General features: G+C 47.7%; 52 protein-coding genes and 2 pseudogenes (1 of these 54 running past the window's edge). 7 read left to right on the top strand and 47 right to left on the bottom strand.

From position 1 onward, the window contains the following. Positions 1–112: 112 nt before the first annotated feature. Positions 113–1561: a cardiolipin synthase gene (gene cls, locus ACVC9U_RS21890; protein ID WP_441391661.1), complete on the top strand. Its 1449-nt coding sequence runs from the start codon at positions 113–115 to the stop codon at positions 1559–1561. Positions 1562–1615: 54 nt separating this feature from the next. On the opposite strand, the gene ACVC9U_RS21885 is transcribed toward cls, so the two are convergent. From ACVC9U_RS21885 to btr, 12 genes and pseudogenes are all read right to left on the bottom strand, one after another. Beyond that, on the bottom strand, positions 1616–3049 hold the full coding sequence (locus tag ACVC9U_RS21885) for an MDR family MFS transporter (RefSeq protein WP_075751555.1): 1434 nt from the start codon (positions 3047–3049) through the stop codon (positions 1616–1618). After that, the gene (locus ACVC9U_RS21880) at positions 3046–3270 is read right to left on the bottom strand and encodes an MbtH family protein (RefSeq protein ID WP_441391530.1); all 225 of its coding nucleotides are present in this window, start codon (positions 3268–3270) and stop codon (positions 3046–3048) included. The genes ACVC9U_RS21885 and ACVC9U_RS21880 overlap by 4 nt, the downstream gene beginning before the upstream one ends. Before the next feature lie 12 nt (positions 3271–3282). Next, positions 3283–10439: pseudogene (locus ACVC9U_RS21875) on the bottom strand (amino acid adenylation domain-containing protein). A gap of 14 nt (positions 10440–10453) precedes the next feature. Beyond that, positions 10454–11380, bottom strand: a complete 927-nt coding sequence (locus tag ACVC9U_RS21870; protein WP_441391529.1) for an isochorismatase family protein — start codon at positions 11378–11380, stop codon at positions 10454–10456. Between the two features lie 25 nt (positions 11381–11405). After that, positions 11406–13028 (bottom strand): (2,3-dihydroxybenzoyl)adenylate synthase, encoded by a 1623-nt coding sequence (locus ACVC9U_RS21865; RefSeq protein ID WP_441391528.1) that lies wholly within the window; start codon positions 13026–13028, stop codon positions 11406–11408. A gap of 14 nt (positions 13029–13042) precedes the next feature. After that, positions 13043–14233 (bottom strand): isochorismate synthase DhbC, encoded by a 1191-nt coding sequence (dhbC, locus tag ACVC9U_RS21860; RefSeq protein WP_441391527.1) that lies wholly within the window; start codon positions 14231–14233, stop codon positions 13043–13045. A 24-nt stretch (positions 14234–14257) separates the two neighbouring features. After that, a complete protein-coding gene (locus ACVC9U_RS21855; protein ID WP_441391526.1) occupies positions 14258–15025 on the bottom strand; it encodes a 2,3-dihydro-2,3-dihydroxybenzoate dehydrogenase in 768 nt (255 codons plus the stop codon). A gap of 221 nt (positions 15026–15246) precedes the next feature. Next, positions 15247–16095, bottom strand: coding sequence for an alpha/beta hydrolase (locus ACVC9U_RS21850; protein ID WP_441391525.1), 849 nt, complete (start codon positions 16093–16095; stop codon positions 15247–15249). Positions 16096–16135: 40 nt separating this feature from the next. Next, a complete protein-coding gene (locus ACVC9U_RS21845; RefSeq protein WP_441391524.1) occupies positions 16136–17155 on the bottom strand; it encodes a FecCD family ABC transporter permease in 1020 nt (339 codons plus the stop codon). After that, the gene (locus tag ACVC9U_RS21840; RefSeq protein WP_441391523.1) at positions 17148–18152 is read right to left on the bottom strand and encodes a FecCD family ABC transporter permease; all 1005 of its coding nucleotides are present in this window, start codon (positions 18150–18152) and stop codon (positions 17148–17150) included. The genes ACVC9U_RS21845 and ACVC9U_RS21840 overlap by 8 nt, the downstream gene beginning before the upstream one ends. A gap of 17 nt (positions 18153–18169) precedes the next feature. Continuing rightward, positions 18170–19126: an iron-hydroxamate ABC transporter substrate-binding protein gene (locus ACVC9U_RS21835; protein ID WP_441391522.1), complete on the bottom strand. Its 957-nt coding sequence runs from the start codon at positions 19124–19126 to the stop codon at positions 18170–18172. 91 nt (positions 19127–19217) lie between these two features. Further along, positions 19218–20813, bottom strand: coding sequence for a bacillibactin transport transcriptional regulator Btr (btr, locus tag ACVC9U_RS21830; protein WP_441391521.1), 1596 nt, complete (start codon positions 20811–20813; stop codon positions 19218–19220). 333 nt (positions 20814–21146) lie between these two features. Between btr and ACVC9U_RS21825 the strand changes: the two genes are divergently transcribed. Next, the gene (locus tag ACVC9U_RS21825; protein WP_228119653.1) at positions 21147–21533 is read left to right on the top strand and encodes a DUF5362 family protein; all 387 of its coding nucleotides are present in this window, start codon (positions 21147–21149) and stop codon (positions 21531–21533) included. A 3-nt stretch (positions 21534–21536) separates the two neighbouring features. Here the strand turns inward: ACVC9U_RS21825 and ACVC9U_RS21820 are convergent, their stop codons facing one another. Then, positions 21537–21689 (bottom strand): hypothetical protein, encoded by a 153-nt coding sequence (locus ACVC9U_RS21820; RefSeq protein WP_441391520.1) that lies wholly within the window; start codon positions 21687–21689, stop codon positions 21537–21539. Positions 21690–21961: 272 nt separating this feature from the next. Between ACVC9U_RS21820 and ACVC9U_RS21815 the strand changes: the two genes are divergently transcribed. Continuing rightward, a complete protein-coding gene (locus ACVC9U_RS21815; protein ID WP_441391519.1) occupies positions 21962–22474 on the top strand; it encodes a GNAT family N-acetyltransferase in 513 nt (170 codons plus the stop codon). A gap of 88 nt (positions 22475–22562) precedes the next feature. On the opposite strand, the pseudogene ACVC9U_RS21810 reads toward ACVC9U_RS21815, so the two are convergent. After that, positions 22563–22708 (bottom strand): annotated as a pseudogene (locus tag ACVC9U_RS21810) (SOS response-associated peptidase family protein); the annotation flags it as partial. Positions 22709–22777: 69 nt separating this feature from the next. Next, positions 22778–23179 carry an Rrf2 family transcriptional regulator gene (locus tag ACVC9U_RS21805; RefSeq protein ID WP_020453242.1) on the bottom strand — a complete coding sequence of 134 codons (402 nt, stop codon included), beginning with the start codon at positions 23177–23179 and terminating at the stop codon, positions 22778–22780. A 175-nt stretch (positions 23180–23354) separates the two neighbouring features. On the opposite strand from ACVC9U_RS21805, the gene ACVC9U_RS21800 reads away from it, so the two are divergent. Continuing rightward, entirely contained in the window at positions 23355–23738 is a 384-nt protein-coding gene (locus tag ACVC9U_RS21800; protein WP_234025515.1) for a GRAM domain-containing protein, read from the top strand. A 38-nt stretch (positions 23739–23776) separates the two neighbouring features. Here ACVC9U_RS21800 and ACVC9U_RS21795 read toward each other — a convergent pair whose 3' ends face one another. From ACVC9U_RS21795 to fdhD, 3 genes are all read right to left on the bottom strand, one after another. After that, complete coding sequence (locus ACVC9U_RS21795; RefSeq protein WP_441391518.1) at positions 23777–24256, bottom strand: hypothetical protein; 480 nt, start codon at positions 24254–24256, stop codon at positions 23777–23779. 150 nt (positions 24257–24406) lie between these two features. Further along, positions 24407–25432, bottom strand: a complete 1026-nt coding sequence (gene moaA / locus ACVC9U_RS21790) for a GTP 3',8-cyclase MoaA (protein WP_441391517.1) — start codon at positions 25430–25432, stop codon at positions 24407–24409. Positions 25433–25446: 14 nt separating this feature from the next. Then, positions 25447–26238: a formate dehydrogenase accessory sulfurtransferase FdhD gene (gene fdhD, locus ACVC9U_RS21785; protein WP_020453246.1), complete on the bottom strand. Its 792-nt coding sequence runs from the start codon at positions 26236–26238 to the stop codon at positions 25447–25449. A gap of 266 nt (positions 26239–26504) precedes the next feature. On the opposite strand from fdhD, the gene ACVC9U_RS21780 reads away from it, so the two are divergent. Continuing rightward, positions 26505–27767: an L-lactate MFS transporter gene (locus tag ACVC9U_RS21780; RefSeq protein ID WP_441391516.1), complete on the top strand. Its 1263-nt coding sequence runs from the start codon at positions 26505–26507 to the stop codon at positions 27765–27767. 33 nt (positions 27768–27800) lie between these two features. After that, positions 27801–30152 carry an FdhF/YdeP family oxidoreductase gene (locus ACVC9U_RS21775; protein ID WP_441391515.1) on the top strand — a complete coding sequence of 784 codons (2352 nt, stop codon included), beginning with the start codon at positions 27801–27803 and terminating at the stop codon, positions 30150–30152. 50 nt (positions 30153–30202) lie between these two features. Here the strand turns inward: ACVC9U_RS21775 and ACVC9U_RS21770 are convergent, their stop codons facing one another. The 28 genes from ACVC9U_RS21770 to ACVC9U_RS21635 all read right to left on the bottom strand — a co-directional run bounded on the left by ACVC9U_RS21770 (position 30203) and on the right by ACVC9U_RS21635 (position 55513). Further along, positions 30203–30895, bottom strand: a complete 693-nt coding sequence (locus tag ACVC9U_RS21770) for a VWA domain-containing protein (protein WP_023857089.1) — start codon at positions 30893–30895, stop codon at positions 30203–30205. Positions 30896–31264: 369 nt separating this feature from the next. Further along, positions 31265–31951, bottom strand: coding sequence for a VWA domain-containing protein (locus tag ACVC9U_RS21765; protein ID WP_020453250.1), 687 nt, complete (start codon positions 31949–31951; stop codon positions 31265–31267). Between the two features lie 317 nt (positions 31952–32268). Further along, positions 32269–33285, bottom strand: a complete 1017-nt coding sequence (gene spoIID, locus ACVC9U_RS21760; RefSeq protein ID WP_145651674.1) for a stage II sporulation protein D — start codon at positions 33283–33285, stop codon at positions 32269–32271. Between the two features lie 196 nt (positions 33286–33481). Then, entirely contained in the window at positions 33482–34792 is a 1311-nt protein-coding gene (gene murA, locus ACVC9U_RS21755; protein WP_145651672.1) for a UDP-N-acetylglucosamine 1-carboxyvinyltransferase, read from the bottom strand. A gap of 32 nt (positions 34793–34824) precedes the next feature. Next, positions 34825–35568: a YwmB family TATA-box binding protein gene (locus tag ACVC9U_RS21750; protein ID WP_441391514.1), complete on the bottom strand. Its 744-nt coding sequence runs from the start codon at positions 35566–35568 to the stop codon at positions 34825–34827. A 136-nt stretch (positions 35569–35704) separates the two neighbouring features. Continuing rightward, positions 35705–35938, bottom strand: a complete 234-nt coding sequence (locus ACVC9U_RS21745) for a DUF1146 family protein (protein ID WP_003186001.1) — start codon at positions 35936–35938, stop codon at positions 35705–35707. A 382-nt stretch (positions 35939–36320) separates the two neighbouring features. Further along, the gene (locus tag ACVC9U_RS21740; protein ID WP_020453254.1) at positions 36321–36716 is read right to left on the bottom strand and encodes a F0F1 ATP synthase subunit epsilon; all 396 of its coding nucleotides are present in this window, start codon (positions 36714–36716) and stop codon (positions 36321–36323) included. 23 nt (positions 36717–36739) lie between these two features. Further along, positions 36740–38161, bottom strand: a complete 1422-nt coding sequence (atpD, locus tag ACVC9U_RS21735) for a F0F1 ATP synthase subunit beta (protein ID WP_145651668.1) — start codon at positions 38159–38161, stop codon at positions 36740–36742. A 25-nt stretch (positions 38162–38186) separates the two neighbouring features. Beyond that, positions 38187–39041 carry an ATP synthase F1 subunit gamma gene (gene atpG, locus ACVC9U_RS21730; RefSeq protein ID WP_020453256.1) on the bottom strand — a complete coding sequence of 285 codons (855 nt, stop codon included), beginning with the start codon at positions 39039–39041 and terminating at the stop codon, positions 38187–38189. A gap of 88 nt (positions 39042–39129) precedes the next feature. After that, positions 39130–40638 carry a F0F1 ATP synthase subunit alpha gene (gene atpA / locus ACVC9U_RS21725; protein WP_020453257.1) on the bottom strand — a complete coding sequence of 503 codons (1509 nt, stop codon included), beginning with the start codon at positions 40636–40638 and terminating at the stop codon, positions 39130–39132. Between the two features lie 7 nt (positions 40639–40645). Next, positions 40646–41200, bottom strand: coding sequence for a F0F1 ATP synthase subunit delta (locus tag ACVC9U_RS21720; RefSeq protein ID WP_043925149.1), 555 nt, complete (start codon positions 41198–41200; stop codon positions 40646–40648). Then, entirely contained in the window at positions 41197–41715 is a 519-nt protein-coding gene (gene atpF / locus ACVC9U_RS21715) for a F0F1 ATP synthase subunit B (RefSeq protein ID WP_043925150.1), read from the bottom strand. Before atpF ends, ACVC9U_RS21720 begins: the two co-directional genes overlap by 4 nt. Before the next feature lie 174 nt (positions 41716–41889). Continuing rightward, the gene (atpE, locus tag ACVC9U_RS21710) at positions 41890–42102 is read right to left on the bottom strand and encodes a F0F1 ATP synthase subunit C (protein ID WP_020453260.1); all 213 of its coding nucleotides are present in this window, start codon (positions 42100–42102) and stop codon (positions 41890–41892) included. A gap of 49 nt (positions 42103–42151) precedes the next feature. Then, positions 42152–42883, bottom strand: coding sequence for a F0F1 ATP synthase subunit A (atpB, locus tag ACVC9U_RS21705; RefSeq protein WP_065644471.1), 732 nt, complete (start codon positions 42881–42883; stop codon positions 42152–42154). A gap of 7 nt (positions 42884–42890) precedes the next feature. Continuing rightward, positions 42891–43274 carry an ATP synthase subunit I gene (locus ACVC9U_RS21700; RefSeq protein WP_020453262.1) on the bottom strand — a complete coding sequence of 128 codons (384 nt, stop codon included), beginning with the start codon at positions 43272–43274 and terminating at the stop codon, positions 42891–42893. Positions 43275–43674: 400 nt separating this feature from the next. Continuing rightward, positions 43675–44304: a uracil phosphoribosyltransferase gene (upp, locus tag ACVC9U_RS21695; RefSeq protein WP_003186017.1), complete on the bottom strand. Its 630-nt coding sequence runs from the start codon at positions 44302–44304 to the stop codon at positions 43675–43677. A gap of 125 nt (positions 44305–44429) precedes the next feature. Further along, positions 44430–45677 (bottom strand): serine hydroxymethyltransferase, encoded by a 1248-nt coding sequence (glyA, locus tag ACVC9U_RS21690; protein WP_025810647.1) that lies wholly within the window; start codon positions 45675–45677, stop codon positions 44430–44432. A gap of 215 nt (positions 45678–45892) precedes the next feature. After that, on the bottom strand, positions 45893–46435 hold the full coding sequence (locus ACVC9U_RS21685) for a TIGR01440 family protein (protein WP_441391513.1): 543 nt from the start codon (positions 46433–46435) through the stop codon (positions 45893–45895). 15 nt (positions 46436–46450) lie between these two features. After that, a complete protein-coding gene (rpiB, locus tag ACVC9U_RS21680; protein ID WP_020453266.1) occupies positions 46451–46900 on the bottom strand; it encodes a ribose 5-phosphate isomerase B in 450 nt (149 codons plus the stop codon). A gap of 137 nt (positions 46901–47037) precedes the next feature. After that, entirely contained in the window at positions 47038–47493 is a 456-nt protein-coding gene (locus ACVC9U_RS21675) for a low molecular weight protein arginine phosphatase (protein ID WP_441391512.1), read from the bottom strand. A gap of 150 nt (positions 47494–47643) precedes the next feature. Continuing rightward, the gene (locus tag ACVC9U_RS21670; protein WP_023857078.1) at positions 47644–48204 is read right to left on the bottom strand and encodes a manganese efflux pump MntP; all 561 of its coding nucleotides are present in this window, start codon (positions 48202–48204) and stop codon (positions 47644–47646) included. Positions 48205–48278: 74 nt separating this feature from the next. Beyond that, positions 48279–49322, bottom strand: a complete 1044-nt coding sequence (locus ACVC9U_RS21665) for an L-threonylcarbamoyladenylate synthase (RefSeq protein ID WP_441391511.1) — start codon at positions 49320–49322, stop codon at positions 48279–48281. A gap of 157 nt (positions 49323–49479) precedes the next feature. Beyond that, positions 49480–49923: a GNAT family N-acetyltransferase gene (locus ACVC9U_RS21660; RefSeq protein WP_441391510.1), complete on the bottom strand. Its 444-nt coding sequence runs from the start codon at positions 49921–49923 to the stop codon at positions 49480–49482. Between the two features lie 342 nt (positions 49924–50265). Then, on the bottom strand, positions 50266–50925 hold the full coding sequence (gene spoIIR / locus ACVC9U_RS21655) for a stage II sporulation protein R (protein ID WP_441391509.1): 660 nt from the start codon (positions 50923–50925) through the stop codon (positions 50266–50268). Positions 50926–51045: 120 nt separating this feature from the next. Further along, positions 51046–52230, bottom strand: coding sequence for an MFS transporter (locus ACVC9U_RS21650; protein WP_441391508.1), 1185 nt, complete (start codon positions 52228–52230; stop codon positions 51046–51048). A 74-nt stretch (positions 52231–52304) separates the two neighbouring features. Beyond that, a complete protein-coding gene (locus ACVC9U_RS21645; protein WP_441391507.1) occupies positions 52305–53351 on the bottom strand; it encodes a Gfo/Idh/MocA family protein in 1047 nt (348 codons plus the stop codon). A 13-nt stretch (positions 53352–53364) separates the two neighbouring features. Then, positions 53365–54213 carry an HAD-IIB family hydrolase gene (locus ACVC9U_RS21640; protein ID WP_441391506.1) on the bottom strand — a complete coding sequence of 283 codons (849 nt, stop codon included), beginning with the start codon at positions 54211–54213 and terminating at the stop codon, positions 53365–53367. Beyond that, positions 54200–55513, bottom strand: a complete 1314-nt coding sequence (locus tag ACVC9U_RS21635) for a DegT/DnrJ/EryC1/StrS family aminotransferase (RefSeq protein ID WP_145651643.1) — start codon at positions 55511–55513, stop codon at positions 54200–54202. The genes ACVC9U_RS21640 and ACVC9U_RS21635 overlap by 14 nt, the downstream gene beginning before the upstream one ends. Before the next feature lie 106 nt (positions 55514–55619). On the opposite strand from ACVC9U_RS21635, the gene ACVC9U_RS21630 reads away from it, so the two are divergent. Continuing rightward, entirely contained in the window at positions 55620–56609 is a 990-nt protein-coding gene (locus ACVC9U_RS21630; protein WP_441391505.1) for a LacI family DNA-binding transcriptional regulator, read from the top strand. Between the two features lie 810 nt (positions 56610–57419). Here the strand turns inward: ACVC9U_RS21630 and prmC are convergent. After that, positions 57420–57671 carry the end of a peptide chain release factor N(5)-glutamine methyltransferase gene (prmC, locus tag ACVC9U_RS21625; RefSeq protein ID WP_441391504.1) on the bottom strand. It continues 615 nt past the right edge of the window, so the window shows 252 of its 867 coding nt (coding positions 616–867); its start codon lies off the right edge, out of view; the stop codon is at positions 57420–57422.

Raw genomic sequence — 57671 nt, 5'->3', positions numbered from 1 at the left:
CCCCCGCCCCGTATAACATGAGATAGTTGCTTGAAAGGGGAGTAACTGTTATAAATGGAATGTATAAAAACAAATCCGTCTTGTGAGGTTCAATATGGATATTATTAAAAATATCAGCATCACATCGATATTTCTCGGCTTTATATTAGTTTTAAACACGCTGTTGGCAATCGTTGTGATCTTTAGGGAACGCCGGGATGCAAGCTCCTCCTGGGCATGGCTCTTGGTACTCTTCTTTATTCCCATTCTCGGCTTTATTCTTTATTTGCTCTTCGGCCACAATTTGAGCAGGAATCACCTTTTTCAATGGGAAGACCGAAAGAGAATCGGGATGGAAAAAATATTGGAACAGCAGCTGACCAAGCTGAAAAACCGCGAGTTCGAATTTCGCAATAAAGCGACGGCGGACAGCAAAGATTTGATTTATATGCATATTCTGAATAACCACGCCGTTTTTACGGAAGACAATGCGGTCGAGCTGTTAACGGACGGACGCCAGAAATTCGACAGACTGCTTCGCGACATAGAAAACGCCAAAGACCATATTCATCTTCAATATTATATTTATAAAGGCGATGAGATCGGCAAGAAGCTGCGGGATGCGCTGATCAAAAAAGCAAAAGAAGGCGTTGAAGTCCGCGTTTTGTATGATGAGCTGGGATCAAGAAGCCTCAGGAAAAGCTTTTTCAAAGAGCTGAAAAAGGCGGGAGGATTTGTCGAAGTTTTTTTCCCGTCGCGTTTTAAATTTATCAATTTGCGCATGAATTACCGCAACCACCGCAAGCTCGTCATTATCGACGGCGTCATCGGCTATGTCGGTGGATTTAATGTCGGGGACGAATACCTCGGTCTGAATCCGGTTTTTGGCTATTGGCGGGACACGCATCTCAGAATCAAAGGAACGGCGGTCCATTCGATTCAAACGCGTTTTATCCTGGATTGGAATCAGGCCTCGCACCATCACGATATTACATATATGCCAAACCACTTTCCTGACATCGATTCCCACGGAAACATCGGCATGCAAATCGTCACCAGCGGCCCCGATTCAGAATGGGAGCAGATTAAAAACGGCTATATTAAAATGATATCAACGGCAAAGCGGTCGATTCTTATACAGACGCCTTATTTTATTCCGGACGCAAGCCTGCTCGATGCCCTCAGGATCGCTTGTCTGTCCGGTGTTGACGTGAGAATCATGATTCCTAACAAACCCGACCATCCGTTTGTGTACTGGGCTACCTATTCTTACATCGGCGAACTTTTAAAAGCCGGCGCTTCCGTATTTATTTACGACAACGGATTTATCCATGCGAAAACAATCGTTGTAGATGAAGAAATTTCATCGGTCGGCACGGCAAATATTGATATGCGCAGCTTCAAGCTCAATTTTGAAGTGAATGCTTTTTTATACGATGAGGAAATTTCGAGAAGCCTTGTCTTAGCATTTGAAAAAGATCTGCAAGTCTCAAGGGAGCTGACCTTTGAGGAATATTTAAACAGAAGCAAATCGATCCGCTTCAAAGAAGCCATTTCGATCCTGCTGTCGCCGATTTTATAGCGCGCCATTCATGCTGTTAAAAAAAGTCCTCCCGGAAACGGGAGGATTTTTGTTTTACTTACCGGAAGCCGCCGCACCTTTGGAAACTGAAGCATGCTTGTCCATTTGACGTCCAGTGTCAGCGTTCTTGAGCTTGAGTGCGATGAAAAATGCTGCCATGAGGAAGCCGGCTGCACCGAGCAAAGCGGTCCGGTAAGCTGATAAATCAGGCTCTATCCCTGCGCCGGGCTGACTGAGCACGGCAAGGACGCACGACATGACGGCAACTCCAAAAACAGATCCGAGCCGGTTTTGCACATTAAACAGCGTCGTTGCTCGGCCCATTGATGTGGATGAAATGTTGGCAAAACAAACAACCTGCGCCGCGCCAACCGCATGCCCCAGGAAAAAGCCCGCCAAAAACAGCAGCAGCCTGAGAAGCCACAGATTTGACCCGTATCCGGTCAGGCTCAGCAGCCCAAACAATACGGCGGCGCCTAAAAGCGCAGCGGAAATTACCCGCCTCGGCCCGAGCTTTCCTAACGACCTCGGCATCAGCTGGGAGGCCAGCATCAAGCCTAATGCTTCGGGAAACGTGATCAGAGCGGTATCGGTCGCAGAATAGCCGAGTGCTTCCTGGCACAACAGCGGAAATATATAGAGCATGCCAAGGAGTCCGCCTGCTGTCAAAAGCGAAATGACGCTCATCATTCCAAAAACCCGGTCCTTCAATAAGCGCAGTTCAATCAGCGGATGCTTAGCCTTCAGTTCGACAAAAACGAGAATGTCGAGGAGAATCACTCCCCCGGTTCCTGAAACAAGCACATTCGGAGAGCCGAAGCCCTGCACAGGCCCCTGGCTGAGTGCAAAAACCGCCAACGCCATTCCCGGTCCAGCCAAAAGAAATCCTAGCCAATCAAATCTGCCCGCTTTCGGCTCCATATGTTCATGAAGATATAACAGGCCAAACAGCAGAATGATCATTCCGATCGGAATATTAATGTAAAAAATCCAGCGCCATGACAGCTGATCTGTCAGAAACCCGCTGATGATCGGCCCAACCGCAGGCGCGACCGCAATCGGAAGAACGAGAACTCTCGAAATTTTAGCCCGTTCATGCGGAGGAAACGTTCTGAACAAGATCGCCATTCCCACCGGTGTAATCAATCCGCCGCCGGCTCCCTGGATCACACGAAATACGTTTAATGCCGCCAGATTGTCAGCGATTCCGCATAATGCGGATGCAGCCGTAAATATGGAAAGTGCGGCAATGAAAACACGCTTTGTCCCAAAGCGGTCTCCAAACCAGCCGGCTGCGGGAAGAACGACAGCCAAGCTGACTAAGTATCCGATGTTAACTGTGCCTGCAGCAGATGGTAATGTTTGAAATTCGTTCATGATGGCGGGCAATGCCATGTTAATGACACTCGCATCCATTGCAGCCATAAACATGGCCGTTACATATACAATGCTGACAACCGTCCTTTGATTGAACGGCCTTCTATTCATTGATGACCGCCGTGAACTTCTGCAGCCGGCTTCAAGCTGTTCGGCGAGAGATCGGTCCAATTCGAGCTGATATAGTCGATGCAGTCGCTGCGGCTCGTTTCCCCGCAGACAACCTTCCACCCTACCGGAATATGAATGAAGGCGGGCCAGAGTGAATACTGGCCTTCCTCATTCATTAAAACAACATATGTGCCCTGTTCATTTTCAAAAGGATTTGTCATCGTTATCTCTCCCTACTTGTCCGTATCTTTTTTCAAGCCGTCCAGTTTTTCCGCAACATGACGTCCGATTTCGGCCAGCGGCTCCGGCTGGCACAAATCTTTATGCCGGCAATCCATATCATGAATATCAATGTTTCCGTTAAGATAAGGAAGCCATGACTCCGGATCGATCGGATCAAACCATTCCGGTATCACGGTTGATTTGAAAAACAGGATATCACCGTAAAAGACGCGGGGCTTATATTCGCTTAAAATCCGGACGGAATTCACATAGGTCTCCTTTAAGTTCAAGATCACAGCCTCATCCAGGCTGGCAAGCGCACTGCCATCGCGGCGCAGTATATCGATCGCACTGGAAAGTTTCAGCAGTTCCCCGTCAAGGCTGTCCGGATCGTATCCTCCCAATGCCAAGAGTGCAATTAATGCTTCCTGCTCATCAGGTGCATCTTTAATTGGAAGGAAGTGATTCGGGTAAGCATCAAGCATGACAAGAAGCGAAATGTCCTCCCCTTGTTCCTGCAGCTGAGTTGCGATCGCATGCACAACATTGCCTCCGAGAGACCAGCCGAGAAGACGATAAGGCCCTGTTGGCTGAATCGTACGAATGTGCCGGATATAATCCGCGGCCATGTCGTCGAGCGTATCAGGAAGCTCTTCCTGCCTTGCGATCCCGCGGGCTTGAGGCCGTATATCGGGTATTCCTTGCCGAGTGCCGTCATTAAACCGGCATAACACCAGCTGAGGCCTCCGGCCGGGTGCACACAAAACAGGGGATCCTGACTGCCTCCGGTTCTCAGCGGAAGCAGTACATCCAGCGCACTTTGCCCGCCGCCGGATTCAAGCCGTTCAGCGAGTCCGCTGACAGTAGGCGCTTCAAGCAGGTCGCCGATGCCGAGTTCGACGCCGAGCGCTTCACGAATGCGGCTCATCAGCTGTACGGCGAGCAGAGAATGACCGCCGAGTTCGAAGAATCCGTCATCAATACCAATCCGCGGCACATTGAGGATTTCTGAAAAAAGATCGCATAAGATTTCTTCCTGCGGTGTTCTTGGCCCCCGCCCTTTAACAGCCGCGGCAAAATCAGGCTCAGGCAGCGCTTTTCGATCAAGTTTGCCATTTGGAGTCAATGGCAGGTCTGCAATTTTTACAAATGCAGAAGGCACCATGTACTCCGGCAGAGTGCCTGCGGCAAACCGGCGCAGCTCAGCCGGATCGGTTTCTTCTGCAGACGCCGGGACAACATAGGCGATCAGGCGCTTGTCCCCGGGCTGGTCTTCCCTTACAACTACAGCGGCTTGATTCACCCTGTGATGGCGGACAAGCACCGCTTCTATCTCGCCGAGTTCGATTCTAAAGCCGCGGATCTTGATCTGCTGATCGGCCCGGCCCATATAATCAAGAGAGCCGTCTTGACGCCTGCGGGCAAGATCACCGGTTCGGTACATCCGGGTTCCCGGCGGTCCAAACGGATCAGCGACAAAGCGGTCTGCCGTCAAATCGGGTCTGCCCAAGTAACCCCGTGCGAGGCCGCCCCCCGACACATACATCTCTCCGGTGACGCCCGCGGGTACCGGTTCAAGGTATTCATCAAGCACATATACACCTAAATCGGGAATCCCTTGACCGATCAGGCTGTTCGCTTGAAGTGCTGCAGTATGCTGATCGAGGGAAATATAGCTGACATGTACCGTCGTTTCTGTAATTCCGTACATATTAATCAGCCGCGGGAAATGCTCCGGATGGCGTTCATACCAATCTTCAAGCCTCTTCAGCTCGAGCGCTTCCCCTCCAAAAATGATAAAGCGCAAGGAAAGGCGCTTTCCTGTCTCAGCATTGTCCCGGTCAGCCTGCATCAGTTGATAAAATGCGGAAGGTGTCTGATTGAGCACCGTCACTCCCTCGCGAACGAGAAGATTGAGAAAGTCGGCCGGCGAGCGGCTGATTGTATGAGGCACCACGACAAGCCGGCCTCCATTGAGCAGCGCTCCCCAAATTTCCCATACCGAAAAGTCAAATGCGTAAGAATGAAACATCGTCCAAACGTCGTCAGAGTCGAAATGGAACCATTGGTCAGTCGCTCCAAACAGCCGCACGACATTTTGATGCGGAACGACCACCCCTTTCGGCTTGCCGGTCGAACCGGATGTGTAAATGACATACGCCGGGTGAAGAGGCAGCAAAGGCGTCGTACGGTCGGCATCAACCGGATTCGCAGAAGCGCATCCGTTCAGTTCCTCTAGTATGCAAGGGTCATCAAGTACAATCCGTTCAACAGATGCGGGAACAGAAAGGCTTGATTCGACCGCTGAACTCGTAACGACGCAGGCAGGATGTGCATCATTCAACATAAACGCTATCCTTTCTGCCGGGTAGTCCGGATCCAGAGGCACATATGCCGCGCCAGCTTTCAGCACTGCAAGCAGTCCGACAACCATATCCAAAGATCTTGGCAGCGCCAGGGCAGCAAATTGTTCGGGACCGACCCCTTTGGCGATCAGGAGATGGGCAAGCCGGTTAGCGCGTCTATTGAGCTCGCTGTATGTGAGCGAGTCATTTTCATATATAACCGCAACGGCTTCCGGGTCCTTCGCAGCCTGCTTTTCAAATAAAACAGGCAAAGATGAACAAGGTATGTTGTTGGACGATTTGCTCCAGTCAGCCAGCATGTTTTCACGTTCGGCCGGAAGGAGAATATCAAGTCTTCCGATCGGCTGATCAGGGTCGGATACTGCTGAATCCAGCAGTCTGACAAGCCGTTCGGCCAATGTTTGAACCGTATTTCGCTCAAATAAATCTGTGCTGTATTCCACAAATCCGCCGATACCTGCGGGTGTTCCGTCCGCTTTTCGATGTTCCCGAAGCTCAATCGTCAAATCAAACTTGGCTGCGCCGACACTGCGAATTTCAATGTCTGATTTAAGGCCGGAAAGTTCAAGCTCAGGTTCAGGCGTATTTTGAAAGGCGAGCATGATTTGGAACAGCGGATGTCTCGCTCTTGATCTGGCAGGATTGAGCACTTCAACAAGGCGCTCGAACGGAAGGTCCTGATGCTCATATGCTGCAAGATTTACTTTTCTAACTCTGTTCAGAAGCTCCCGAAAACTTGGATTACCCGATGTATCCGTTCGAAGCACAAGCGTATTAACGAACAATCCGACAATTCCGCCTAAAGCATCATCGTTTCTTCCCGCTATCGGACTGCCGAGTGGAATGTCGTGGCCTGCTCCGATCCGTGTCAGCAGTGAGGCAAGGGCCGACTGCAAAATCATGAACATGCTGACTCCGGTGCTGCGGGACAAAGCGAGCAAACGGCCGTGCAGCTGTTCGTCAATGCTGAGATCAATCGTACCGCCTCTGTAGCTTGATTCCGACGGACGCGGGTGATCAGTCGGAAGCTCCAGCTGATCAGGCAGATGTTCCAATGCCTTTGACCAATACCCGAGCTGCTTGGCAATCAGACTGTCCGGATTGCTCTCACGCCCAAGCAGATGTTCCTGCCATACGGCATAGTCGGCATATTGTATAGAAAGCGGCTCCCAAGCAGGTGCCTCACCATTCAGACGCGCATTGTAGGCAGTTTCCAAATCGCGGGTCAGCGGCGTTAAAGACCAGCCGTCGCCAATCATATGGTGCAAAAGCAGAAGAAGAACAAATTTGTCCGGTCCAAGTACGAACAACTCGGCGCGAAACGGAGGTTCCTTTTCTAAATGAAAACGGTGCCGAACAGCCTCCGCCAGGACTTTTTCTAAATCATGTTCGCTGACATGGGATACAGCGAGTTCGGGACGCGCTTGATCCGCTTCCAATATCAGCTGGTGTGTTGTCCCCTGCTGATCCGGGAAAATTGTTCGAAGCGGCTCATGTCTTGCTGCCACATCGCCCAGAGCGGCTGTCAGCGCCTCTTGGTCCAAACTTCCGGTTAAATGAACGACAACCGGAATATTATAGGTCGGGCTCGGTCCTTCCAAACAGTGCAAAAACCATAGGCGCCGCTGCGCGAAGGACAGCGGAATCTCCTGGCGGCGCTCTCTTTTACGCAATGCCGGACGGGCGCTCTGCGCCTGATCAAGCTGTTTGGCAAGCCCGGCGGCTGTGGGCTCATCGAATAAACGGCCGATTCCGAGTTCGACGCCGAGCGTTTCCCGAATCCGGCCGACGAGCCTGCCCGCCAGAAGCGAATGTCCGCCAAGATCAAAAAAGCTGTCATCAATACTGACTCGCGGCACCCCCAGCACTTCAGCGAATAAATCACACAATATTTCCTCTTGCGGAGTCCTTGGCTCACGTCCGCCTGTATAAATACTCAACGCCGGGGCCGGCAGGGATTTGCGGTCAAGCTTTCCGTTCGGCGTAAGCGGCAGTTCATCAAGGATGACAAATGCAGACGGAATCATATAGTCGGGCAGTGTTTCACCAACGTAGCCGCGAAGCTCGTCAGGATGAAGGCTTTCTCCCGAAGCGGGAACGATATACGCAAATATACGCGGATCACCGGGCTGGTTTTCACGAACAATAGCAGCAGCTTGTTTAACAACCGGATGATTTGCAAGCACCGCTTCTATTTCTCCCATTTCAATGCGGAATCCGCGAATTTTGACTTGGTGGTCCGCACGGCCGATATAATCAAGCGACCCGTCTTCGCGCCAGCGCACAAGGTCGCCCGTACGGTACATCCGCGATCCAGGCGGCCCGTACGGATTCGCAATAAAGCGTTCAGCCGTGAGAGCATGACGGTTCAAGTAGCCGCGCGCCACTCCGGTTCCTGCCACATAAAGTTCTCCAGCCGCTCCCGGAGGCACGGGCTGCAATCCGGCGTCTAGAACATACAGCTGCGTATTCCAAATCGCACGGCCGATTCCCGGAGGTTCCGTGCAGCCTGCTTCCAGCGCGGCGGCTGTAGACCAAATCGTTGTTTCCGTCGGTCCATAAAGGTTCGTTAATGTGCATCCGAGCTGCTGCAATTGCCGGGCCAAGCTGGCTTGCAGAGCTTCACCTCCGACAAGCGCACGAAGACCTTTAAGCTTGTCCGGAGCGCTTGAGGCCAATGCGTGCCAGAGGGTCGGTGTAGCCTGCATCATGGTGATTCCGTATGTTTCAATCATTTTGGCTAGTGCGGACGGATCTTGTACCGTCTCCTTCTCGGCAGGAACGACTGCCGCCCCGCTGATCAGCGGCAAATAAATTTCGAGTGCTGAGATGTCGAATGCAATCGTTGTGACGGCCAGCAGCCGGTCGTCTTGATTAAGCGGGAACATATCCTGCATTGAAAGCAAAAAATTGAATAAGCTTTCAGCTTGTACAACCACGCCTTTAGGTCTGCCGGTTGATCCGGACGTATAAATCATATATGCCGGCTGAGAGCCGGAATGCTGTCCGCCGGGATTTTCTTCAGAACAGCCGGAGATTTTTTCCACAACAGTTTGTTCATCAAGGATTAACTTCGGCGTTTGCGAACTGATCACATCTTGTGCTTTTTTGCTGGTGATGACAAACAGCGGCTGTGCATCATTGAGCATATACTCGATCCTGTCAGCCGGATAATCGGGATCTATAGGTAAATAAGCCGCTCCAGCCTTGAGAACGGCGAGCATGCTGACAATCATTTCCGCTGATCGCGGCAGGGCCAAAGCAACGAATGTCTCGGGTTTCGCCCCCTTATTGATCAGCAGATGAGCCAGTTGATTTGCCCTTTTATTTAATTCGGAATAGGTGAGAACCTGATCACTGGAAACGACTGCCGGAGATTCAGGGCACTCCTTCGCCATCCTTTCAAATCGTTGCGGAAGACTCTCATTGGGAAGACCGCGGTCTGTTTGATTCCATTCGATCAAAATTTGAGCGCGTTCTTCCGGGAGAAGAATATCCAACGTCCCCACCGGCTGAGTTTGCTCGCAATCGACAATCGTTTTCAGAAGAGTAAGAAAACGATGAATATGATGTTCAAGTTCATCCGCATGATAAACAGCGGGGTTTGCATCCATGTTTACTTTCAACCCGCCTCCGTCCGGGCGGCCGTAAATGTTGATTGACAGATCGTCCACAGGTCCCGTGGCAAGATTATGCACGATGCCTTGACAGCCGGCAAAATTCAAGCGGTTCTCAAAAGGCATCAAATTAAGCTGCGGACCGAACAGCCGCTGATTTTCGCCAAGCAGCTTGAGATCCCGGCGCAGTTCCTCGTGGCGGTAATGCTGATGACGCCTCAGCTTCACCATCTCCGCTGAGATTTGCTTGACCAGCTCTCCTACGCTCATTTCCGGCTGCATGCCAATCCGAAGCGGAAGAAGATTCATGACCATACCCGGAATATGGAGAGCGGCCGATCCGAGGCGGCACATCATCGGCATCCCGAGAACGACGTCATTTGCCCCCGTCAGCCGATGAACATATATTGCAGCTGCTGCCATCACGGTTTCGTGCCAAGTTGCCCCTATTCTGCTTGCGGCAGACAGAAGATGATCAGCATGCTCACTCGGCAGATAGTCAGACCTGCGAAGAAAGCTTGAAGAGGTACGCGGCGCCCTTTCGGCAAGACTGACTACCTCCGGTTCATCGCTGAATCGCTCAAGCCAAAATCGCCGATCTTCCTGATACTGTTCTGATGCACGGTAAGCCGTTTCCTCCGCGAGAATCAAATCGAGGGAGCCAAAGGCTCCGCTCTGGTCGATCGATTTGTTCTGCATCAATGCGGTATATATTTTTGACAGCCGCTCGGCGATCAGTGTAAAGCTGAACCCGTCCGTTGCGATATGGTGAGTTCGCTGATACCAGAAGTAATGATCCGGCGCCGTTTTGAAAAGCGCTTCTGTAAAAAGCGGACCGCGGGTCAGATCAACCGGACGGGCAAGATCATCCTTCATCCAGCTTTTAGCCGCCTGTTCCGGATCGGTTTCTGAGCTGACATCAATGTAATGAATCGGAAAATCTGCCGACGGAACGATCTCTTGCCACGGTCCGTCTTGATCTTCTCCAAATCTGGCATGGAATGATTCAGCTTCTTTCATAACATGGCGCAGCGCTTTCTCGAAAAGCTCTTGATCAAGCGGGCCTTTAATTTCAACGTATTCAGCTGTATTGTAGATCGGATTTTCCGGATCAAGCTGCTGAGCAAACCAAATGCCGGCTTGCGCTCCTGATAATGGCTTTCGGTTATGTTGACTTTCAGGCATTAAGGCGACCTCCTTCATTGATAGTCTGCATTTGGCAAGGGTGCTTCTTTAGAGGAGGACAACAGTCTCCACCAGTTTTCAATCGAAGGGTCCTCCGCAAGCTCCACAAATGACACCTCCCGCCCCGCTCGGCGCCAGCGCTCCGCGAGACTCATGATTCTTACGGAATCAAGTCCCCTGTAAATCAAATTTTCGCTGTCGCTTATCTTTTCCGGTGATTCAAGGAGAAGCGATGCGACCTGTTCGCGAATGATCTGTTTTGTCAGTGCATGAGAGCTTTCTTTTGCGTGTTCATGGCTTGCGTCATCTTTCAGCCGGCTCAAAAGCTGTTCCGCAGTGATTGTGACGCTGCAGCGGTCAGCTGCGTATGTGATGGCCATTTCATGATGCTTTAATGAGAAATCCGCCACCGCATCGGCGACAAAAAACGTTTCAATATCTTGCATAAACGCATCACATGCCGTCATCAGGCAGCCGATATGGGCATAGATGCCGGTGATGATGAGCTGATCCCGACCTTGCTCCTCCAGCACACCTAAAAGATTGGTTTTTCTGAACGCATTGTACCTCCACTTGGTCAGAACGATGTCGCCTTCATTCGGCTTCAGCTCATCTACGATCTTCTGCTCATCGGGATCAGGACCGATTCCGGGTCCCCAAAAGTCTTGGAGAAGCCCCCGTTCTTCCGGTGTCTGAGCGCCTGGCTGAGCCGTGAAAATAACCGGGATGCCAAGCTCGGCACATCGCTTCCGAAGCTTCTTAATATTAGCCATCAGATCTGTTACCGGAGACTCGCCGGAACGGTAAGCGTTGAGAAAATATTGCTGCATGTCATGGATGAGAAGTGCAGCGCGCTTCGGATGAGGAGTCCATGACACCTTGTTTTTCGGCATATTTGATGCTTCTGGCATTTGGTACGGTAAGATGGCAGGAATGGCCATCAAATCACATCCTCTCATTTTTTTATCACGTGATATTCTTAGCTGCAGACATTTTTTCAGCAATCGCTGTACGCAGTTCTTTTTTGCTGACTTTTCCTACGCCTGTCTGCGGGAATGCTTCAACCATTTCCACCCGGTCGGGTATTTTGTAGGCTGCAAGGCCCCTTTCTCTTAAAAACGATTGCAATTCAGCCTGAGCAGGTGCAGCGCCGCGGGGGATAACATACGCACACGTTCTTTCGCCGAGAAATTGATCCGGCATCGAGACAACCGCCGCATCGAGCACTGCGGGATGTGCGAGCAGGTGGTTTTCCACTTCTTCCGCGGCAACCTTCTCCCCGCCTCTGTTGATCTGGTCTTTGGCTCGACCTTCAACAATCAAATAGCCTGATGAATTGACTTTGACCAAGTCGCCCGTACGGTAAAACCCGTCTTCAGTGAACGCTTTGGCATTGTGCTCCTCAGCTTTGTAATAGCCGCGGATCGTATAAGGACCTCTTGTCAGAAGCTCCCCGGTCTGTCCGGGTCCAAGTTCGCGTCCTTCTTTATCCACAATTTTAATCTCGTCAAACGGAGACATCGGTCTGCCTTGTGTATGAACGATCGTGTCTTCAGGATCATCAAGTCTGGTATAGTTGACCAGACCTTCCGCCATGCCATAAACCTGCTGCAGTTTGCAGCCAAACACTGATGTGACGCGTCTGGCGGCTTCGGCACTGAATTTCGCCCCGCCGACTTGAAGGACCTGGAGGCTTGACAAGTCGTCACGGCGCGCCGGAGCAGCGTCAAGCCAGATTAGCGCAAGCGGCGGTACGAGACCCGTGATCGTTACCTTCTCCTTTTCGATCAGAGGAAAGGTTTCATCCGGGCTGCCTCCTGACGCAAGAACGACTCGGCCTCCCGCATAGAGTGTACCGAGCACTCCCGGCGAACTGAGCGGATAATTGTGAGCGATTGGGAGAGCGGCAAGATACACGCTGTTGTGATCAAGCCTGCAAACCTCTGCGCTGACCCTCAAGCTGTATATATAATCATCATGCGTCCTCGGGATCAGCTTGGACAGACCTGTGCTTCCCCCTGACAACTGAAGAAAAGCGACATCTTCTGAATGGACGTTCTGCGGAGGGGCAGGCTGATCATAAAGGCCCGACAGCGCTTCAAACTCCTCCGATTCGCCGGCGACAATGACATGACGAAGCCCCCGCAGCTTTCCCTTTACCTGTCTCGCCAGCTTGCGGTAGTCAAACTTTGCGTGATGATCGGGAATCACATAAGCAGCAGCTTCAGAAAACTCGCAAAAATAAGTGATCTCGCTATGTCTGTGCGATGGAAGCGCAAAGACAGGCAGAGCTCCGATTCGGAAGAGCGCAAAGCAAACTTCAAAAAACTCGATGACATTCGGCAGCTGGACAACGACGCGGTCATTTTTTTTGATCCCAAGCTTTAAAAGACCGCCAGCCAAAGAGTCGGCTCTCTTGTCTAACTCTCGATAACTTAAATGGGTATCTCCGTATGTAAGGGCAATGCGGCTGCCGTGTTTTTCGGCCCGTTCCCTCAGCATTCCTCCAAATGTTTCGCCTCGCCAGCATCCCTCCTTCCGATATTTATCCGCAAACTCCTTCGGCCATGTTGGGCACCCTTTCAACATCCTTTATCCCTCCGTTATTCACTGTTCATTCCCATCGCAAGAAGCATTGTCCGAAACTTTGCAGACGTTTCGGCAAGTTCTTCTTCAGGCTTCGATCCGGCGACAATTCCGGCGCCTGCGTACAGCCGCAGCGCGTGTTCCTCCGCCTCAGCACAGCGAATCGTTACGACCCATTCACCGTCACCGTCCGCGTCACACCAGCCGACCATACCTGTGAAAAATCCGCGGTCAAACGGCTCAATCTGTTTAATCGCTTCTTTCGCCGCATTCGTCGGCGTGCCGCAAACAGCAGGCGTCGGATGAAGGGCGGCGGCGAGCTCTAATGATGATACAGAAAGATCTGTAAGCTCTCCCTTCAATTCAGTTGAAAGATGCCACATCGTCGGCGTGCTGATGAGTGATGGTTCCGGCACCTCCAGCTTTTGGCAAAACGGCCTGAGCGCGGAAGCAACCGCTTCGACTACGACCCCATGTTCGTGACGGTCTTTAGGAGAAGCAAGCAGTTCAGCCGCCCTTCTTCGATCTTCTTCAGGATCATCGCTTCGAGGTCTTGAACCTGCTAAAGGATTTGCCGTAACGCGGAACCCGGACCGTGATACAAGCAGCTCAGGACTTGCGCCTATCAAAGTGGTACGAGGCGCTTCCGGTGACTGTCCGGTTAAGTCAACGGCAAAGTTGTACCCGCTTGTATTGCGGCGGGCAAGATTTCGCAGCAATTGACCGATATCGACTTTAATCGGTGAGGTCAGCTGCAATGACCGGGAAAGGACGATCTTGCTGTATTCTCCTGCTGCTATACCTGCCAATCCTCGTCTGACCCCGGTCATATACGCTTCCGGGCTTGGAATCTGCTCGATATCATAGGGGTACAGGGCAGGTTCAGGCTCCTCTTTACCGTCTTCTTCACATGTCAGCGGCCCCGCATGCCACGCTTCGACCGGCACGGTTAACTGCGCCGGCTTTGCATCGTCAAACGGCACAGCTCCGACCACCATCGGATTTTTCTGCCCGTTCTCCCTCGCTTTTTTCAGAACTTCCGCAGCCCGCTGAGCAAGGCTTTGCTCTTCTGTTTGAGAAACAGAAGCCAAAACACCTTCCGCCAGAATGGTCCGCTCAGGGGAAGAGAAAAAGAATGAAGCACCGGCCTGATATTCCTTTAACAACTGATCCGCAAGCGCTTCTGACACGACATGACGTTCTATCATCATTAAAACCTCCTTTAGATTGAATCAGGCTCCAAGCGTTGCCCCGCCATCGACGCGCAAATCGTGCATCGTAATATGGCGAGCCCCGTCAGACAGCAAAAATGCTACAGCATCTGCAATATCAGCCGGCGAAGCCAATTTCCCGAGCGGGATTCCCGTTTTGAATGTTTCAAGTGATCCTTCAATTACGCCTTGCGCAGCTTCCTCACCCTGCCATAGCGACCGCTGTATCGGCGTATCGGTTGATCCGGGCGATACGATATTGCAGCGGATGTTGTGCTCGGCAAGTTCAAGACCGAGACATTTCGTAAACATTAAAGCGGCCGCCTTAGAGGCCGCGTAGGCAGCCATATGCATCCGCGGCACTGCCGCCGCATTTGATCCGACAGTGACGATCGCTCCAGTTCTGCGCGGAATCATACGGCGGGCGACGGCACGTGATACGTTAAAAACTCCGGTGGAGTTGACGCTGAACGTCTTTTCCCAATCTTCATCACTCAATGAATGGATCAAACCCGTTCTGAGCACGCCGGCTACATTGACAAGCATGTCTATCGGACCGATCTCGCGTTCAACATGGTCCACAAGCTGCTCGACGGCGGCACTGTCGCCCACATCCGCGGCAAAACCGGAACACTGCAGATCTTTTCGTTCAAGTTCAAGCAGCCCTTTTCGATTTTGATCAGCTGCGGCAACAAACACCCCGCGTTCAGCAAGCGACAGAGCCACTTCTTTACCGATTCCTTGCGAAGCCCCAGTCACCAAAGCAACCTTGCCTTTCACTCTTATCATTTCCTTTCTTAAAAATGGCAGCTCCCAAGTCTTAAAGAGTCACTGCCAGCTAAATTCTTAATTGATAATGATAATCATTATCGTTTAAAAATATAATATACCAATAAATGCAAACGGTCAAATCGTTTTCGATTGTTTATCCGTATCAATGCTCATGGTATATTATCTGTTATCCATTCTTATCTTTTCTTAAAGCTCGGGGCGCCGGAAGCGCCCCGCTGTCAATCAGGCTTGAAGGCAAACTGGAGCGCTCTGCTGATTAACACAGGCAGAACCGATATATGACCTTCCCCTTTAAATTCATGGTACTCCGCGCGAATCCCCTGCTTTTCCAAGGCGGCCAAGCGGGCGGCCAGCCTTTTTGCATTGTCGTTCATCCCGCTTTTATGCGTCTTTTCAAGCTCTCCGGCCCCGAGCAATACCTTTACATCGTCATCCGTTTCCTGCAGCTTCGAAATAAAGTCATGCTCTTCATCAAAAAAGGACGGATGCCAATGGATGGACGGACTTCCGGCGATATATGTCTGAAACAGGGCCGGTTTTGTAAACAGGGTCTGCAGAACAAAAAGTCCGCCAAGGGAATGACCGAAAATTGCCTGCCTTTTCACATCAATCGTGAATTCCTGTTCGATCTCCGGCTTTAACTGCTGTTCGATGAAGGACAGAAAAGCTTTCGCCCCGCCCGGCTCCGGCCAGTCCGCTCCATCGGGTCTCCTGGGCAGCTCAGCGCCCGAATCCGGCAGAGTAAAATCGTAATACCGCCCCCGGTCAAAGGGAGCGTCGGTTTCATAGCCGATGCCGACGATAACGGCCGGCACGACGCCGGTTTTATCGGGACGACGCGACTGCATCCGCAATGCCTCCACCATTGTTCCAAACACGGAATTGGCGTCAAGCAGATAAATCACGGGATATCCTGCGGGCGGCGGTTCCCCAAATGGTTTCGCAATAAAAATCCGGTATGTGCGGCTCCCATCCGGTGAACGCATGCACCGCTGTTCTGTCCCCGGTATCGCCACCGGAATACATTCAGCAGCATTGACAGACTGCTGAAGTTTTTCTTGAGCCATGTGATTCTCCCTTCCCCTCTTTGATTGAGCTAAAAACAGTCTAATGAACCGTCTTTTTTTGTTTAAACAGTAAAAATAAGAAATAGGGCACACCGAAAATGGCGAGGATGATACCCGCCGGCACTTCGGACGGCTGGAACAGCAGCTTTCCGGCAAAATCGGCGCACAATACGAGAAACATCCCGATCAATCCGCTTAACAGCAATGAGTGGCGGTGCAGAACGCCGACGAGCCTCCGCGAGATGTGCGGAGCAATCAGGCCGACAAATGCCATGCTCCCCGAGATAGCCACACAGGCGCTGATGATGCCGACACAAGCCGTCAGCAGCACCACTTTTTCAACATTGGCGGATACGCCGAGACTCTTCACCGTATCTTCATGAAAGCGAATGGTATCGAGCAGGCCGGACTTTGTCAGCAGGAATGGAATGAGAAGCAGCAGCCACGGCAGTGCCGCTTGAATATACGTCCAATTCGCCGACCAGATGCTTCCGTTTTTCCAAACCATGGCCATTTCGTGGTCATTTGGATTCATCTTCAATGACAGGTACAGCGAAATAGCGCTGAAACCCGAATTAATCGCGATTCCAACGAGAATAATCCTGCCCGAATCCAAGTTGCCGCCATGCCAGGCAAACATAAAAATGAATATCGCCGCCAAAATGCCCCCGATCAAGCCGAAGAATGGCATCCCCATTGCAGCGAGCAGGCTTGTCGTTTCAGTCTGGCCTTGAAAGATCAGCATGTAGCCGACGATTGCCGCACCTGCACCGGCATTAATCCCCAGAATTCCCGGGTCAGCCAGTCCGTTCCTTGTCATCGCCTGGATAACGGAACCGGCAATGCCGAGCCCAAGGCCCACGAGTGCTGCCGTCACAATCCTTGGAAGACGCAGTTCAAACAGAAGAATGGCGTATTGCTCATTCGGGTTGATGTGAAGCAATGTTGATAACAGTTCAGCCGGATGTGCGGCAAACGATCCTACTGTTATGCTGAGATAACAGATTGTGAGATTCAGCACAATAAAAACAGCATAGATGACTGCAACCTTTTTAGGCACGCTGCTCCCCCCCTTTTCTTTTGATCAAATAAAGGAAGAAAGGAACGCCGATCACCGAAGTGACGACTTCAATCGGTGTCTCAAACGGATAGTTGAGCAGCCGGCTGAGAAGATCGGCCAGCGTCAAAAAAATGCCGCCGAGAACGCAGGAGCATGGAATCATCCGGCTGTAATCCGCCCCGACGAGAAAACGCGTAATATGCGGTACAATCAGTCCGACAAAAGCAATTTTTCCCGCCATGGCGACGGAGCAGCCTGTCAGAACGACGACCGCTGCCATCGCTGTCCATTTGACGGCCTGCTTTTTCTGGCCGAGGCTTTCGGAAATGTCATCTCCCAATGATAAAGCTGTCACTTTTTTGCTGAGAGAGAGCGCCAGAATGATGCCGATCACAAAAAACGGCACAGCATACTTCAGCAGCTCTGGATTCAATTGATGCAGCCTGGCGCTGTACCAGAAGCTGACGTCCTGGGAAATTTGAAAGTAAATCGACATCGCCGCTGAGAGACTGCTGAGCAGCATGCTTGTGACCGTCCCGATGATGGCAAGCTGAACCGGCATAAAACCGTTTGGAATCACCGAGGCGAGGCCGAAGACGAGGCCGGCGCCAACGGCTGATCCGATAAACGAATAGCCCATCATCTCCAGGGAGGTCGAACCCGGAATCAACACCATCAGCAGCGTGATCACGAATGCTGATCCGTCGGAAACACCCATAATCGACGGGGAAGCTAAATAATTTCGGGTGATGCCCTGCATAAGCGCGCCGGACACCGCCAGCGCCGCTCCGATTAAAAGAGCGCCGGCAGCGCGCGGAAAACGGGAATGCCAAATGATTTGATGATCTGTGTTGCCCGGATCAAAATGCAGCAGCGCCGAAAAAATCACTTCGGGCTCAAGCTGTTTTGCACCGTAACATACCGACAGAAAAACGGACAGCAGTATGGCAAACGGAGCAGAGATCATAATGATGCGGGTCATATGCTTTGAATGCATCGTTCAAGAAACCTTTTCTATTTGTTCTGCGCCAATTTCTCAGCTGCAGCCTTTAAAAATTCTACCTTGCTCCATGCCGTGCCGCCCTGGGCAAGCGGATCTACAGCATTGACAAATACATGGTCATTTTTCACTGCAGAAATGCTTTTCCAAATTGGATTATTCTCTAGATCTTTCAACGCATTCGGCTTGTCAGCATTCTCATCGTCAGAGAATTGAACAAACATATAGTCCGGATTCATTTCGCTCAGTTTTTCTAAAGATACTAACTCCTGGGCTTTTGGCGCCTTGACTTCTTTTGGAGCTGTGAAGCCCAGCTCGCCGTATAATGTGGAATTGAAGAATACGTCTTCCGGATAGATAAAGACATTGCCTTGTCTGATTCTGACAACGAGCGCTTTTGTATCTTTTGCCGTTTTCTCAAGCTTTGTTTTTGCTTCCTTAAGGTCTGCTTCATAATCCGAAATAATCTGCTTCGCTTTGTCTTCTTTGCCTGTCAGTTCAGCCAGCAGCTTTAAATTGTCTTTCCAGTTTGAAGAAACGTGGGAAACAGGAATCGTCGTCGCGATGTTATCCAGTTTTTTCACCACTTTTTCCGGAAATTTCGTTGAAGCCAGGATGACATCCGGTTTAAGCTCAAGAATTTTCTCCAGGTTCGGTTCTGTTTTTTCGCCGACGGCAGCTGCTTTGTCAGTAATGCTCTTGAACAGGTCCGGGAACTTTCCGGAGAAGGAAATGGCACCGGCCGGGTGAACATCCAAAAGCTTGGCATCTTCCATCGATTCCACGCTTCCCGTAATGACGATTTGTTCGGCCGGGGTCTTCACCTTGTATGTATGATCGAGGTACTCGATGCTTTTCTCAGCTGACGCTGAGCTCTTGCCATCGCCGCCCGCCTTTTCTTTGCTGTTCCCGCATCCCGCTGCACCAAACGCGAGAAGGAGAATAAATAAAAATATTGATATCTTTCTCATCTGATTGAGACCCCCTGATTTAATTGATAACTATTATCAATTAAAATTATAGGGTTGCCTCTTCGAGAACACCATGGATAATATCCGGCAATTAAAATGGATTTTTTCCGGACAGCAGCCGAACCGCCTGGCGAATGATTCGTTCATGGCTGCATGCGGAATATTCCCGCCAAGGATCCGAATTCACCTGATACACCCGGTGATGCCGCACAGCTTTCAAATCCTGCCATGCAGCCGACTGCTGCAGCTCCCGGTAGAATGCCAGCGTCTCGGGCTCTTTAAAAATGAAAATCATGATGATATCCGGCTGATATGCCGCGATCGTTTCGATAGAGACGGACCGGTCAATCGGTTCTTCCAGCGATACAGCCGGTTCAAAGCCAAGGTCGCCGAAAAATACATCTTGAACAGAGCGGTTATGCGCCAGATAAATCTCGTGTTTATGCAGGCGCAAAAACAAAAAGCTTCGGCGTCCGCAGATCGGATAAAGCGTTTCTTTCGCGGTCTCTGTGAGACGCTGGTAAGACAGCAGCCATTTCTGAGCCTCTGCTTCTTCATCCAAATGGGATGCGGTCAGCATAAAATGCTTCCTCCATTGTTCCTGTGAAGGCAAAAAGAAGACATCGGCGATCGACTGGAGTTGTTCCCGTTCCTTGTGAGACACGCTGTCCATGCTGATAATGAGCTCAGGGGCAGCCGATGACAATGTCCGCAGGTTTTCTTCCCACGGCTCGTGAAAGCGGTAAGCGCTAAGATGGACCGGAATATCTGCCGCGTAATGCTTATAGTAATACGATGTCCACTTCGGATGCAGGGAAGCGGCGTAAGGAATGAGGTGAAGCGGTATCAGCTGTCCGATCGTATTCTGGCCGTAGGCCGCCAGTTTCCTGCGCCTTTTTTTCATATAAACGGTCGGGGATAAACCGGTATGCTTCTTAAATGTCCTGCTGAAATAAAATTCATCCTGATACCCGATTTGGCTTGAGATTTCCCTCAGCTTGTAGCTTGCTTTCGCCATCAGCTGCTTCGCTTTCGTCATCCGCGTCTCAGTGATAAACTCTGTCACGCTTCGACCGTACAGCTTTTTGAACGTTTCGCTGTAATGCTTCGCGCTGATTCCAGCCATTTGCGCGAGTTGATCAAGCGTCAGGTGTGCATCTGAATGCTCTTCAATATACTCCTTTGTTTTTCCTATGGCTGATGCGGTGTTTTCGGGATGAGTCAGTTTAGCCGAATAGATATCGTACAAAAGCTGCTGCAGGTCTGCTTGGCATTTCAGCTCCTGGAGCGCTGAAGAAGCCGGCCATAAGGCGGAAAGTTCCTGAAGACGGGAGGCCAGATTTCCGACAGAATGGACATTCATCATCTGAAGGTCGGAAAAAGCGTCAGGGTCGGTGTCTGCTTCAAGCGTCAGGCGGCGGTCGTCATAGCTGTAGGGCTGCAGCCTGATGAGATACCCGCTGATTTCAGCTGACGAAGCTGTGATTCCGAACGTTTCATAAGGCGGAACAATATACAGCGTTTCTTTTTGAAGCGGCCTGCCTGATGCCTGTATATCGATTCTCCCTTCACCCTTCAAGTGAAAGATCAAAACGAAAGAGTCTGCCAGCTGCTGTTCATCCGGAAGATCGCCGGGCTTTCTTATATGATCGACTTGCAAGAGACGATAGAAATAAGAAGATTTCATAGAAAAACCGCCTTTCTTAACACCAGTCATATCACAAAAATAAAAATGCCCCTAAAACAATATGGTAAATTGGTTGCGGGGTTCTGGTCCGGCACAAAATACCAGTTTGCAAGGTGCATTTCACATCACTTATAGCTGATATGCTTCTTACGATTTACTATAACACAGTCGCTTTTATTGGGGAATCATGTTGTCAGTGCGGCCATCTGCCCAATGTGCACTTTAAAATATAATAAAAAATCAATACTTATCATTTCAATATCTTTTTGCTTAGTGTATAACTATAGAGAAATTACTATATTTACAGGGAAGGCGTGACTTCTTATTTTGGAAATGACAGCCAGCATGAAAAAATCGCTCGATGCGATTGCAAAATGGGGAAAAATAACCGGCGTTTTTATGATTATCGGCGGAGGCATCTATGCCTTCTTCGGAATTTCTTTGCTTATCATCGGAGCCGCTCCAGGTGTGCTGATGATTTTTTCGGGGATCTACCTTATAAAATCGGCAAACGCCGCTCAGAAAATGAGTGATGACATGCCGCAAGAACCGCATGAAGCCTTGCTTGATAACTATGTGAAGTTTATGAAATGGCAATTTTTCTTCTTATTATCCAATATTGTGATCTTCATTTTATGCATAGTCGCCTTTTTCTTCCTGATCTTTTTAGGTATTCTTACCGATTTACACAGCGGATACGATCCTTATTATTACGAATGATGATCAAAAGCCTGTCTCGGGAATTGACCGAGACAGGCTTTTATTATTCGGCTTCTCCGCCAACGGTGAAACGCTCATTGATGTGCTCGCCTTTTTCAGCTTCGTCACCACTGCAATGACATAGTCTGCATAACTGTCCGGCGGTGTTACGATCAATTTTTCCTGACCTTTTTGAGATGAACCTGTTCTCTTTCCTTACGGGTTGAAAAATGCCGCCGGGCTGATGCGGAAAGTTAAACGATTAGTACATGAGAACAAGGATGATGATGAGACCAATTAAAAGCATATATAAAAGTCTGCTTGAAGATACAGGCTGAGGTACTAGTTTTCTGCCAGATTGTTGAATAGGGATCGGCTTTAAAGAGGTTATTGTTGTCTTCATATCGAAATAAAGATAAGCAGAAGTTTTTTGATGGGAGGTTCGTTTCATGCATATTACAACAGAAAGGTTATTGATACGTGAGTTTGAATTCAAAGATTGGCAAGCTGTATATGAGTATACATCAAATAGTAATGTGATGAAGTATATACCGAAAGGCGTTTTTACTGAAGAAGATGCAAAAGCATTTGTAAATAAAAACAAAGGGAATAACGCTGAAAAATTCCCTGTCATACGAATGGATGAAGATTTACTTATAGGCCATATTGTTTTTCATAAGTATTTTGGTGAACATACATATGAGATCGGGTGGGTGTTTCATCCTAAATATCAAAATAAAGGGTATGCTTCTGAAGCAGCACAAGCGATCTTGAAATATGGATTTAAAGAAATGAACTTACATAGGATTATAGCTACGTGTCAACCTGAGAATATTCCGTCATACCGAGTTATGGAGAAGATTGGAATGAGAAGAGAAGGCTTCTTTAAAAAATGTATTCCCAAAGGCAATGAATGGTGGGATGAATATTATTACGCTATTTTAAAGGAAGAGTGGAATTGAACGATGCCTGAATTGGGGATACAACAAAATATCACCGACGACCTAGAACATAGCAGCTAAGCGAAGGTGATATATCAAGCGATATGCTAGCATCATATGGCTGCAGCAAGCTTTGTAGATATTCAGTTTTAAGGGTGAGCCTTCCCTTTTCATTCTCATCAGTAAGGAAAACCGCATACGATCATGAATGTCCACCATAAGCTCATAAGGCTTTGCTGTGATGATTGTGCATGTGTCACCGATAATACTCCCTCATTTGTAACAAAAACAGTTACATGTTGATGATGAAACATCATCTCTTATTTAAAAGAGATGAGTTAAGACGTCTTTAAGAGACTTGCTGGCCAATTCGTTCTCCATCGCCTGCTGAACGCTGTGAAACGTTTGGTCAAGCGTTGTTTGAATTTGTCTTCCAACCGGACAGTTTGGATTCGGCTTGTCATGAATCGCAAACAATTCCTCTTGCGGCTGAACCGCGCGGTAAATATCCAGCAGAGATATATCTTCAGGATCTCGTTTCAGGGTTGCCCCGGCCACTCCCGGCCGCGACGTCAAAATACCGCCTTTTTTGAGCTGGCTGATCATGCGCCTGATCACAACCGGGTTCGTATTGACGCTCCCGGCGATCATTTCCGAAGATTCCCGCGGGTTTGCGGCGATTAAAGATAAAATATGAATGGCCACTGAAAGACGGGTGTTCACCATAAGTTTTCACCACCGATGTAATTATTATAGTTACAGGATAAGTTTTTTGTCAACTCTTATCATATCCTTAATGATCGTAAGAATAAATAAAATTTTTTTCAACCCGCCCTCATGTCTCACTTTGGAACTTTTTCACAGGGTCTTTCGTATTGATTGATGAAAGGAGTGTTTTTCAATGAAAGAGATAGCAGAAGGAAAAGCAGCTTTGGATGTCCGGCTTGAGCCGAATGAAGAAATCAGATCTATTATTCTTTGCGCGTATAACGCGAGACTGTCTGCACGTTACACTCCTTACAGAGGCGTGCTTGCGGCCACTGACAGGCGGCTCATGTTTTATTCTTCTCTGTTTGGCGCCCCTTTTCACCTTGACATCCGCTATGATACCATCTCCTCGTTCCGCCGCGAAAAAGGGCTGATAACAGGAGGCGATCACCTCGTCGTGATGAACAACGGGGATCGGGAAGCATTTCAATATTTTAGCGGCTGCGATCCTTTGGAAACATTCATCGAATCCGTTCGAAAGCTAAGGAAACTGCCTGAAGACATCATGCATGTCTGAAAATCGCCGGCTCCGGGATGTGCCCGCAGCCGGCATACTCAATTATTAATCTCGTACTTCTCCCCATATCTCAGCACTTTATAAATTGCCATTCCATCAGAAAGATGATTTTCGGAATATCTCACGGGAATCAAAGCAAAAAATACATAATAGGTTGAAAAATAAACAAACTGGTAGAAAAAAATATTTTCGGGTATGATGTCTTTGATAATCAGCAGATTGACAATAAAAATAGACGCTAAATTAAACAGCGATCCGCCGGCATAAATCATCGCATTCGTAAAACGGTTATCGTATTTCAGATCCCCGTATTTGCAAAAGGAATCCATAAAGTAAACACTTCTGATTTGCACGGGGCCGAATTTCAGCAATTTTTTGCACATCCCGATTTCAAGCGAAGATTTTCCGCCGAACAACACCGCCATGACGCTGTGGCCCAAGACATGAAGCACCGACACGGCGGGAAAAACGATCAAGAACCACCAGAAGAATTTGACAATATCCTGCATTCCGAACATTCAATCATCCTTTCTGTTTCAGCCCATGTTTTTTAAAAAATTTCCGCTTTTCCCCCGTATCAAACCTGTCAATATGCAAATCAATCCGGTCTCCGAAGCATGAAAAAACCGCCCATCTTTTCAATGGACGGCTTTCTCCAAAGCAGTCAATTATCCTCCTATATAGGACATTTCAACCTTTTTCCGCGGAGCCGCTTTTGCAAGAGCGCGGTCGAGCGAATACTGGTCATCGCGATTCCGCCAGACGGTGCCGATCGCCTTTGCCAGCTCCTGGTCGGTCTGCCCGCTTCTGATCAGGGTTCTTAAATCAAACCCGCTCGATGCGAAAAGACATGTGAAAAGCTCGCCTTTCGCCGATAGTCTTGCTCTGTTGCACGTGCTGCAAAAAGCATCTGATACAGAAGAGATAAAACCGATTTCTCCTGAACCGTCCAGGTATCCGTACCGTTTGGCGACTTCTCCTTTGTAGTTCGGGTCGATCGGTTCAACCGGCATGTCTTCATTGATGATCCGGATGATATCCGCTTTTGTCACCACTGACTGACGGTTCCATTCATTTGTGTTCCCGACATCCATAAACTCAATAAACCGCAAAATATGGCCTTTTTCTTTAAAATAGCGGGCCATCGGCAAAATATCCTTTTCATTGACCCCTTTTTGGACGACCATGTTGATCTTGACGCCGAGTCCGGCCTCTTTCGCCGCTTCAATTCCGGCCAGCACCTTGCTGACGGAGACGCCTCTGCCGTTGATCGCTTTGAAACGCTCGTCATCCAGGGAATCCAGGCTGACCGTGACCCGTTTCAGCCCCGCTTTTTTCAGCTTGTCAGCGTAAACCGGCAGCAGAACGCCGTTCGTCGTCATCGCAATATCGCGAATCCCTTTGATCTCCGCAAGCTTCCCGACTAATTCCGGCATATCTTTTCTCATCAGCGGCTCCCCGCCGGTGAGGCGGATTTTTTCCACCCCGAACTGATGAACAAACAGCTTGGCCAATCGTTCAAGCTCTTCAAAGGACAACAGTTCGCCTTTTGGCAAAAACGGATAATCCTGTCCAAAGATTTCGGCAGGCATGCAATACGTACATCTTAAGTTGCAGCGGTCGGTGACAGAAATTCTTAAATCCCGAAGCGGCAGGCTTTTCTGATCCAAAACTTGTTCACTGTTGTTGTTCACGCCTGTTGCCTCCTTTATGTTAACTGAATTCGCTCGTGATGCGTATATACATTGAATGACCGGTTCCTGGCAAAACCAATCGTCATGATATTCAGCTCCTCCGCCATTTGAATGGCCAGCTCGGTCGGCGCCGACTTGGAAATGACCGCGGAAACCCCGATTTTCGCGGCTTTGAGCAGCACTTCCGAAGAAATTCTGCCGCTGAACACGATCAGCTTGTCGCGCACAGGAACCTGGTGAAGCAGACAATATCCGTACAATTTATCAAGCGCATTATGTCTTCCGATATCAGATCTGACTGCAATCAGCTTGTCAGCGCTGCACAAAGCGGCATTATGAACGCCCCCCGTATGGCGAAAAAGCTTGCTGCTTTTCTGCATGTCGCGCATCAGCGCCAAACAGTTCTCAGGCGTAATGGTCACGCCGTCAATCGCCGTTTTTGCGGTTTTGACGTCCTGCTGGAAATAAAAATGCCGCCCTTTTCCGCAGCAGGAGCCGATCACCCGCTTCGTGTAATCCTTCAGTACCAGCTTTTTTGAGCTGACAAGGTCGACATATGCGAATCCGAGACTTTCATCTATTGTAAACCTTTTAATCTCATTTTTAAATCGGATCACACCTTCAGATGCGAGAAATCCGATCACCAGTTCTTCCAGGCTGTCCGGCGAACAAACAAGCGTGACAAATTCCTCGCCGTTCACCATGACAGTCAGGGGGAATTCCGTTGCCATCTGATCTTCTTGCTGTGTCATCTCTCCATTATCATAACGGAAAATTTTTCGGCTTGTTGTGATGTTTTTCCCCATGAATAAACCCCGCCCCTTTGTTTCTTATCATATCTATTACTATACTCGTCTATCATGCCGTTTCACAACCGTCAGGTCAAATTTGGAAGCTTCATCTTGTTGATAGCTTGAAAACATGATATTATTTTTTAAAAGTTCAAAAAATATACACTTTTCAAACAGGATGCCTTTCTTCGCAGCAACCACGGAAACCGCTTTCAAACAATCGCTCCCCGGCAGCCTTCTGTCTTTATGACAAGCCTTTCTTTTCCACAGGAGGTTCTCGCATGAAAAAAGTGAAAAACAGGTGGCTCATTGCTTTATGTGCTGTAGACATTCATTTGTCTATCGGGTCTGTATACGCATGGAGCGTCTTTACAAACCCGCTCGCTGAAACCTTCGGCTGGAGCCTCAGCCAGATCAGCCTGACGTTCAGCATCGCTATTTTATTTCTCGGTCTTTCAGCCGCATTTTTGGGACACTTCGTCGAAAAGCACGGCCCCAAAAAAGCAGGCATGCTCGCCGCTCTTTTCTTCGGAGCTGGCGTGACGTTTTCAGGCTTCGCCGTTCAGATCGGCTCCCTTCCCCTGCTTTATTTGTTTTACGGCGTCTTCGGAGGAATCGGACTCGGCGTCGGCTATATTACGCCCGTATCTTCGCTTGTTAAATGGTTTCCTGACCGCCGCGGCTTGGCTACGGGGCTTGCTATTATGGGATTCGGATTTGCGGCCTTGATCAGCAGCCCGATCATGCAGAAGCTGATCTCAGCGGTCGGTATAGCCAATACCTTTTTTATTCTCGGCATCTGCTACTTTCTTGTGATGATGCTGTCTTCGCTTTACCTCGCTCCGCCGGAAGACGGCTGGAAGCCTGAAGGATTTTCAATCGGAAAAAACAGAAAGGCGCAAAGCGCCGATATTTCCCAGCTGACGGCAAATGAAGCCATTAAAACGAAACGCTTTTATTATTTATGGCTGATGCTTTTTATTAATGTTACGTGCGGAATCGCCATCATATCCATCGCTTCACCGCTGGCGCAGGAAAGTGCGGGCATGTCCGCCGCCGCTGCTGCCGCTCTCGTCGGCGTTTTGGGCGCATTTAACGGCTTAGGGCGAATCGGCTGGGCCTCTGCATCTGATTACATCGGCCGGCCGAATACGTATACCGTCTTTTTCGCTGTACAGCTGATCGCCTTTCCGCTTTTGCCATTTATTTCCGACAAGGCCATCTTCTCTGTTTTAATGGCATTGATCTATACGTGCTATGGAGGCGGGTTTGCCGCAATTCCGGCTTATATCGGGGATTTGTTCGGAACAAAGCAGCTCGGTGCAATTCACGGATACATTTTAACGGCATGGGCGGCGGCAGGACTTGCGGGCCCGATGTTCTCTTCTTGGGTGCGTGATGCAACAGGAAGCTACAGCCAGAGCCTGACGGTTTTTGCAGCACTGTTCGCCATCGGCCTGTTCATTTCGATCTTCATTAGAACCGACATTAAACAGTTGCGGAAAAAAGCGGCGGTTCATGTCTCAAACTCGATAAAAGGATGATCTGGCAGTATCCGCTGGAAAGGAGAGAATGGAATGGGAAGAACAAAGCATGAAGGTCCGATGAAACTGAATAAAAAGCCCGCGCCAAAACTGTGGGCGTCTTGGGCGCCGATGGGACTCGGAAAGGTAAAGCCAAAGCATATCAGAGATACGATGAAAACGGCATGGGACAATAAAGACAACCTTTCGTACGCCTACAGAATTTTGACGCAAGGCGTGTGCGACGGCTGTGCGCTCGGTGTATCCGGACTCCGTGATCAGACGCTCACAGGGCCTCATCTATGCACGACGCGGCTGAACGTCCTCCGCTTAAATACGATGCCTGCGATCGAGGACAAATGGCTGTCCGCCGACATTGAACAGCTGAGAAAGCTGGACAGCACCGAGCTGAGAAAGCTTGGACGCATCCCTTATCCGCTGTCGAGAAAAAAAGGAGAACGGTCGTTCTCGAGAATTTCATGGGATGAAGCGCTCAGCCGAATCGCGGACAAAATCAAATCGATTGATAAACGACAGCTCGCCTTTTATTTAACGGCCAGGGGGATTACGAATGAGGTATACTATACGGCCGCCAAAGCGGCTCGGTTTATCGGCACAAACAACATTGACAACGCCTCGCGGATCTGCCACTCGCCAAGCAAAACGGCTTTAAAAAGGTCCCTTGGCATCGGCGCCTCAAGCTGCAGCTACCGAGACTGGATCGGGACGGATGTCCTCGTCTTCTGGGGATCTGTCGCCGCCAATAACCAGCCGGTGTCAACAAAATACATGTATGCCGCCAAAAAAGCGGGAACAAAAATCATTATGATCAACCCGTACCTGGAACCTTCGATGGAGAAATACTGGATTCCATCGATAGCTGAGAGCGCCCTTTTCGGCACCAAAATCACTGATGACATTTACCAAGTCAATATCGGCGGCGACATTGCCTTTATGAACGGGGTAATGAAGCACTGGTTTGAGATGGAACGGGAGGCCCCCGGTTCAAGCATTGACCGCGCTTTTATCGAAGCACACACAAACGGGTTCAATGAGCTTAAACAGCATATCGAAAAACAAAATTGGAAGACGCTTGAAGAGTCATCCGGCATATCGAAAGATAGAATGAAAGAATTCGCCGTCTTGCTGGCCCGGGCGAAAACCGGCGTTTTCATTTGGAGCATGGGACTCACACAGCACCGTTTTGCGACCGACAACATTTCACAGGTGGCAAATCTCGCCCTATTACAAGGATTCATCGGCAGAAAGCATTGCGGTGTCATGCCGATCAGAGGGCACAGCGGTGTGCAGGGCTCTGGAGAAATGGGTGCCGATCCTTTCGTCCTGCCAGGCGGTGATTTTGACGAAGAAAATGCCGCACGGATCGAGAAGGTTTGGGGCTTCCGTATACCGACTTGGCAAGGCGATACGATCGGCCAGACGATCGAAAACATGCTGCTGCCGAGCGAAAACGAAAGAAAAGTAAAAGTGTTTTATACAAGCGGAGGCAACTTTTTGGAGACGATGCCGAACCCCGATTTTATCAAAAAAGCATTACAGGAAGTTGAGGTGAGAGTCCATCAGGACATCATCTTCAATACTTCTACCCTTGTCGATTCCAAAGAAGAAGTTATCATTCTCCCCGCAATGACAAGATATGAACAGCCTGGCGGAGGAACCTCAACAAGTACGGAACGGATGGTATATTTCAGCCCTGAAATTAAAGGACCGCGCATCGGAGAAGCCCGTTCTGAATGGGAAATTTATATGGATCTTGCCAAACGGGTTCGGCCCGAAGACAAAGAACTGATCCATTTTGACGACGCTGCGGAAATCCGTGAAGAAATCGCTGCTGCCAACCGGAATTATGAAGGGATTCAGCATTTGAAAAAACGCGGAGATGTCTTTCAATGGGGCGGCGCCTGGCTTTGTGAAGGCGGGATGTGTCCGACGGCAGACGGCAGGGGTAACCTGATCCCCGTCGATCTTCCTGAAAACAGACAAACTGAAGGACGCTTCCTCGTGACGACAAGACGGGGAAAACAGTTCAATTCGATGATTTATAGTGAAAAAGATCCTTTCAACGCGGCAGATCGCCGGGATGTCATGATCAATCCAAAAGATGCCGAGGAGCTTTATATTCAAGATGGAGAAGCGATCGTTTTATTCAACCGCTACGGAACTTTCCAAGGCCGGGCAAAATATGCCGGCGTACAACGCGGAAACACGGCTGTCTACTGGCCGGAAGGAAATGTCCTGATCCCTAAAGGCGTATACGAAAACTATGCCCGTATTCCGGAATACAACACGGCGGTCATGATTGAAAAGGCGGAGATTTTCCATTCAAGAAAAGATCCGCGCTATGCAGAAAAACGAATCGAAGAACTCGAAATGTCGACAGATTAGCTTAACAGAAGGTCGGGACGGCGCTGCTGCCGTCCCGCTCTCGTATGGAGTTACTGAGACAGTTTTACGCCTTCTTCTTTCCATACCTTTTTAAAATCAGAAGCTGAGTCGGCTTCAATCAATTTTCCGCCGCCAGCAGCAGCTACTTTTTTAAGCTTTGCTTTTTCTTTCACGGTTTTCACATCAAGTCCAACGATGTTGACGATCGTTTTAATGTTGGATTTGCGCAGATCTTTCGCTGCCTGAACAGGGTCTCCTCCGCATGTTTCTTCACCGTCTGTTACGATGTAAACATAATTCTTACCATCTTTATCGGCAAGATCTTCTTTTACATCATAAAGAGATTTTGCAATCGGAGACCAGCCTGTAGGCTTGATTCCGCTTAAAGCGTTTTCGAATGAGTTGGAAGAAAACGGCTGCAGATCATAGACGGTTTCCGTCGTACCGCAAGATAGTTCTTTTCCGGAGTTTTTATTGTTGCCTTTATGTCCGAACACATTCAGCATCACATTCGCATCGCTTGAAAGCAGGTCAGCAAAGTCGGTTACGGATTCTTTGGCAATATCAAATTTTCTTTCTCCTTCAACCTTTTGTGCCATGCTGCCGCTTGCGTCAAGCACAACTGCAACATTGACATCTTTTTTGCTGTTGTCCGCATTTCCGTCTTCAGCCGCGAAAGCAGCAGCCGGAGCCAATGACAAAAGCATGGTGAACGTTGTTAACAGAGTAAACCTTTTTTTCACCTTTCTCACTTTCCTTTCCGCACTTTTTTCGAACCGATCTTCCGCATGAGATCTAGTCCACCAACATCGTAAAAGAAGGCTTGATAGAAATAAATAGGCCGGATCTCCTTTTCAAATTCACAAATTCTTCATAATCCTTACGATAATCGACCGACACTTTCACTTAAGTCCTACCAAAAAAGTCCGCTAAAAGACCGTCTTCGTCCCAATAAAACAACAGTTACGACAAATTACCCCTCCAAAGGATTCAGCGGGGTTCAACGTTCTGAAACAATAACTTAATATTTGTAAAGTGTTTTGCTTGACTTTTGACAATCTTTTCATCAAAAAAGGAAAGCTGCGGAAACATGTCCACAGCTTTTTTCCAGTTTATTTAGAAAGCTCGATTGCTTCCTGAGTGAAAATTCTTTTGATGTCATTTTTGGTTTTTGCTTGGAAATATTCACCGCCGCCGGCTGCTGCGATGCTTGTCAATTGTCCGTGAAAATCTCCTTCATAATCAAAGCCGATCACGTTGACAACCGCATTAGATTTGCGCAGTTCTGTTGCAACTTTTACCGGATTGCCTCCGCATGTTTCCTCACCGTCTGTCAGCAGGTAGACGACGTTTTTCCCGTTGTTGTTCAGCTGATCAAGCGCGTTTTTGGCATCTTGCAGCGCGTTTGCGATCGGTGTCCACCCAGTCGGTCCGATGCCGTTTAATGAATTGCGGAAGCTTTGCTCGTCATACGTTTGGAATCCGTACACTCCTCTGATTGCATTGCAGGATTGTACTTTTCCGGAGTTTTTATTGTTTCCCTCTGAACCGAAAACCCTCATGAGCACGTTTGCATTTTCAAGCTTAGAACCAAAGCTGAACGCCTCATTTTTGGCAAGCTCGTATTTTGAGACTCCGCCGATCTTTTTAGCCATGCTGCCGCTTGCATCAAGCATAATCGCGATGTTAGGCGAATCTTCGGCAACTGTTACCTCCTGTTTTTTCTCAGCTGCGAAAGCAGGCGAACCAAGGCTAAGAACCATAGCGGTCAAAATCCCTAATGTCAGCTTCTTCTTCATTTCTCCCTTTCCCCTTTCTGAAATAAAGTCGTTAACACATTAATATCGTAGAAGAACACCAGGGAGAAATAAATAGGGCATGTCTCCTTTTCCTCGTTATTCATTTCAGCATACAACAAGCGGATATAATAGACTTTATAGCCTGTTAACCCTTATATTGACAAGACATTCACGGCCTTTTGACGCTGTTCAGCAAGCCCTCCGGCACATGATTCTTGAAATATTTGTATAATATTTTGGCGTGCAACAACTTCATGAGAATGCCAAATTTTGATGACATTTAAAAAGACGCCGCCAATAAGGCAGACGTCTCTTTTTTATTTTTTCGCCATGTATTTATTTAAAAATTCATCAGCATTGGATACGGCTGTTCCTTTGTAATAATACTTGACGATCGCTTCAGCTTTCTTGCCGTCTTTCGCCATATAATGCGCGCCGTATTGGCTCATTCCTACTCCATGTCCAAAACCCCTTGTCGTGACGGTAATCTGATTGCCGTCGCGTTTCCAATCAAAGTCTGCCGATTTGAGGCCGAGCTTTTCCCGAATATCTCTTCCCTCAAGCTTCTTCCCATTGATGACGGCAGTCGCTACGCGTTTTCCCGGCGTTCTTTCAGTGATCTTCCCAATGCTGTTTGAGCTGGGCAGCTTCACGCCGAGCTTTTGTTCAAATTCAGCGACAGTAAACGTTTTGTGGTTCAGGAATTTCGGCGACTTTGTATCCCAGGAGCTTTTCACGCTTTGCAGGTACGGAATATCACTTGTCCAATAGGCCCCGGCATTCTCAGTGTACCCGTTGCTCGTCGAGAAAAACGAAGCGTCAATCGGCTTATGATCATAGGTTAAAATTTTGCCTTGCGTACTGGCTACAGCTTCGGTCACTTTTTTGATTTTCCAATCGTAATCTTTCTTCCACAGCCTGCGAAGCTCCTCTTTGTTTTTATACACCTGGAACATCTGCGTATCATCGACGAGCGAGCCCTTCGGTGATTGGACAGCCTGTTCTGATACCATTTGCCTCACAATATATGTGCGGGCCGCGAGCGCTTGTGCTTTTAAAGCTTCGATATCGAAATCAGCCGGCATTTCCGAGGCAACGACACCGATGACATACTCTTCAAGCGGAATGTCTTCAACTTTCCGGTCAGCCGTTCTGTAGACCGGAATTGAAACGGGAGACTCTTTTAAGGTGACTTTCTTTTTTTCCTCGTGTTGCTGAGCGTGTTTTTCTGTTTTGATTGCCCCCGGTCCCCCGTGAAAAGGGAGGACAAGCAGTGTTGGTATGAGTAAAATCAGCATGCAGATTCCTGCTAGTACAATAAATAGCTGTTTCAAATCAGTGCCCCCATTTCTGTTTTGTCTCTTTTATTTTATGGGCGGGGACAAGCTAATATGACTGTACTTTTCAACTGCGGCTGCGTATTTTAAAAGCCATTCTTGTGCATAATGATAGATATGGGAGGCATACTGATATAGAATACTTGAAACGTAAAAATCAGTATGCCGTATGACATACTGATTTCACGTTGATTTATGCGTTTAAATCGGATACAACTTCTTTATTTTCAATATGAACCGCTTCTTCATCGTTAACGCGCTCAATATCAGCGCCGAGACCGGCAAGTTTTTGGTGGAAGTTGACATATCCCCGGTCTAAATGTTTTAATTCGGTTACGCGCGTATGACCGTCAGCGACAAGGCCAGCAAGGATAAGAGCTGCGCCGGCGCGAAGATCCGTTGCGGCCACCTCGGCACCTTGAAGCTGCACAGGACCATTAATGATGACAGAACGGCCTTCGATTTTAATATCTCCGTTCATACGGCGGAATTCTTCCGCATGCATGAAGCGGTTCTCAAAGACGGTTTCTGTGATCATGCTGGTTCCATTTGCGCGCATCAAAAGAGCCATCATCTGTGACTGCATATCAGTCGGGAAACCTGGATGTGGCATTGTTTTTAAATCAATAGGCTTCAATTGAGAAGGACCGATGATCCGAAGACCGTCTCCTTCTTCCAGGATTTGAACGCCCATTTCTTCCATTTTCGCAATTAAAGACGTCAAGTGCTCAGGAACCGCTCCCTTTACCAGTACGTTCCCTTCGGTAATCGCAGCGGCAACCATGAACGTTCCCGCCTCGATCCGGTCAGGAATAATGGTATGTTTTGCACCATGAAGCGCCTTAACGCCTTCAATTTTAATGGTGCCTGTACCGGCACCCCGAATTTTACCGCCCATTGCATTGATATAGTTAGCCAGATCAACGATTTCAGGCTCTTTAGCAGCGTTTTCGAGCGTTGTCGTGCCCTCAGCTAAAGCTGCAGCCATAATCAGGTTTTCAGTTGCTCCGACACTAGGGAAATCAAGATAAATTTTTGCTCCTTGAAGGCGGCCTTCTACAGTCGCTTCAATAAAGCCGTTTCCGACTTTAATTTTTGCGCCCATTGCTTCAAAGCCTTTCAGATGCTGATCGATCGGTCTTGAACCGATTGCACACCCTCCAGGCAAAGCCACTCTCGAGTGACCTGTGCGAGCAAGAAGCGGACCCATCACCAATACAGATGCGCGCATTTTACGAACATATTCAAACGGAGCTTCCGTAGACAAAGTGCGAGATGCATCAACCGTTACTGTATGATTTTCAAAATGTACACTTGCGCCTAAATGACGTAACACTTCGTTAATCGTATATACATCGGAGAGCGTAGGCACATCACATATTACGCTTTTTTCTTCACTGGCTAATAAAGATGCAGCGATAACTGGTAAAACGGCATTTTTTGCTCCTTCAACTTTGACTGTGCCGTTTAACTTTCGACCGCCGCGGACGATGATTTTTTCCAAGGTATTCCCCTCCGCGTCCCAATTTCTCTATATTAATATTCAGTCGTGACGATTGGTGTGCCAACCGTGACGTTAAGTTTTTCGCCCATTCCCGCATTTCTAAGCGAGACTTGCAGATTCATACGGTGTTTTTCTGTCTTGATGGATTCTTTCCACTCGTTAGTGTAAGCAGAAATAGAAACGAAATTTGGTTCGATTAAATCTTCAACTGACTTTGCATCAAATTCATGTACTAGTTCATTTGCTTTTTTTTGCAAAACAACATTCATCATACCATTTAAATGGCCCTTTAGACAAGTAAAAATTGCGGTCTTTTCTCGCATTATGTCGAATGCATCCCGTTCAAACTGCTTATATGTAGCATTCCAGTTTTCCCGCGGTCCCGCGCCTTTTTGCTCATACAATAAATACGAAACAAGTCTCTGGTTTTTGTGGGTGGATACCAAATGTATTTTGGAATTGATGTGATTTTTTTTGTCCTGAAAAACACCTGTTGCTTTAACTGTATCATCGTCTTCCCGCGTTAAAGTCCATTGATATTGTCGATGCTGTTTCTTGAAATGTTTCAGTTTTGCAAAAAAATCTTTTTCACTTAGGGTAAGCTGTTTTTTTGTATGCAAGGTCCATTCTTCAATCTCGACATCATGGCGGCTCAAACCTTCCGCCAGCTGTTCCAGCGGCGTATTGCCCGCTGCTTCAAGCGATTGAAAGACATGAACAATTAAAAATAAAATCACAATAAAAATGAGGGCATTAACCGTTTGTTTTGTCTTCATTCCGCATCATCCTCTCCTACTCTCCATTGTTGACGGATCGCAGGAAAAGCATACGTGGAAAAACAAGGTCCCCCGGTGATTTTGCGGAACGCGGCGTTACCCACATTTGTCCATTCCCAAAAACTCTTTTACTCAATCATGAAAATAAATTTTGAAGCTGTCTGGAATAATAAAGATAGTCCAGGAAAAAATTGCTGACGGTGGAGCCGACGGCGATTGTAATGATGATCATTAACACCCTCGCCTGAATGACTTTTCCTTTCCTGATAAGCGGATCAATATTGACCGCCAGAAGAGCCCACCAAGTCAATGCAATAAAAAAAAGATGAACGATGATACTGACAGCAGCCTGTTGTCCGATCTCTTCCATTATTGATGACGCCTCCTTACGTTCCAGCCGGTCTGGTGGTTCCGGCCTGCCTAGTCTCTTCTGCTGTGGGATAAAGGAATGATGCCGGTCATTTCAAGTCATTTTAACAGTTTTGATGTTTCATGTTAAGACGTTCATGGATAGAACTTTTTCCCATAGATGGAGTATCCTCTGTTGCCTGAGGCGTATGTTGAGGAGCTTGCTTGAATGTCTTACGTCCTCTTTCTGGTGGAAGAGAACATAGCTTACTATTTTGTATTATAGATAGATTCAAACTAAAAAGGCGAACAATTTGTGAACTTTTTTCAACATTTTCAATTCTGTTTGATCATGAATATAAAAGAACCCTTCCCATCCTTAAATATGGGAAGGATCCTCATCTTTATCTCGCAACATCCAACCGGTTAATCGCACGTTTTAAAGCAAGCTCTGCCCGAATAATGTCAACATCTGGCGTATGCTTTTGCAAACGTTCCTCGGCACGCCGTTTTGCGGCCAAAGCGCGTTCTTTGTCAATTTGTTCAGATGTTTCCGCCGTCTGGGCCAGAATGGTGACATGGTCAGGGCGGACTTCCACTATGCCCCCGCTGACGGCAACCAGCTCAGTTTGACCGTCTTTTTTCAGACGGACTGCAGCAATTTTTAGCGGAGCAACCGTCGGAATATGGCCGGGTAAAATACCAAGCTCACCGCTCTCTGCTCGAACGCTTACCATTTCTATATCCGCATCGTATACTGGGCCGTCGGGAGTAACGATATTGACTTTTAAGGTCTTCATGCTTTTACCCTCCTAGGACCAGATTATACTTCTACACCCATTTCTTTCGCTTTTTCGACAACTTCTTCGATTCGGCCGACAAGACGGAAAGCGTCCTCTGGAAGGTGATCATACTTACCTTCAAGGATTTCTTTAAAGCCTTTTACCGTTTCTTTGACAGGAACATAAGAACCTTTCTGTCCCGTAAACTGTTCAGCTACGTGGAAGTTTTGTGAAAGGAAGAACTGTACGCGGCGCGCACGGCTGACGACAAGCTTATCATCGTCAGAAAGCTCATCCATACCGAGAATCGCAATGATATCCTGAAGCTCTTTATAGCGCTGCAGGATTTGCTGTACTTGGCGGGCCACTTGATAATGCTCTTCTCCGACGATTTCTGGAGCAAGTGCACGAGAAGTGGAAGCCAGAGGGTCAACCGCAGGGTAAATACCCATTTCAGACAGCTTACGTTCAAGGTTTGTTGTCGCATCCAAGTGAGCGAACGTTGTTGCCGGTGCCGGGTCAGTGTAGTCATCGGCAGGAACGTAGATCGCCTGAATCGATGTAACGGAACCGACATTTGTAGATGTGATCCGTTCCTGAAGCTGCCCCATTTCAGTTGCAAGCGTCGGCTGATAACCAACCGCTGACGGCATGCGTCCAAGAAGCGCAGATACTTCAGATCCGGCTTGAGTGAATCGGAAGATGTTATCGATAAAGAACAATACGTCCTGACCTTCTTTATCACGGAAATGCTCGGCCATTGTAAGTCCTGTCAAGGCAACGCGCATCCGCGCACCAGGCGGCTCGTTCATCTGACCGAAGACCATTGCCGTTTTGCCGATAACGCCGGAATCTTTCATTTCATAGTACAGGTCGTTTCCTTCACGCGTACGCTCGCCGACACCTGCGAATACAGAGATACCGCCGTGCTCTTGAGCGATGTTGTTGATCAGCTCCTGAATCAAGACGGTTTTTCCAACTCCCGCTCCTCCGAAAAGACCGATCTTTCCGCCTTTGATATATGGAGCGAGCAAATCGACGACTTTAATACCCGTCTCTAAAATTTCAACCTCTGTTGATAGCTGATCAAACGTTGGAGCTTCTCTGTGAATCGGATCTTTGGCAGCATCAGCCGGAAGCGGCTCATCCAAATCGATGTTTTCTCCGAGTACATTAAATACGCGGCCGAGTGTCACGTTTCCGACCGGAACGGAGATCGGCTCTCCCAGGTCGATGGCTTCCATTCCGCGTGTAACACCGTCAGTTGAAGCCATTGCAATCGTCCGAACTGAATCATCACCCAAGTGAAGCGCTACTTCAAGGGTAAGATCGATATCCACTTCATTCTCGTTCTGCGCTTTATGTGTAACTTTAATCGCATTATATATTTCAGGCAAGTGACCGTCTTCAAAACGAACGTCTACGACCGGTCCCAATACCTGGCTAACGCGTCCTTTTTTCATCTCTATCCCTCCTGACAAGCTTTTTCTATTCTAAGGCAGCTGCACCGCCGACAATTTCCGTAATCTCCTGCGTAATCGCCGCCTGACGGGCACGGTTGTAAGACAGTTCGAGGTCAGCGATAAGCTCTTTCGCATTATCCGTTGCGTTTTTCATCGCTGTCATCCGCGCAGCGTGTTCACTTGCTTTACTGTCCAGAATTGCGCCGAAAATCAAGCTCTCAGCGTACTGAGGCAGAAGCACTTCCAAAATTTCTTCTTCGTCCGGTTCAAATTCATAGGAAGTTCTTTTTTTGTTTGGCGCGATATCTGATAATGGCAGCAGCTTTTTCTCCGTCACCTCTTGAGAAATCGCGCTGACAAAGTGGTTGTAGAACAAGTAAAGTTCATCAAAGGTCTCATCGATAAACATTTGTATCGTACTGTTCGCCAAATCCTTGATTTCAGGAAAGGACACTTCGTCCCTGATTCCGGTCATTTCGGAAATGACCGGGATGCCGCGTTTTTTGAAGAACTCGCGTCCCATTTTTCCGATCGCGATGACCGCATATTCGTCTTTTGACTGATGGCGCTCCTGAATTTTCTGGTACGCTTTGCGGAGAACGTTTGCGTTAAAAGCGCCGGCAAGTCCGCGGTCAGATGTGATGACCAGATAGCCGGTCCGCTTCACGGGACGGCTCGACATCATCGGATGCGTTCCCGTGTATCCAAGCGCAATATCAGCAACGACTTCCTGCATTTTCTCCATGTATGGAACGAACGATTTTGCTTTACTCTCAGCGCGGTTCAGCTTTGAGGCAGAAACCATTTGCTGAGCTTTGGTGATTTGACTCGTTTTTTTATTTGAAGTAATTCTGGATTTAATATCCCGTAATGAGGCCAAAAGGTTTCACCACCTTTTTGTTTTCAAATTCACTCCGAATTTACGTGAAAAAGAGAGAAAAAGAAGATCTTTTTCTCACTTCAAATGTTTAGTTGCTGGGTGCAAACGTACGTTTAAAGCCTTCGATCGCAGCCTTCATGTCCTCGTCGGCCGGAAGGTTTCCTGTCTGAGCAATTGAATCAAGGAGATCTTTATGGTTTTGATCAAGGTACATAAAGAACTCTTCTTCAAAGCGTCTGATGTCCTCTACAGGCACATCATCGAGGAATCCGCGGGTCAGGGCATAAAGAATGGCAACCTGCTTTTCGACGCGGAGCGGCTGGTTCAGATCCTGCTTCAGAACTTCCACTGTACGGGCTCCGCGGTTCAGCTTGGCCTGCGTCGCTTTATCAAGGTCAGATCCGAACTGTGCAAATGACTCAAGCTCGCGGTAAGATGCCAAGTCAAGACGAAGCGTACCGGCTACTTTCTTCATCGCTTTGATTTGTGCAGATCCGCCGACACGGGATACCGATAATCCAGGGTTGACGGCAGGGCGCACGCCTGAGAAGAACAAATCAGACTGCAGGAAGATCTGTCCGTCTGTGATTGAGATGACGTTTGTCGGAATATAGGCTGAAATGTCGCCAGCCTGCGTTTCAACAAACGGCAATGCTGTTAAAGATCCTCCGCCTTTAGCGTCGCTCAGTTTTGCAGCGCGCTCAAGCAAGCGGGAGTGCAGGTAGAATACATCTCCAGGGAATGCTTCACGGCCTGGAGGACGGCGCAGAAGCAAGGAAAGTTCACGATAAGCCGTCGCTTGTTTTGAAAGGTCGTCATACACAACCAGCACGTGTTTTCCGTTGTACATGAATTCTTCACCCATCGTAACACCCGCATACGGCGCAAGATACAAGAGCGGTGCAGGCTGTGAAGCGGAAGCTGTGACAACGATGGTATAGTCAAGAGCGCCTTTTTTGCGCAGCGTTTCAACGACTCCGCGAACAGTCGATTCTTTCTGACCGATCGCAACATAGATACAAATCATGTCCTGATCTCTTTGGTTCAAGATAGTGTCAATCGCAATCGATGTTTTACCCGTCTGACGGTCACCGATGATCAGCTCACGCTGGCCGCGGCCGATAGGAATCAGCGCATCAATCGGTTTAATTCCCGTTTGAAGCGGTTCATGAACGGATTTACGATCCATAACACCAGGTGCCGGGCTTTCGATCGGACGGGTTTTGCTTGTGAGAACCGGGCCCATTCCGTCTACAGGCTGACCGAGCGGATTGACAACGCGGCCAAGCAGCTCTTCACCGACGGGAACTTCCATGATCCGGCCGGTTCTTTTGACTTCGTCACCTTCGCGGATGTCTTTGTAAGGTCCCAAAATAACGATACCTACGTTTGATTCTTCAAGGTTCTGAGCTAAGCCCAGCACACCGTTTGAAAATTCGACAAGCTCACCTGCCATACAGTTATCAAGGCCGTGCACGCGTGCGATACCGTCACCGACCTGAATTACCGTACCTACGTCGTGAACTTCTATTTCAGACTGATAATTTTCAATTTGCTGTTTAATAAGAGTGCTAATTTCTTCAGCTTTGATGCTCACTTAGGTTTCACCCCTTCTTTCGATTTTCGCCTGCTAATTGACGTTCTATCCGGTCAAGCTTTCCTCTTACACTGCCGTCATAAATACGGTTTCCGATGCGGATTTTCACACCGCCGATCAGATCCGGATTCACTTCGTTCCTGACGCGCAGTGAAGCGGCGCCTGCTTCTTTCGCAAACACTTGAGAAAAAGAGGAAATTTCCTCTTCGCTGAGCGGTTTTACAGAGTATACGATCGCGTCTTCCGTCCCGCGGAACCGGTTCGCCATTTTGACATATTCGTCCGCGAGATCCGGGACGATTGACGTGCGGCTGCGGTCAACGAGAAGATAAAGCGTATGTAAGACTGCAGTCGAAACGGATCCGAACGAGTCTTTTAAAATCTGCTTTTTCTTTTCAGCGGGCACTTTAGGATGACTCAGAACGGCATTGAGGTCTTTATGATCAATAAATATCTTCTTAACGACGGTCAGCTCTTCTTCTATTTCATTGACCTGCTTGGATTCAAGGGCAATGTCAAACAAAGCGGCTGCGTAGCGTTTGGAGACAGCTGATTGGCTCATCGGCTTTCTCCTACTTCTTTAAGATAGTCTTGGATCAATTTTTCCTGGGCTTGTTCGTCAAGCTCTTTTTCGATCACTTTCGAAGCGATCATCACAGACAATGATGCAACCTGCTCGCGCAGCGCGCTGACAGCCTGGTCTCTTTCTTTGACAATCTCGCTTCTGGCTGATTCTTTCATGCGTTCTGCTTCCTGGCGCGCAGCCTTAATGATTTCATCCTTTTGCTGTTCTCCCAGTTTTTTCGCGTTTTCAATCAGAGACTGGGATTCTTCGCGCGCTTCTTTCAAAAGCGCCTGCTGCTCTTCAATGAGCTTCTTCGCTTCTTCATTCTTTTTCTCGGCAGAGGAAATCTCTCCGGTAATGTAGTCTTCACGCTCTTTCATTATATTTAATAGCGGCCCTAAAGCGTATTTCTTCAAGAGCGCTAACAAAATCAGCATGGCAACAAGCTGGAACAGCATCGTTCCGGCGTTAAACCCTACTCCTGCACCCATAACCTGTGGTAAAAAAGACATCGAATACGGCAACTCCCTTCTTGCAGATTATCTCTCCGAGGCCATCGAAAAAATGTTCTCCCTCTTTTTTCAGGAGGGTGTTTCTTCCGGCCGTTATGACAGTTCAAGCAACCATAAAGCAATGGCGAAGGCCTCTTGCAGTGATCTTCGCCATTTTACTAGTTATATAAGTTTTTAGCCGAAGAATGCTAAGAACGCGATAACAACAGCGATAATCGGAAGGGCCTCAACCAATGCTACCCCGATGAACATAAGCGTTCTTAATTCTTTACCAGCCTCAGGCTGACGTGCGATTCCTTCTACTGTACGTGATACGATAAGTCCGTTACCAATACCTGCACCAAGTGCACCTAATCCAATTGCGATTGCAGCTGCTATTAAATTCATGAAAAAGTTCCTCCTTTAAATTGTTATCCTTATCGGATATGTCTTATTTTTAGTGTTCATGACTTACTTTGTGAGACATGTAAACCATTGTTAACATCGTGAAGATGAATGCCTGGATTGTACCTACGAACAAGCTGAACGCCTGCCATAAGATCATCGGCACAACCGCTCCAATGGTTCCAACCAGCCCCATGAAAATGCTTTGAGAATAGAAGTTGGTTGCCAGTCCGGCAAGAAGGCCGAGCAGAATTTCGCCGGCGAAAATATTACCGTAAAGACGCAATCCCAATGTTAATGTGTTCGCAAATTCTTCAATGATTTTGAGCGGCACTAAATATGGAATTGGTCTGAAAAAATCTTTGGTATACTCCCCCAACCCTTTTCTTTTCACTCCGTAGTAATGAGTGAGGCCTACTACCATGACGGCGAGGGTTAAAGTAACCGCCGGATCGGCTGTCGGGGATTTCCACCATAATTCATGGCCTACTGTAATGGAAAACGGAAGGCCGAGCATGTTGGCAACAAATATGTACATCAGCAGGGTTATGCCAAGGGCGAGAAAGTCTCTGCCGACTTTAAGATCCATTGTGCTGCCGATAATATTGCGAACAAAGTCGACAATCCACTCCATAAAGTTCTGGGCTTTCGTCGGCCGGATCGCGAGTGTTCTTGTGGTCAGCACCGCTATCAGAAAGACGATGATGCTTGTCACAGTAATCATTAAGATACTTGATACATCAAAGTTAAGGCCTAAAAAGTTAACAACTCTTGATTCGTGCAAAGGGTCTTCACCTCTCTTCCATTGATGAACGTTTTAGCTGGATAAAGGAATCTATCATAATGACAGGATAAATTGTCATCAACCCCACAATGACGCCTGCCAAATGAATATATTCAGGGTATTTATAAGCAATGGCCGCCGCGATAATGGCGTTGCACAATCTGGAAGCAGTCCCGAGAGAACGGATCATTTTGCCTTTTGCCACTGCTTTATCGAAGGCCTGCATCCTTTTGGTCAGCAGCCAGAGATTGAAATAGCTGAAAACAGTGCCGGTAATCAGGCCTAAAAAAATCGCCTGAAATGGCAGAAATCCATAGCCTAACACGCAGACTGCTAAAATATATAGGACATATTTTTGTTGCCTACGGAATGAAAGACTCGCATCGGTCATCAAATACGCTCCTGATGTGAAAATTTTAAATCTATCTTACGATTACGGTAAACTAGGCGGTCTGACCATTTTACAGAACGTAGTGTTCTGCTCAAGACTTCACACACTCCGAAAATTCTCGGGCTGGTGATCTGTCTGTCGCCTGCAAATATGGGGTTTTCAAAGGATTTTAACAGAGGACTGGTCATTATGATAACCGCTATGAAAACCTTATCATAATAGCCTATTTTAGCATACAATAGCCCCCCTGAGGTGTCAATCTGTTTAAAGTTAAAAAACTATTCATAATCACAGCGCCTCTCACAAAATGTTCACAAATTCGCCCCATTTAAGACGCACACATGTTTAATTATGGTATAAAACACAAAAAAAGAAAACCCTTTTTCAGGATTTTCTTACATTATTTCGTTCCGAACATGCGGTCTCCGGCGTCGCCCAATCCGGGAACGATATATCCTTTTTCATTTAGTTTTTCATCCAAAGCGGCAATGTAAATGTCAACATCAGGATGATGCTTCTGAACTTCGTCTACACCTTCCGGAGCAGCGATCAGACACATAAAACGGATATTTTTTGCGCCGCGTTTCTTCAAGCTGTTCAGCGCCTCTACCGCCGAACCTCCGGTAGCCAGCATCGGATCGACGACGATGAATTCGCGTTCTTCAACATCGGATGGAAGCTTGACATAATATTCAACAGGCTTCAATGTTTCAGGATCACGGTAAAGCCCGACATGTCCGACTTTTGCAGCGGGGATCAGCTTCAAAATTCCGTCTACCATTCCCAGTCCCGCTCTTAGAATCGGAACAACCCCGAGTTTTTTTCCGGCGATAACGTTTGACTTTGCCATTTGCACAGGAGTTTCTACATTCACTTCCTCCAGCGGCAGGTCCCTCGTAATCTCAAATGCCATCAGCGTTGCAACCTCATCAACAAGCTCTCTGAATTCTTTTGTTCCGGTCTTTACATCCCGGATGTATGTAAGCTTATGCTGTATAAGAGGGTGGTCAAACACATATACCTTTCCCATATCCGTTTTCAGCTCCTTTTTTTCACACACTTCTATTGATTCTACATAAAAAAACAGCTTGTTTCAACAAAAATCAGCAGACAATTTTATGAAAAAAGCCGCCCCTTTTGGGAGCGGCACAAATCTTAGTAATCAAGCCCGGTATACAACGGGTATTTGCTTGTCAGCGCTTCTACGCGCTGTTTTGCTTCTTCCAGCTTCGCTTCGTCTTCATGGTTTTTAAGGGCAAGTGCGATGATCGCTCCCACTTCTTCGATCGCTTCCAGATCAAAGCCGCGGCTTGTCACTGCTGCTGTACCGACGCGGATTCCGCTCGTTACGAAAGGTTTTTCAGGATCATAAGGAATCGCGTTTTTGTTGACGGTGATGCCGACTTCATCAAGAACATTTTCAGCCACTTTTCCGGTCATGCCGAGAGAGCGCAGGTCGACCAGCACAAGATGGTTATCCGTTCCGCCTGATACGAGCTCGATACCCTCTTTTTTCAATGTTTCAGCCAAGTGCTTCGCATTGTTGATGACATTTTGGGCGTATGTTTTGAATTCGTCTTTTAAAGCTTCGCCAAAGGAAACAGCCTTTGCAGCGATCACGTGCATTAACGGTCCGCCTTGAATTCCAGGGAAGATCGACTTGTCGATTTGCTTTGCAAACTCTTCACGGCAAAGAATCATGCCGCCGCGCGGTCCGCGAAGCGTTTTATGAGTTGTCGTCGTCACAAAGTCAGAGTAAGGAACAGGATTCGGGTGAAGACCTGCTGCTACAAGTCCGGCGATATGCGCCATGTCTACCATCACATAGGCTCCGACTTCATCAGCGATTTCGCGGAACTTTTTAAAATCGATGGTGCGCGGATACGCGCTTGCCCCGGCTACGATCAGCTTAGGCTTATGTTTGAGCGCTTTTTCACGTACATCTTCGTAGTCAATATACTGCGTCTCTTTATCAACACCGTATTCAACGAAATTGTACTGAACACCGCTGAAGTTGACAGGGCTGCCGTGCGTTAAATGTCCGCCGTGAGCAAGGTTCATTCCCAATACGGTGTCACCGTGCTCCAAAATCGTGAAGTATACCGCCATGTTCGCTTGTGCGCCGGAATGCGGCTGAACGTTGACGTGCTCGGCGCCGAAAATCTGCTTGGCGCGGTCGCGCGCGATATCCTCTGCCACGTCTACATGCTCACATCCGCCGTAGTAGCGTTTTCCAGGATATCCTTCCGCATATTTATTTGTTAAAACCGAGCCTTGAGCTTCCATAACCGCTTCGCTTACAAAGTTTTCAGAAGCGATCAGCTCAATCTTCGACTGTTGACGTTTCCGCTCATCTTGAATGGCGCTAAAAACTTGTTCGTCTTGCGCAGGTAAATGTTTCATCAGCGAGATCCTCTCCTATCTGTTTCCATTTCGTTAATTATACCATCTCATTGTACACGGTTTTTCATGCAAATGTAAGAGAATATTTTTAAAAATCGTTTTTTATTATTGGAAAAACCGAATATTAAACGAATAGACAAATCATATAGTTCGACATATCATTTGTTTAAAAATTATTCTGATAAAGAAAAAAGCCTGTCCGGCTCTTCCTCCCGCTACTCCGCTTCATACACGGCGCGGACGCCTCCAATCAGCTTCGGTCTTGTCCGCGCAAGCGTCACATGCGCTTCGCCCAGCTGTTTTTCAGAGACGCGGACAGGAACGGCCACAGGCTTTAAATGCATCCCTATAAACGTGTCGCCGATGTCGATCCCCGCATCGGCCTCTATTTGTTCAACAAGGACAGGAGCCTTCATATGTTTATAGGCGTATGAAGCCATGGAACCCCCCGCTTTCGGAACAGGAACGGCGAAAACAACGGGAAGACGGTATGCTTTCGCCGTTTCTTCCTCGACAACCAACGCCCTGTTTAAATGCTCGCAGCATTGAAAAGCAAGGGCGACTCCTGTTTGATCCCTGAACTCTTCTAAGCCTTTGTAGACCGCTTCAGCGATTTGTCCGCTTCCCGAAGTGCCGATTCGCCTTCCGGCCACCTCGCTTGTGCTGCAGCCGATGACGAGGATGTGGCCGTCGCGCAAATTCGCCTGCTGATGAAATTCATCTAATATAGAACGCCATGTTTGTTCGAGATTTTTCATGATTGACGACACCCTTTATTCATGCTTGTCTTCATAATCGGCGATTTTTCCGATGCGGACGGCGTGCCGCCCGGCTGAAAACTCAGTCGTAAGCCAAACCTTTGCAATCTCTCTCGCTAAACCAGGGCCGATCACCCGTTCACCCATCGCAAGAACATTCGTGTCATTGTGCTCTCTTGTCATTTTCGCGCTGAAAACGTCGTGGACAAGGGCGCAGCGGATGCCTTTTACTTTATTGGCGGAAATGCTCATGCCGATTCCTGTTCCGCATATTAAAATGCCTCTGTCGGCTTCCCCGTCCGCCACTTTTTGCGCGACCGGAAACGCATAATCCGGGTAGTCCACAGATCCTGAACCGCATTCGCAGCCGTAATCTTCGTATTCGATGTTTAATTCATCCATCAATGCCATAATTTCTTTTCTGATATTGATCCCGCCGTGATCTGATGCAATGATTACTTTCATTGGAATGACTCCTCCTCGTTTGATGTGCCGCCAAAAGTCTCGCGGAGACCGTTAAGCAGTATACAGCCGGTATATATTTCTGATTGATCATGTCTATTGTACCCGCTGCCGCTTGATTTGCAAACGCTCCTTAGCTTCTATTCCTGAGATTTTCCCGCCAGCATTTCTGCCAATTTGCTCAGCAGCTGCTCCAGCTCATCTCTCGTTTTTTGATAGTCGCTGAGAGATCCGCCGAACGGGTCAATGATGTCCCCGCTTTCTCCTTTGACATACTCTTTCAGCGTATAGATTTTATCTCGGCTCTTTGAAAATTCATGTACTGCCAGCTGCTTGTGCTGCTCTGTCATCGTCAGTACAATATCCGCCCATTCAACCTTCTCCCCGGAAAGCTGTGAAGATGTATGATTCAAAGCGATGTTTTTTTCAAAAAGCGCTTCGACTGCATATAAAGAAGCTTTTCCGTTTTCAGGAGCAAACAACCCGGCAGATTTGACGGAGACGTCCAGATTTTTTTCGGCAGCCGCAGATTTAAAAAGCGCTTCGGCCATCGGGCTGCGGCACGTATTTCCAGTACAGACAAATAATATGTTCAATCTTGTTCACTCCTTTGTTCATATTATAAAGGATTCAGTCGGAAAATAATAAAATCCGCTCCAGAAATCAAAAAAGAGGGGATCTCGCCCCTCTTTTTCTAAGTTTTATTATGTTAAGCAAAGCGGGAAAAAGATTTTCTCCTCTTTCAATTAAATGGGCAGCAAAAGCTTCAGGCCGAAGCTCAGCAGGATGGCTCCTCCGAGCGCTTCGCTGTAAGCGCCAAGCCACGTTTGAACCTTTTTTCCAAGCAGCAGACCCGCCCAGGTTAACACCATGCTGAACAAACCGAACAAAAAGATCGTTAATAACGGTTTCGTCCCGTAGAGGCCGAGGCTGAGACCGACTGAAAAGCTGTCGAGGCTGACGCCGACGGCAAAAATGAATAAGCCGAAGCCGTGCGGAGAGATGATCTGCTCCCCGCTTTTATTAAAAGATGCGGCAATCATCTGAATGCCCAGCACCAATAAAAGCGCTCCTCCAAGATACCCCGCAAGCGCACCAAGCGCGCCCGAAAGAAACTGTCCCGCAATCATTCCGCCAAGCGGCATGATGACATGGAACAATCCAATAATGACGCCGATTTGAAAGATTTGGTTCCTTTTCAGCTTGGCCATTCCCATTCCAAGACCGACTGAAAAGGCATCCATGCCGAGTGCAAAAGCCATGATCGAGAGCGTCAGGATTTCGCCTATTAACACGTCAACATTCATGCAATTCCCCCTTGGACACGCCAGCTTTTCTAGCTTATGCACGTCCAAAGGCGGATAGAACAACCCTGCTTAGGCTATGCTTCGATTACGCGGTGGCCGGCCGCTTTCAAGAGCCGGTTCATAATCGCCCGGCCCACCCCTTCCTCAGGGAAAGACTCCGCAAAAATAAAATCGAGCTGTTCTTCGTCAAAGCTGCGGAGAACGTCATACAAACCGGCGGCAACCGTTTCAAGTCGGTCTCTTCTGCCGCAGATGCGGACGGCATCGGCCTGATAGACACCGGCCCGTTCCTCTGTCGTAAGGACGCCGACTTTCATGCCGTCATTTTGATACTGGCCGAGCAGCCGTTGAATATCTTCAACGCCTCCGTTCACAATGGCAAGCGGGGCTTCTGGTGCATAATGCGTATATTTCATCCCGGGAGACATCGGCGCCTTTTTTTCGTCGGTGAGGCCCTGGTCAATCAAGACAGAGCCGGCCGCTTCTTCGAGCTGCTCTTTTGTGACGCCGCCCGGCCTCAAAATGACCGGAATTTCACCGGTGCATGAAACAACTGTTGATTCAACCCCTACTCCTGTAGGACCGCCGTCAACGACACCTGCAATCCGTCCGTTTAAATCGTGGACGACATGCTCGGCTTTCGTCGGACTCGGTTTCCCGGACAGATTGGCGCTCGGTGCGGCTACCGGAACGCCGGCCTGTCTAATCAGCTCAAGGGCAACAGGATGATCAGGCATTCTGACCGCGACCGTGTCGAGCCCCGCCGTCACCTTTGTGGATAACACCCCTGGCCTGCACGGCAGCACAAGGGTCAGCGGTCCGGGCCAAAAACGCTTCATCAGCATTTCGGCCTGAGGCGAATCAACCTCTGCAAATTCTCCGAGCTGTTCAATTTCAGCGATGTGGACAATGAGCGGATTGTCGCTCGGACGCCCTTTCGCTTCGTATATTTTAGCTACGGCTTCGCTGTGTTTGGCGTTTGCACCAAGACCGTAAACCGTCTCTGTCGGAAAAGCAACCGTTTCATTTTGCTTGAGCAGTCTTGCCGCTTGTGCAATTTGTGGACAGTTTGTGGACAAATCACGTTTTACATCCACAGTCCATACTTTTGTTTTCATCACCATCAAAACTCCCTTAACAAAACACTAAAAACGTTAATCATTCATGTAAATCCTGTTGAAAGTATAAAAGATGAAGAAAAAGAAAACAAGCGTTGTCCACATTTTGTGGATAACGCTTTTGAATCCGTGGATATCTCTGTGTATAAGTTAACGGCTAATGAGACGTTTTCTCCATCAAAACGGCTCCGTTTACGCTCAGTGAGTCTGAAACATGCTCTGATCCATCAAGCTCTTCCGGAATTGCCGCAGCTTGTTTAAAACCGAGCACTTCAAGGAAATCCATCGATGTTCGTTTATTGGCAACTAAATACAGGGTTTGGATTCCCCGCTTTTCACACAATACCTGCATGCTTTGAAACAGGGAAACGATGTGGCCCTGGCTGAGCTTGTCAGACACGACAAGCGAGCGCAGCAGCCCTTTTTTGTTTTCAAATTCCTCCATTCCGAGGCAGGCGACGATTTCATCGGGAGGGTCTTCCATCATGATAAACTGGCTCTTCGCTTCCTCAAGGCCTTTATGGCTTGTCCCCACCTTTTTTAAAAACGCTTCGATCGCATTCATGTCTTTCATTTCCGCTAACCTCAATTGGTAGAACATCTTTTCACCCCGTTTTTTAACTTCTCTATCCAATCTATGAGGGCGACAGTAAAATATACCTTTTGATTTGGAAGAATGCCGGCTATTCATTTTTCAATTTTGATTAGCAGGAACTCATGCTTTGAATGAGTATGCAAATGAACACTGTACTGGTGATAAGACAGTTTCTCATCTGCCGGGCAATGTAATTGGCACATCAGAAAGGGGCAGAAGGTGTATATCCGAAAAGCAGTATTTTCCCCGAACCGTTTTGGAAAATTATATCATATTCAAAAGCGTGAATAACCATCATGAAAAAACAAACAGTAAAAAACCGCCCTGCACGAAAGCAAGGCGGTCTCTTTAAGAAAAAAGCCCGGTAATCCATTCGACAAGAAAAAATTTCACTTCTTTGTCTTCTTTATCTTCGCCAGATACCGCTTCATCCGCCGCGACTGTTTTTTCTTCCCGGCGGTTTTCCCCGGCAACGGTTTGTTCGTCTTCAGGCGACTTTACGGCTTCCCCATTGGAAAAATCAAGAAAGCAAAGCGGCGGAAACAGGACGCACCACCAGTTGGCTCCCTCTCCCTTGCCTAATGTAATTAAAACAGCCTCATATTCTCCGGCTGGATACACCATATTGCCGTATAGTTTTGTCGGAAATGAAACTCGATCAAAACGGACAGACACGGATTGCCGGACATTTTCGCGCTTCATGACATCCTTGGCAACCTCTTTGATTTCAGGCAGCTTCGACCTGATGACTTGTCTCGCTTCCTCAACCGAGGTCAGGTTTTCCACCCAATTCGTAATTTGTTTATTGACCTCATCCCTGATTTTACGTTTGACGCTTTGGTCGCTCCCGCTGTCGCTGTTTGCCAAAATCCGCAGCCGAATCGCTTCATCTGGAATCACGGCAGGCTTCCCGCCCGATGATTGGGCCGTCTCTTCCGTCGTGAGATTTGCAAGCGCTCCTATTAATAAAAGAAAAATATACATACAGGCAATGTTTGATTTCTTCATTTTCCCCACCGTTCCTCTCCGTTCTTCAACCTTTTCTAGCAATATTATGGTCAAAGATGGAACGGTTTAAACGGATGCTGAAAAAAATCCTACTAAGCTTGTAATCTCTTCCTAAAAGGTCTACATATCCAAATGGCTCTGCTTGTTTTTTTGCAGGCCGGATAAAAAAATCACCGCGCTGATCACGAGCAGCAAGCCCCCCAATCCGCCGAACAGCAGAAACGGGAAGACAGCCGCTGCGCTTGCATCAATCGCCCAGCCGATCAAGAATGAAAGAAGCGCTCCTCCCAGACTTGCGGATGAAATGAAGAGACTGGTGATTTCCTCTGTAAAAGGCTTTCCAGCCAACGAGCCCAGAGTGACGGCGCACGGAAAAATGCCGGCTGCCGACAGCCCGATGAAAAATACGAGGAGCAGCTGTGTTTGATGAACCGGAAACCACGCCAGAATCAAAAGCAAAACAGTCAAGGCTCCGGCACTGAAGATCAGAAAGGCAACGGAAGTTAAGCGTCCGCCAAAAATACTTGTCAATAAACGCCCGCACACCATTCCCGTCCAAAAAAACGAAACGCTGATCACGCTGATTTCTTCCGCTCCTTTTTCCAGCATCAGCGCCGGCAAAAAGTTTGCGAAATTGGTCTCGATACCCGCATATACAAAAGCGAATATGAGAAAGAGGAAAATGCTTTTTTCTTTCTTTCCGATTTCAAATATGGCTGACACAGTCGGTTTTTCCTGAGAAGCCATTTGACCGGAAGCAGTGTCAGGGGTTTTTCTGCACAAATAAACCACCCACATACAAGCAAGCACAAAAACAAAGATAAATAAAGCATACAAGGGGAAATGCCAGGCATATCGTTCCGTAAGGATGTAAATAAGAAAAGGAAACAGCAAAGCGCCTAATCCGAAAAAAACCTCTAAAATATTCATCCCTTTCGCATTTTTATCTTGTGCAATCACATACGCTCCCATCGTCGTTTCTAAAGTACCGGCGCCAAAGCCGAGCAAAAACCCCATGATGACAAAAAAGATGAACATATCAAAAAGGAAAACGCCTAAAAGCGTTACGAGAATAAGTAGAAGGCCAAACGTCAATACAGCCGTATGAGAGGTGCGTCTGACAAATATCGGCGCAAGCAGGACGCCGATTAGAAAACCGGTGAATTGGAAAAAGATCAGGAAGGATAGATCATGAACATCCCGGTGATATTCTTGAATGATATACGGTGACAGGCTCCCCAGCAGAATATGGATAACCCCTACAAGAAAATAAAACGAACAGCCGAATAGAAATATTTTTTTCATTAGACTCACTCCTTCGTTGCAGACCATAAAACCCTTGCGGCTATTGGCACGGCCGGCAAGGGTTTTTCGCAATGCTAGTTTGCTTGTTTTGAAAGGGACAGCTGCTGACCTTTATTGAAAAATTCATTTAAGTAGAATTGCGTCTTGTATCCATCTTCAAAAGCGGCAAGAGATGCGAAATTGCGATCCCGAATTCCGTTCATCCACTGGATCAGCTGAACTCTGAAGGAATCGGCCCATCCGTAGAATTCATGTTCAGGGTCTGTCAGCCACGTGTCCGGCATTGTTATCATCTGCTCCGTTAATCCGGTCTTCAGCAAAAACTGATTTTTCTGCCGTGAATGATAGTAAAATACGCCGTTTTGGCCATTGACCTCGATGCTAAAGCCGCACTCATCCGCTTTTGTGCATTTTGATGTAATCATATTGACAAACACATGATTTTCAAGCTGGCCGTATACTTCAGAATGATCATCAACATATACCTGTTTTTGTTCTTTTTCTTTGACGACCGTCATCATTTTGACTTTTAAACTGTCCAGTTTAAACGGGCTGTCGAACAAATAGAGAATGAGATCGATTAAATGCACACCCAAATCTCCTAATGCCCCGCTCGTTTTGTTGCTTTTCGAATGATCGCGCCAAGTATATTTTTTTCTTCTCAAGGCGCTGTTTTTCTTAAAATGGACATTGATGGACAATATATCTCCAAGTTCATTGCCGGATATCATATCTTTTAGGCGCTGAACAAATGTGAGATGGCGGTAATTGAAGCCCATGATCGGAATATAAGCAGATTGAGACGCCCTGTTTTTCATCTCCTCCGCTTCTTCCATTGAGACAGCCATCGGTTTTTCACACAATACATACTTACCTGCGGCCATCGCTTCAAGCACATGTTCTTTATGGCAAAAGTTCGGCGATGAAACGATGACTGCCGTCGACTGATCCAGCAGCTCCTGCATACTGTTGAATACAGTTCCTCCGTATTCAAACGCACATTTACGCGAGGCAAGCGAATTGACATCAAAAAACCCTGAAAGCTCGGCACCTTTGACTGTTGAAAGAGCTTTCGCATGAGCTTTTGCAATTCCTCCGGCTCCAATAATTCCGATTTTCATCTAAGGACACTCCTTATCGTTTGATATGGGCTTTTAGCACTTCTAAAATTCCAGCCGTATAGCTTCCTTCTGTCATACGGGAATGGAGCGACTTGGCTTCTGCTGTCGCATTCCCCACCAGATAACCATGTCCGGTTTTTTTAAGCATATCCACATCGTTTCCGCTATCGCCGAAAGCAAATGAATTCTCCCTCTCTATCGCGAATTTATCCAATATAAAATCCACAATGTACGGTTTGCCTGTCCGCAAGGGGATAAAGTCCACATCATAGCTGTTTTCCGGATCGCCTGCCAAAGGATTGCAGCGATTGATATTTACTCCTATTTCATGCTCTCTTGCAAGCCGCCTGATGGCTTCAAGCGCCCTCTTATCTGTGCTCTCATCCGACGATCTATAGTAATAGTTCATTTTATAACGGGAAAAACCATGCTGAGTCTGAGGCACAAGCGCAATCTCATATTTTTTAAAGAGCGTCTGCTTGATTTCTTCGACCAGATCATGGGAGAAATTTGATTCTTGCAAGCGGGCTTGCCAATCTTTATCAGAGACTTGGCCTTCTTTAGAGAAATAAGTGATGTCAGTGCCAAGATCACTGGCGACAAAATGCGGAAGATATCGAAAGCCTCCCCGCTTCATTTTTGCAAGAACGGATGACAGGCTGCTCCCGGTCACCCAGCCGAGCAAAATCTTGTGATCAAGATGGCGCGAATGAATAAATGTTTCAAGGTCCATGAGCGCTTTCCTCGATTCATCGGTGATGCTGTGGGCGAAATATGTCTCATCAAAATCGCAAAATACGGCGTACTTCGGCTTGTTTACTTGCTGCAAGGTGTGAAAAGAAAGTGTTTCATGATACGACATCAATTAAGGCCTCCATTACTTTGTCTTGTTCTTCTACGGTGAGTCCCGGATAGAGAGGAAGCTGAAGCATTTGTTTATGCACTGATTCAGTGACCGGCAGCGATGTGTGCTGATAATCGGCTTTTACAAGTGGTGTGTTTTGATGATGGGATAAAATCGGGTAGTATATATCTGTTTGGACATTATGAAATTTAAGCATCATATCTTTGACTTGGTCTCGATTTCCGCTTATTATTTTAATTGTAAACAAATGCCACACATGATCATCGGTCATTTGAGGCAATTTGATCAGACCTCTGTCTTCATACTGCTGCAAATGCGCAATATAACGATCTGCTAAATATAAGCGCTTCAGATTATTTAATGAAAGATGTTTCATCCTTGCCAGTCCAATAGCGGCTTGCAGATTATCAATCTTAGCGTTAAAGCCGTAATCAGCCGCCTTTTTATTTTTTTGATTCAGTTCAAAGCCGTGATACATATATTCCATGCATGCGGATGCAAATGATGGATCATCCGTCACAATTGCGCCGGCTTTTCCGCAAGTACCGAGATTTTTATACGGATTGAAGCTTAATATGGAGCAAAGGCTGTTTTTTCCCAGATCGGAAACGCCGATCGACTGGCAGGCGTCTTCAATAATCGGGATGCCGTATTTATCAGCGATTTTTGCAATGGCTTCCATGTCTGGCAGCTTTCCATAAAGGTGTACAGGTAAAATGCATTTCGTTTTCAAAGTGATGCATGCTTCAATTTCAGAAGGATCCATGCAAAATGTAACAGGGTCAATATCGCAGAAAACCGGAGTGCCTCCAGCTGTAAGCACGGCGTTTTCCGTTGCAGCAAAGCTGTTTGCAGGCATAATGACTTCATCACCTTGTCCAACACCCGCAGCTTTCAGTGCGACAATCATGGCATCGGTTCCGCTGGAGGAAGCCATGACATGCTTTTTTCTCAAAAGAGCGGCTATTTCAGCTTCAAATACACCGACATAAGAACCGCTTGTAAATTGCCCGGTCGGCAGCACGCCTTTCACCGCATGAATCACGTCATCTACTTCTTCTTCTGTGATCAGTCGATGAAGCGGCATAAAATCAACTCTGGAGGGCGGAGAATCCATTCTGTTCAGCAAATTGGCGGTCAAGTCGAATTGGTCCTGCTGCAATGTCTCTTTTAATTTTTGATTGGCCAGTGTGTCGTCTATACGGCATTCACCAGCGAGCTTCCCTTCCTTCAAATCATTCAGAAGGACAAATAGCTGTTTGCTTGTGCAAGTCATGTTTTCGCTTGCGGTTTTCATCAATTTCACCCCATTTTTATTATTTTGGGAAATTGTCATATTTCATGACATATCTTAAATGATGGAATCGATACCATAACAACTCTTTTTTTCAGGAAGTGACTTTATGCCTACGATTGACGAAATTGCAAAATTAAGTAATGTGTCAAAAACAACTGTTTCAAGAGTACTGAACGACCATCCCTATGTATCTGAAGAAAAAAGGAAGCGGGTTTTGGAAGTCATCGAAAAATTGGACTACATCCCGAACACGTCTGCACGAAAGCTCAGATCTAACAAAACGATGTTTCTCGCAGTGTCTGTCCCTCACGCGGACCACCCATTCTTCGCGCAGCTCATGAAGCATATGTCCGCTGAAGCGCTGAAACACCAATACAAAGTCATTGTGTTTCAGACGTTTTATCAAAAGCAGAATGAACTGAAAGTACTGGAGCTGCTCAAGAGGAAAGAAGTCGACGGGCTTATGTTATGCAGCCTTGAAAATGAGTGGGAAGACATCAAAAAATACGTCAAATACGGTCCCGTGGTCTTTGCAAATGAATTCCACGCCGAAGCGGATGTGCCGGTGATCTGCTATGACGAATTCGAAGCCGGATATAAAGGAACGGAGCTTTTTATTCAAAAAGGGCATCATTTAATTGCCTTTTGCTGTGACACGATACACAGCAAGGCCCAGATTATGAGAAAAGAAGGGTTTATGAAAGCATTGTCTGATGCGGGTTTACATTTCCGGGAGAAGTGGATGTTCAGCCACGCATTTACCATTCATGACGGCTTTCGCATTATGGACCAGATCCACAACATGTCCGAAAAGCCGACCGCCATTTTTACGGGAAACGACCAAGTGGCCGCAGGAATTATTAAAAGGGCCCGCTATTATCAATATGAAGTGCCAAAGCAGCTTGCAGTGCTTGGATATGACAATCAATCGATCTGTGAGGTGACCGATCCGGAAATCACGACAATCGATATACCTGTTGAAGAGCTGGCTCAAAAAGCCGTATGTGCAATGGTAAACCACCTAAATGGTGAAAGCGGCTTACAGAGGGATGTCGTGACACTGTCCCCTACATTAAAAATCAGACAATCTGTTTAGGATATTTATTAATCTTGAACTATTTTTTATTTTATTCAGATAAAATTTTCGTTAAAAAATGGTAAAGGAGGCCATCTGAACGGTCATGGCTGCGGTTCCTGTTTTTTAACAAAAAAGACCGCCGGGAATTTGAACTGCACCCCTTTTGTTAGACACACTTAACAATGGAGGTGCAGTTTTTTAAAATTTACAGATGAGGAAATTCGCACAGTGTCTTTCATGGGTGGATTCGCAAATACCGATATCATGGAGAAGACGCGTCTAAAAAGCCTATACAAGCTATTCTGCTGAAGATAAACCAAAGGTACTTCACTCGAAAATGGGTGGTCTATCTGTGAAACAGCCGCCATCTTTAGTATTCAATTGCACTTCACACTCGTTCAGTGGCAGAAACAGCTTGAAACCGGAGGAATAGGTGCCCTAAAAAGCTGCGTTTACCTAAGCAGAAGGCTCAGACGAAGAGACACAAGCGGAAATTGAACGCCTGCTTAAAAAAGTTGAAACCCTTAGTTCAAAACAACGAAACATCACACAAGCATGTCCGTAAAGGCAACTGTCACGACAATGCGGTGGGGAAAAGCTTCTTTTAGCATTTTAAAATCAGAATTCATCTATTTTAAAGAATGTGAGAGAGTCGAACATTTCAAAAAAGGACTCGCAGAGTATATCGACTCTCTACAATCACAAACAGATCAAGACCAAATGAAAAGGCATGAAACCTGGTACTATACCGGAATCATGCCAGTCAAACTGCTTCATGTGATTTTATTTGTCTAACTTTTTGGGGTCGCTTTATTTCCGGCGGTTTTTTTAACGATGTTGCTCAATTACCGCGCAGACGATGCGGTCTTTTCCATTAAGATCCTTCTTCACCCGTACGTCAGCATCAGGAAAGAACCGGCGAAACATGTCTTTGACGGCATTCCCCTGAGTCCAGCCGATTTCAAACACCACCAGCGCCTGATCTGCGATGACAAATGGAATTTCCTTCATGAAACGCTTATAAAACTGCAATCCGTCAGCACCGTCCGTCAAAGCCCCGGCGGGTTCATGAAGACGGAC

This window comes from Bacillus sp. GM2 (genome assembly GCF_056155945.1).
Note: the sequence above shows the minus strand (reverse complement) of the source record. Positions and strands in the feature narration are given on the sequence as shown.

Coding starts and splice junctions, on each gene's coding strand:
- ACVC9U_RS21885 (WP_075751555.1), bottom strand. CDS start 3,049: ATGAATAGAAGGCCGTTCAATCAAAGGACGGTTGTCAGCATTGTATAT.
- ACVC9U_RS21815 (WP_441391519.1), top strand. CDS start 21,962: ATGCATATTACAACAGAAAGGTTATTGATACGTGAGTTTGAATTCAAA.
- ACVC9U_RS21630 (WP_441391505.1), top strand. CDS start 55,620: ATGCCTACGATTGACGAAATTGCAAAATTAAGTAATGTGTCAAAAACA.
- ACVC9U_RS21745 (WP_003186001.1), bottom strand. CDS start 35,938: ATGGAAGAGATCGGACAACAGGCTGCTGTCAGTATCATCGTTCATCTT.
- ACVC9U_RS21635 (WP_145651643.1), bottom strand. CDS start 55,513: ATGAAAACCGCAAGCGAAAACATGACTTGCACAAGCAAACAGCTATTT.
- glyA (WP_025810647.1), bottom strand. CDS start 45,677: ATGAAACATTTACCTGCGCAAGACGAACAAGTTTTTAGCGCCATTCAA.
- ACVC9U_RS21840 (WP_441391523.1), bottom strand. CDS start 18,152: ATGCATTCAAAGCATATGACCCGCATCATTATGATCTCTGCTCCGTTT.
- ACVC9U_RS21825 (WP_228119653.1), top strand. CDS start 21,147: ATGACAGCCAGCATGAAAAAATCGCTCGATGCGATTGCAAAATGGGGA.
- ACVC9U_RS21870 (WP_441391529.1), bottom strand. CDS start 11,380: ATGGCCATTCCTGCCATCTTACCGTACCAAATGCCAGAAGCATCAAAT.
- ACVC9U_RS21775 (WP_441391515.1), top strand. CDS start 27,801: ATGGGAAGAACAAAGCATGAAGGTCCGATGAAACTGAATAAAAAGCCC.
- ACVC9U_RS21670 (WP_023857078.1), bottom strand. CDS start 48,204: ATGAATGTTGACGTGTTAATAGGCGAAATCCTGACGCTCTCGATCATG.
- ACVC9U_RS21850 (WP_441391525.1), bottom strand. CDS start 16,095: ATGGCTCAAGAAAAACTTCAGCAGTCTGTCAATGCTGCTGAATGTATT.
- ACVC9U_RS21720 (WP_043925149.1), bottom strand. CDS start 41,200: ATGAGCCAATCAGCTGTCTCCAAACGCTACGCAGCCGCTTTGTTTGAC.
- ACVC9U_RS21795 (WP_441391518.1), bottom strand. CDS start 24,256: ATGTTCGGAATGCAGGATATTGTCAAATTCTTCTGGTGGTTCTTGATC.
- ACVC9U_RS21880 (WP_441391530.1), bottom strand. CDS start 3,270: ATGACAAATCCTTTTGAAAATGAACAGGGCACATATGTTGTTTTAATG.
- ACVC9U_RS21780 (WP_441391516.1), top strand. CDS start 26,505: ATGAAAAAAGTGAAAAACAGGTGGCTCATTGCTTTATGTGCTGTAGAC.
- upp (WP_003186017.1), bottom strand. CDS start 44,304: ATGGGAAAGGTATATGTGTTTGACCACCCTCTTATACAGCATAAGCTT.
- ACVC9U_RS21805 (WP_020453242.1), bottom strand. CDS start 23,179: ATGGTGAACACCCGTCTTTCAGTGGCCATTCATATTTTATCTTTAATC.
- ACVC9U_RS21685 (WP_441391513.1), bottom strand. CDS start 46,435: ATGAAAAATCTCGAACAAACATGGCGTTCTATATTAGATGAATTTCAT.
- spoIIR (WP_441391509.1), bottom strand. CDS start 50,925: ATGAAGAAATCAAACATTGCCTGTATGTATATTTTTCTTTTATTAATA.
- ACVC9U_RS21640 (WP_441391506.1), bottom strand. CDS start 54,213: ATGTCGTATCATGAAACACTTTCTTTTCACACCTTGCAGCAAGTAAAC.
- ACVC9U_RS21765 (WP_020453250.1), bottom strand. CDS start 31,951: ATGAAGAAGAAGCTGACATTAGGGATTTTGACCGCTATGGTTCTTAGC.
- btr (WP_441391521.1), bottom strand. CDS start 20,813: ATGAAATCTTCTTATTTCTATCGTCTCTTGCAAGTCGATCATATAAGA.
- ACVC9U_RS21645 (WP_441391507.1), bottom strand. CDS start 53,351: ATGAAAATCGGAATTATTGGAGCCGGAGGAATTGCAAAAGCTCATGCG.
- atpF (WP_043925150.1), bottom strand. CDS start 41,715: ATGTCTTTTTTACCACAGGTTATGGGTGCAGGAGTAGGGTTTAACGCC.
- ACVC9U_RS21740 (WP_020453254.1), bottom strand. CDS start 36,716: ATGAAGACCTTAAAAGTCAATATCGTTACTCCCGACGGCCCAGTATAC.
- ACVC9U_RS21650 (WP_441391508.1), bottom strand. CDS start 52,230: ATGAAAAAAATATTTCTATTCGGCTGTTCGTTTTATTTTCTTGTAGGG.
- ACVC9U_RS21855 (WP_441391526.1), bottom strand. CDS start 15,025: ATGATAAGAGTGAAAGGCAAGGTTGCTTTGGTGACTGGGGCTTCGCAA.
- atpD (WP_145651668.1), bottom strand. CDS start 38,161: ATGAAAAAAGGACGCGTTAGCCAGGTATTGGGACCGGTCGTAGACGTT.
- ACVC9U_RS21800 (WP_234025515.1), top strand. CDS start 23,355: ATGAAAGAGATAGCAGAAGGAAAAGCAGCTTTGGATGTCCGGCTTGAG.
- dhbC (WP_441391527.1), bottom strand. CDS start 14,233: ATGATAGAACGTCATGTCGTGTCAGAAGCGCTTGCGGATCAGTTGTTA.
- ACVC9U_RS21750 (WP_441391514.1), bottom strand. CDS start 35,568: ATGAAGACAAAACAAACGGTTAATGCCCTCATTTTTATTGTGATTTTA.
- rpiB (WP_020453266.1), bottom strand. CDS start 46,900: ATGAAAGTAATCATTGCATCAGATCACGGCGGGATCAATATCAGAAAA.
- ACVC9U_RS21700 (WP_020453262.1), bottom strand. CDS start 43,274: ATGACCGATGCGAGTCTTTCATTCCGTAGGCAACAAAAATATGTCCTA.
- fdhD (WP_020453246.1), bottom strand. CDS start 26,238: ATGGGGAAAAACATCACAACAAGCCGAAAAATTTTCCGTTATGATAAT.
- ACVC9U_RS21865 (WP_441391528.1), bottom strand. CDS start 13,028: ATGTTGAAAGGGTGCCCAACATGGCCGAAGGAGTTTGCGGATAAATAT.
- ACVC9U_RS21660 (WP_441391510.1), bottom strand. CDS start 49,923: ATGTTCTACCAATTGAGGTTAGCGGAAATGAAAGACATGAATGCGATC.
- atpE (WP_020453260.1), bottom strand. CDS start 42,102: ATGAATTTAATAGCAGCTGCAATCGCAATTGGATTAGGTGCACTTGGT.
- ACVC9U_RS21835 (WP_441391522.1), bottom strand. CDS start 19,126: ATGAGAAAGATATCAATATTTTTATTTATTCTCCTTCTCGCGTTTGGT.
- ACVC9U_RS21665 (WP_441391511.1), bottom strand. CDS start 49,322: ATGAAAACAAAAGTATGGACTGTGGATGTAAAACGTGATTTGTCCACA.